Source organism: Streptomyces sp. NPDC048734 (assembly GCF_043198675.1).
In the GTDB taxonomy this organism is placed as follows: Bacteria; Actinomycetota; Actinomycetes; order Streptomycetales; family Streptomycetaceae; genus Streptomyces.
Window position 1 is genome coordinate 162077 of record NZ_JBICUZ010000012.1, and the last position, 55360, is coordinate 217436.

The window sequence follows — 55360 nt, forward strand, 5'->3', positions numbered from 1 at the left end:
AGGATCCTCGCCGGCGACGGGACGTTCATCGTCACCGTCCAGTCGCTCGACCCGCTCACCGACACGTTCAGGTTGTACCGGTCACCCCACCGCTCACCCGCCGAAAGAGTCGCGGAACAACCGGTACCACCGCCCCCACCGCCGCCACCTCCCCCGCCGCCGCCGTCGGGCGCCACCGCCCTGCCGGTCTGGGGGGAGATCATGCCGGCGCACAGGCCGCGCCCCGCCAGGTTCTGCGCGATGCGGGGGATGGCGGCGAGGGTGTTGGCGGACCAGTCGTGCATGAGGATGGTCTGGCCGTTGGTGAGCCGCGCGGCGGCCTGGACGATCGCGTCGGTGCTCGCGCCGTTCCAGTCCTGGGAGTCGACGTCCCAGATGACCTCGGTGAGCCCGTACTTGGCCTCGACCGACCTCACCGTCGCGTTGGTCTCGCCGTACGGCGGCCGGAACAGCTTTGGGGTCCCGCCGCCCGCTGCCGCGATGGCCTGTTGGGTGCGGGAGATCTCCGAGTCGATCTGCGACGGGGAGAGCTGCGGCAGGTGCGGGTGGGTGTAGCTGTGGTTGCCCACCCACATGCCGGCGTCGACCTGGGCGCGCACCTGGGCGGGGTTGGCGGCGGCGTACTGGCCCTGGTTGAACATGGTGGCCCGGAGCCCGTTCTGCTTCAGGGCGTTGAGCAGGCCCGGGGTGCTCCCGGACGGGCCGTCGTCGAAGGTGAGTCCGACGTACCCGTTGCAGGTGGCGGCCTTCGCCGGGGCGGCCTGGACGGTGAGGGTGCCGGCGGCGGCCAGCGCGAGGACGGCCAGGGCCGCGCCCGGCCGGCGCGTCGCGAGACGCGTTCTGGTGCTCATGCGGATCGGTCCTCCACTCGGGGACGGCGGGGTCAGCTCGGCGTGCAGGAGACGGTCGGCCAGGTCCAGTTGCCGTTGGGCTGCACGGTGACGCCCCAGTTGTTGCCGCTGCCGTCGGGCTTCGCGGTCAGCACCTGACTGCTGGGATAGGCGGCGCCGACGTTCCAGGTGGAGAGGATCCTCGCCGGCGACGGGACGTTCATCGTCACCGTCCAGTCGCTCGACCCGCTCACCGACACGTTCAGGTTGTACCGGTCACCCCACCGCTCACCGGCGGAGAGGGTGGCGGAACAACCGGTGCCGCCACCGCCCCCACCGCCGCCCCCGCCCGAACCGCTGTCGCCCAGCGTGATGTTGGAGCTTCCGCTGCTCTGGTAACCCTCGGTGGCGAGGATCATGTAGTTGAAGGTGCCCAGGCTCATTCCGGCGCGGGCCCAGGCGTCGAAGTGGTTGCCCGTGGTGATGGTTCCGCCGGTCCGCTTCGACTGCCGGACGCTCCAGTACTGGTTGAAGGTGCGGGTGCCCTCGATCGAGGGGGCGTTGTACCGCGTGGTCTGGTAGATGTCGTAGGTGCCGCCGTCGCTGGTGACGGTGCCCTTGAAGGTGCCGGTGGGCCGGTAGGTGCCCCAGTTGTCGACGATGTAGTACTCCACGAGCGGGTTGGTCGACCACCCGTAGAGCGTCAGGTAGGCGTTGCCGGACGGGTTGAAGGTGCCGGAGTAGGTCACGGCCCTGCGGCCGCCGGTGCTCCAGCCCTTGCCGGCGACGAAGTTGCCGGTGTTGCGCCACGAGGTGCCGTAGGTGCCGCCGGAGCCCAGGTTCATGGACACGGTCCCGGGGCTGTCGGTCCAGAACGAGTAGAAGTAGCCGTTGTCGGTGCCGGTCCGGTTGGACGTGACGACGGTGTCGGCGTGGGCGGCTCCCGGCAGCAGCATCGCCATCACGGCGGCCAGGGCGACGGCCCAGGCGCTTCGGACGAGCGTGCGGAACCGCCCGCGTCCGCGGCTCTTCGGATGGGTGAACGCGGTCATGTGCGCGCCTCTTCCTTCGGGGACGGGAATGGCGAAAGTGTTGAGCTGTCCCCGTCAACAGTCAACAGTTTCGGTAATTATTTCGAAACGTTCGAGTAGAAACTCGGGGTTTCGAGGGCGGCATTCCAGCAGACCAGGGCTCCCAGCAGGGTGATCGCCGCGCATGGGCGCGACGGGAGAAGGGCGGTGGAGATCCATTGGCGGGACGCGACGGTTCCGAAACATTCGGACTGCTTCCTGAACGGTATTCGAAGGATACTTTTCGGCCGGTCACGGTGGGGAACCCGGTCTGCCCACCCATCCCCGAGGACGAGGAGGTCCACGTGACGGACGAGCACCGCAGTCAGCAGGACCCCACCACCCAGCATCCGCGGCCCGACTTCCCCTCCCAGGACCAGCCGCATCCCGGCTGGACCGGACCGATGGATCCGCCGCCCGACCACGGCGAGGAGTCCTACCGCGGTTCCGGCCGGCTGGAGGGCCGCAGGGCGGTCATCACGGGCGGCGACTCCGGCATCGGGCGGGCGGTCGCCCTCGCCTACGCCCGCGAGGGCGCCGACGTGCTGTTCACCCACCTGGCCGAGGAGGAGGACGACGCGCGCGAGACGGCCCGGCTGGTCGAGGACGCCGGGCGCAAGGCCGTCGCCGTCCCGTGCGACATCCGCGAGGAGAGCCGGTGCAGGGCGCTGATCGACCGGGCGGTCGCGGAGTTCGGCGGGATCGACGTCCTGGTCAACAACGCGGCGTACCAGATGTCCCAGCCGGACGGCATCGAGGCGATCACCACCGAGCAGTTCGACCGCGTCCTGCGCACCAACCTCTACGGCATGTTCTGGCTCACCAAGTTCGCGCTGCCGCACATGCCGCGGGGCGCCTGCGTCATCAACTCCACGTCCGTGCAGGCGTACAAGCCCAGCCCGCACCTGCTCGACTACGCCATGACGAAGGGCGCGATCGTCACCTTCACGCAGGGGCTGGCGCAGATGGTCGCGGAACGCGGCATCCGGGTCAACGCGGTCGCGCCGGGCCCGGTGTGGACGCCCCTGATCCCGGCGACGATGCCCGACACGACCGAGTTCGGCAAGCAGAGCCCGCTGGGCCGTCCGGCGCAGCCTGCCGAGCTGGCTCCCGCCTACGTCTACCTCGCCTCGCAGGAGGCGAGTTTCATCACCGCCGAGATCCTCAACGCCACCGGGGGCACGCCGCTGCCCTGACGGCGGGCGGTCGGAGGGGCCGGCCTCAGTCGCGCAGTGCGGTGTGCAGGCGGACGGTCGTCCCCTCCTCGGGGGTGGAGCGGATCTCGACGAGGTCGCAGAGCTGGTGCGCCAGCCACAGTCCGCGGCCGCCGACCTGCGCGGCGTTCGGCCCGGTCCGCCCCACGAGGGGGTCGTCCAGGTAGCCCCGGTCGCGGAACTCGCAGATCATGCGGTCGTCCTCGACCCAGGTCCGGAGCACTCCGTGGCCGCCGCCGTGCTCGATGCTGTTGCCCGCGATCTCCGTGGCCGCGAGGGACAGTTCCCTCAGCCGCGAGCCGTCCAGACCGTGCCGACGGGCACACTCGGCGATCTTCGCGCGGACCGCGGACAGGTCCCCGCCGGCATAGCGCATCTCCACGTACGGGTCGCACGGCCGGTCCAGGGGCTCGAACGGGTAGGCCGCCTGCGCGTCGTATCCGTCGCTCGCCCGCGAGCGGCCGTCGCGGCGCACCTCGGGATGGCAGCGTGCCATCGCCTTCAGGTCGGCGTACCCGCCGTCGGCGTCGTACGGGCACAGCAGCCACCAGGCGGGGCTCTGGGCGAAGGCCTTGTTCAACAGCCACTCGTAGTACTGCAGTTCGCGCACCTCGGCGCGACTGCGGGCGGCCTCCCAGGGCGACTCGCCGATGCCCCGCACGGGTCGTCCCTCGGCGGCGTGCTCCCCTATCCACCGCTGCCAGGCGGCGATGAGGCGGCCGGGATGGTGGGCGACGGCGCCGGTGTCGACGAAGCGGACCGCCGACAGCTGGGGAAGCTCCGCGCGCAGCAGCGTCACCTTGTCGTCCGGCACGGCCACGACGACGGCCTCGTCCCCGTCGAGCGCCTCGTGGATGAAGTCCAGGGTGCCGTCGAGGAACTCCTGCCGGCCCCGGTAGGGGTACAGCTCGTGCCGGTATCCCGTAGGAGTGGCCGCGGACTCCCGCGGAGAGGACACGGTCATGGCACCATCACCACGGGTACCTCCGGTACGGCGTATCCCGAGAGCCCCCAGCTCAGGCGTACGGTTTCGTTGGCCCCCTCGATGATCACCACTCGCTCCGGCAGGAATCTGGCGGCGTCGGCCAGGGCACGCATGCCGGCCGCGTCGAAGAACTCGAGGTCGTGACATGTCAGGCGGAGGGTCGCGGCGTGCGCGACCAGGCCGCGCAGTACGGCGCCGAACGCCGCGGCACCTTCGGAATCGATCACTCCGCTCACCGTCCAGCGGCCCTCTCCGGTTGTGTACACCCGGAACTCAGGCGCTGCGGGTCGGCTGCCCACGTGGTGCGGATGCACACACCTGACTTGGTCGAGTGTCGGCGGGTCCCAGTCTGCGGGCCGATAGGTGCACAGCACCATCGCACCGCTGTCCGCGGCGAACTCCTCGAGATCGAGTTCGCTCTGCAGCATGGTGTCGCGCCGGGCGTCACGGTGGTCGGCCGTCACGTGCCGCAGGATCCGCAGGGCCCGGAAACCCTCGCGTCCGGCGCTCGCGGCCTCCCTGCGCACCGCGGCCAGCAGGGAGGAGCCGTCCAGCCGGGCCGGATCCAGGACGACGCGGGCCGACGCGTCGGCGATCTCCGGAGCGGGACGGCCGTCCGTGCCGACGATGACCAGCTTGTCACCGAAGAGCTCGCCGTCGGCCACGAAGGCACGGCTGCGCTCCACGCCGTTCTCGGCCGGTTCCAGGAACTGACAGACGTGGTCGCCGCTCTCCACGTCGTCCAGCGTCGCCAGGCTGCGCGCCGCTCTCACCGGTCTCCCCTCGTTCACCCTTTCACCCTACTGGCCCAGACCACGGCCCCGGTGGAGCCCCGCGTGCATCCGGACGTCCGGCAGACCCGGAATGTCACGCGTGCCCCTCGCGGCACCCCGCCCGGATGCCGGACCGAGCGTGCCCGGTCCGTCCGGCGCCGACACCCGTACGGCGGTCTCCGGACCGCGCCGCGGCCGGACCGGTGGTCCGATCGGTGGAGCGACGCGGTTCACAGGCCTGTCGCACCGGGTGCGGGGCATCAGGGCACCGAACACCCCATGACCTGAAGGAGCTGCGCAGATGGCGAAGGACCTGACTCCCAAGTACACCGTTCCGGGCATCGAGCGGGAGACCGCCGGCCGTCTCATCGGCGCGCTGCGCCTGCGGCTGCACGCCCTGAACGATCTGCACCTCACCCTCAAGCACGTGCACTGGAACGTGGTGGGGCCCCACTTCATCTCCGTGCACGAGATGATCGACCCCCAGGTCGACCGGGTGCGTGAGATGGCCGACGACGTGGCCGAGCGCATCGCGGCCCTGGGCGGAGTCGCGCAGGGCACGCCCGGCACGCTGGTCGACGAGCGGACGTGGCAGGACTACTCCATCGGACGGGACAGCGCGATCGCGCACCTGGGCGCCCTCGACGTGGTCTACACCGGCCTGATCGAGGGCGTACGGAGCTCGATCAAGGAGGTCGGCGACCTCGATCCCGCCACCGAGGACCTGCTGATCGAGCAGTTGCGGGACCTGGAGCAGTTCCAGTGGTTCGTCCGCGCCCACCTCGAGAGCGCGAACGGCACCCTGGCGACGGCCGACGCCGGCACCGAGCGCGAGGCCGCGGCGCGCGGCGCCGCACTGGACTGACCGCGGGGACGGCAGGGGCCCGCTCGCCCGCCGGCCGCCGTGCGGCGGGGCGGGTGAGCGGGTCGCGGGGCTACGGCCTCGGCATCGGCGTCCGCGCGAGTGGTGGGCGTCGGCGGGCGGTCGGCGTCAGGGTGCGGGTGCGACGTCCGACTGGTCGGTGTGCCGCCCGTCGTGGGGCTGGGGTTCGGTGAGGTACTCGGTGGTACCGGTGAGCTGGAGCATGCGCTCCAGGTGGACGGGCCGGTTGTCGAGATGCAGGGTGATCCCGGCCGGGTGGGTCCGCCGGCGCAGCATGAGCAGCATGGCCAACCCCGTCGAGTCGATCAGGGTGAGGTCGGCGCAGTCCAGGTGCAGGTCCCGCAGCGTCGCCCCGTGGTCCCGCTCGTGGTCCTCGATGGCGCAGGTGAGCAGGGCCGGGAAGTGCCCGGCGTCGTGGTCGAGTTCACCCACGACCGCCAGGGTGAGGGCGCTCGGGCCGGAGGCCGTGGTGGTGATCTGGAAGGGGACGTGCGTGCTCATGCGGGTGTTCCTGTGCCGGTGACGGAGAGGGTGGTGGCGAACGAGTCGAGGTCCGGCGCCGTCTCGTTCAGGAAGCGCCGGGCGCGGGGGAAGTCGTACAGGTGTCCGGCGAGTACCGTCAGGCCGAGGTGGAGCGACTCGACGGGGACGCCTCGCGCGGTGAGGACGCCGGTGGTCCGGCCGACGAACCGGGCGAAGATGTCCGGGTCGTCGAAGTAGAGGGCCGTGGCCAGGAATTCGATGATGTGCCGGATGTCCTCGGCCGTGCGGTCCTGCTGTTGCGGGGTGGAGGACCGCAGCACCGGGGACCGCTCCCACGGGTCGTGCAGCACCTGCCGTACCAGGGCGGCCCTGGTGCGGGTGATCAGTGTGTGCTCCTGGTCGGCCAGGTGCGGCAGGTCGTCGACCTGGTGCCGCGCGGCCGGCGCGTACGGCTTCTCGCCACCTGCCTCCAGCAGGTCGGCGGCGTGCCGCGCGTGCGCGGCCCAGCCGTCGGCGCGCACGGCGCGGGCCTCGCGGCCGTCGGGACCGGACGCGGCGCCGCCCACCAGGAGGGGGACGCCGGTCGACTGGCACGCCGTGAGCGCCGCGTGCGCCGTGGGCAGCCGGGTGGGGAGCGACGCCGAGAGCAGGACGGCATCGGGCGCGGTGGCGTGCAGGTGGGCGACGAGGTGAGGCGTCGGTACGTGGGCGCCCGGGAAGTCCACCCGCCGGCCGCGACGGCGCAGGGTCTCCGCCACCGGCCGGGCCGGAAGGGCGTGCCGCTCCCCGTCCACACAGGCCACGGTCACCCGCGGCCGGTGACCGGTGGGCCGGGGGAGGTCGTGGGCGAGGGCGGCCACGGCGCCGTCGGTGACGGCGGTGGCCGCGTGTTCGGCGGCCACCGTGATCCGGTTGGCGGTCCACTCCTCGCCCACCCGTCGCTGCACTGCGGCGACGACGTCGAGGAGCAGGGCCTCCTCGGGCCGGCCGTCCTGGGCGGCGCCGCGCAGGACGGCGACCGCGCCCGCCTCGTCCGCGTCCACGGCCGCCGCCCACAGCCGCTCGCGCAACGGAGCGACCTCGCGATCGGTCGTTCGCGCATCGGTCATGCGCCCTCTTCCTCCGTCCAGTCCTGCGCGGCCCGGGCCCGGGCGGTGTGCCCGTCCACGAGGTGGAGCTGTGCTCGGTCGTTCGTCGGATGGGTGATGGCCAGGGCCGCCGTGTCGTCGTGCCTGCCCCCGCCCAGCCACTGTGCCGCGAGCATCTGCACGCGTTCGACCACCGCTTCCGCCGGCATTCTCGCGCATTCGGCCAGGGCGGCGAGCAGCCGGTGCTCACCGTACATCTGGTCGCCCAGGGGACCGCCGCGGGCCTCGGTGATGCCGCCGGTGTACGGCAGGCACGTTTCGCCGGGGCCCAGGACGGCCGTCGCGGTGCGTGCGTTCACCTACGGGAGGGCCCCGATGAGCTGACCGGAGGTGTCGACCTCCGCCACCCGGCCGTCGCGGCGCACGATCAGCGCGGGCAGGTGGCCGGCACTGGTCACCCGCAGGTGGACCTGTCCGGCCCGGCTCCGCGCGGACACCGGCATCAGGGTGGCGAACCGGGTGCGGTGGGAGTCGAGCAGGGCGCCGTCGAGGAGGGTGAGCACCCGTCGGTGGTCGCCGGCGAGCGGCAGCAGCGCCTGGAGGGTGCTGCGGATCTTGCCGGTCAGCGCGGCGGCCTCCAAGCCCTTCCTACAACGGGAAAATGTTGTCTCTCGACAACCGTCTCGCAGTCGGCACGGCGCGCGCACCCTCTCGCCACCGGTCTCCACCCGCACGTGCGAGTCCGCGCAGCAGCGCGCCCCGCCCGCGGTCGGGGACGGTCCACAGGGTCTGGCCCGCCACTCCCCAGCGTTCCAGAAGGGTGTTGGCGGCGAGGAAGCCGCTCGTGGCCGCCCGTTCCATGAGGGCCACCGGCAGGTCCGTGCGGACCAGGTCGCCGGCGACGACCAGCCCGGGGTCGGTGGTGCGCACGGTCGGCCGGTCGCCGTATCCCCCGACGGGGAACAGCGGGCAGTCGGCCCGCCACTCGTGGCGTGCGTCGACGACCCCCGCCGCGCGCGTCTCCGGGTACACCCGGTGCAACTGCTCCAGCAGACGGCGCTGTTCGACGTCGCGGGAGGCCCGCTCCGGCAGGGCGTAGGCGTGCAGTTCCACGACGGAGCCCCCGGTGCGGGCGGCCCAGCGCGCCGCCTCGCCCTCCCAGCGTTCCAGCACGCTGACGTTGTCGAGGGAGCCGTAGCCGCTGGTGCCGAGGAAGCCGGGCCGGTCGGCGGCGACGGGACGGTCCAGCCACAGGCGCGAGACCAGGAAGGACGGGGCGTTGCGGAGCCCGGCCACGCGTTCGCGCCACGTGGCGTCGGCCAGCCGCGGGGAACCGGCGACGACGGAACGCAGGCCGGCCGTGTCCAGGGCGAGGACCACGGTGTCGTACCGCCGCTCCTCGCCCGCGGCGGCCACGACGAAGCCGCCGTCCCCGGTGGGTTCGACCGCCTCGACGGACGTACCGGTCCGCAGTTCGGCACCGTGGCCCTCCAGGTAGCCGGCCAGGGGGTCCCAGAGCGCGGCGGGAAAGGGCTCGTCGGGCACGTCGAAGAGCAGGCCTTCGGCGGAGCCGAGGAAGTAGATGTGGAACATCAGCACCATCTCCGCCGCCGACAGGCCACGGGGATCGGCGAAGAAGCTCCGGGAGAACACCTCGAACGCGAGGTGGTGCGCGGCCTCGGGGAAGCGGACCGACTCCAGGAAGTCGTGGGCGCTGATGTCGTCGAGGCGCGTGTAGACGTCCGGTACCCGCACGTCCAGCAGGGGCAGCGCGGCGACGGGGTTCATACGGGCGAGGTCGCGCAGGCCGAAGGTGGGGCTCAGCGCGACGAAGCCCAGCGCGCTCCACGGCGGGGTGCGCGGGACGTGCCGGAAGCTGTCGTGGGTGCCGCTGCTGTGGCGCAGCGGGTAGTCGGGCAGACCCGTGAGGCGGCGGAGCCCCGGATCGGTGCGCCGCAGCAGTCCGCGCAGGTTGTAGTACTGGCGGAAGAACGCGTGGAAGCCGCGGCTCATCGTGACGGTGCTGCCGTCGGCCAGGGCGGTCGGCCACCCGGCCAGGCGTCCGCCGAGGGCCGGTTCGCGTTCGTGGAGCGTGACGCGTACGCCCCGTTCGGCCAGGGCCGTCGCCGCCGCCAGGCCGGCGATGCCGCCGCCCACCACGGCGGTGGTCGGCCGGTGGCCGCCGGTGAGCGCGGGCGCGCCCGGCCGGGGGCGGATCGTGCGGGCCATGCGGTCCCTGCCGCGGCGGGCCGCCTCGGACCGGCGGGCCGCCGTCATCGCCCGACCGCCGTGTCGGAGCCCGGCCGGCGGCCGACGACGGTGTGGGTGATGCCGGTCTGCCAGCCGGGCAGGGGCAGCGCCCGCACCTGCTCGAAGCCGGCGGAGCGGACCCTCTCGGTGAAGGCCTGCGCCGTGTCGAACCGGATGACGCTGTGCCAGAGGTGGCGGTACAGCTCGCCGTCGCCGAGGACGGTGGCGACGGGCTGGACGAAGCCCCGGCACACCGCCGTCCACACCGCGCGGTGGGCGGCCCGGCCGCTGAGGGTGTACTCGTGGACGGCGAGCCGGCCCCGCGGCCCGAGCGCCTCGCGCACCGCGGCGAGCACCGCGTCCGGGTCGGTGGCGTTGCGGAAGAGGTAGGCGGCGAAGACCGCGTCGAAGGGCCCTTCGACCCCTGCCTGCGCCAGGCGTTCCGCCGGGGCGTGCACGAAGTCCACCTCCTGCCGCCACCGTTTGCGGGCCGCTTGTTCCAGCATGCCGGCGGAGGCGTCCACCGCGGTGATCCGCGCCTCGGGGAACACGGCGGCCAGGGCGTCGGTGGAGGCGCCGGTGCCGCAGCCCAGGTCGAGGACGCGCAGACCGGCCCCGCCGCGCGGCAGGCCGAGGCGGCGCGCGGAGCGCCGCAGATGGGCGTGGTAGCCCGGGTTGGCGGCCACCAGGGTGTCGTAGCTGCGGGCGGCATGGTCGAACGCGGCGGCCAGGTCCGCGTCGCGCAGCAGCAGGGTCATCAGGTCTCCTCGGGGGCGTGGGGCGGGCTGTCGCGCGGACGTCGCCGGTCCGGCGGTCAGGGGCGGGGGAAGGGGGTCAGGGGCGGGGGAAGGGGGTGCGGGGCAGGCGGGAGAGGTCCATGACGGAACGGAGCATGGGCAGCACGGGGGTGCGCGCGCCGACCGAGAGGTCCTCGTGGAGGCGGGTCCGGCCGTCCAGGAAGCGCAGCAGCCGCTCCGCCGGGACCCGGGAGAAGAGCCTCGAGAAGACCTCGGCGCCGCCGACGCGTCCGCTGTCCAGAGCGCGCAGCAGCACCGCGTCCATGGCGCGGGAGCGGGCCGAGTGCGGGGCCGGGGGCAGCGGGTGGCGGCCGGCGGCCAGCGCTGCCGCGACGGCCCGCGTCTGGCGCTGGACGGCGGCGAAGGTGTAACCGGTCGACGGACGGGTGGCACCGCCCGCCGCGCCGATCCGGAAGACCGAGGGCGCGGTCCGGCGCGCGAACCGCGCGTCCGTCATGGGGATCACACCGGTCTCCGTCGCGGTCACCTCGAACGCCCCGAGCCCCAGCACGCCGTGGGTGTACCGGTCCAGCGCCCTCTCGTAGGCCGGCCGGGACAGGGGCGCGCCGGAGAACTCCGTGTACTCGACGAGTGCCTCGCGGTGGCTCGTCGGCAGGACGTAGCCGAAGGCCAGCCCGTGCGGCGGCTGCGGGACCCGGAAATCCATGAGGTCGACGCAGGCGGGGTCGAACACCGGCTGTGCCGCGCGGACGAACCAGCCGTGGAAGTGCTGCAACAGGGTGGTGCGGGCCGCCGGCAGGCTCCCGAGCGGGCGGGAGTCGAAGACCCAGCGGGCGCGCACGGTCAGCGGGCGGCCGTCGGCGGTGCGGGCCCGGATCTCCGCTCCGTCGGCGGTCCCGTCCACCGTCTCGACGGTCGCCTCGACGCGGCGCACGTGGCCGCTGTGCGCCAGTTCGCGCCCGACGAACGCCTCGAAGTCGTCGGAGCGGATCATCTTGTAGCGCAGGGGCGCGATGCCGTCCTCGATGCGACGCCCTTCGGGGGTGTGGACCCGCAGGCGCTGCCACTGGGCGGTCAGGACGGCGTCGTAGGGGCCCGGCCCCGGCTCCCAGAAGCACCAGGTGCGGCTCGGCGGGCGCAGCGGGCCGGGCGGGGGTTCGAACAGGAGGACCGACGGCCTGCGGGCCGGGTCGGCGCGTGCCAGCCGGTACGCGAGGGACAGTCCGGCAGCTCCGGCGCCCACGATGGCGACGTCCGCGTCCCGCACGTGTCGCGCCCTCCCTGTCCTGTCCGTCCGGTTCGGCCCCGTGCCGGGGCCCTGTGCCCAGCATTCCCCTCCGGACGGCCGGGCGGATGCAGGCCGGGCCGAACCGTCGGCCGTGCGGCGCACCGCGGACGGGCCGCCGGGCGTGGTGCGGCCGGCGGATCGCCGACGGCCGCGCGGCGCTCACCCGGCCGTGCGGCCCCCCCTCCGGGACGGGTTTGCGAGGTCGCACCGATTGTGCACCGCCTCAGCCGACGCGGGCTTGCGGGTCCTCCTCCCGTACCCGCGTCCCGAGCCGGTGCAGGCCGCGGCGCGCGTGGCTCTTGACGGTGCCCAGGGGCCAGCCCGTCAGCTCGGCGATCTGGCTCTGGGTGAGGTCGCAGTAGAAGGCCAGGGTGAGGACGCGGCGCTGCGGGGCGGGCAGCCGCGCCAGTTCGTGGGTGAGCACGACGCGGTCGAGCACGGCGTCCGGCCGGGTGTGCCGGTCGTCGGCGGTGACGGACAGCCGCGCTCCCGCCGCCGCGACGAGATCGGCCCGCCGGGTGCGCGCCGACAGGGCGTCGGCGATCTTGCGCCGGGTGATGCCGACCAGCCACGCCGACAGCGGGCCGCGCTCGGGCCGGAACCCGGAGCGGCCGCGCCAGGCGGCCAGGAACACCGTCTGCGTCACGTCCTCCGCCTCCCGGGCGTCGCCCAGACTGCGGCGCGCCAGGGTGTGGACCAGTAGTCCCCAGCGGTGGTAGACGGCGGCCAGACAGGCTTCGTCACCCCGGATGAAGCCCGCCGCCAGTTCGTCGTCGGTGAAGAAGTCCTGGGCGGGACCCGCCGTCGCCGGAAGGGTCCGCTCGGTGACCTGCTGTGCCGTCATGGTGGCTGCTCCTCGTGCGGGCGGTCGTCCGCTTCCCGTCCGGGCCCGGACGGCGTCGGCCGTCCGCACCCGTGGAAGCCGGGGACTCGGGGTCGCTCGGAGCGACCTTGGTTCCTTCACCATGCGGAGCGACACACCGTCACAACAACTCGCAGCGTCTTTGCGTCGTTTTACTGCGCGCTTTCGCCGGCCCGCCTTCCTCCGGTCCCCCGGGCGGAGCGGAGAGAGAGCGGAATCGGAGCGGAATCGGTCCGCGAGTCGCTCATCTGGCGCATCCATGACCGTCCTTGGCGCGGAATGACTTGAAGTCAGGGCCCACTGCGATCACGACGGGAGGAACCGGCATGTGCCCCAGCCCCGCGAGACACCACTTTGCGGCGGACACCCCGTCCGGCGCTTCCCGCGCGCCCCGGCCGGGTCCGATGGGGACCCGGCCGGGGCGCGCCGATCGCGGCCCCTCCCCCGACAGCCGACCGGAAGGCGCCATGCCCGCCCGTTTCCCGCTGGACGTCAGCGACCTGTCCGCCCTAGACGACGACGTGCCCGAAGCCGTGGGACGTCTCCTCGACCATCTCCTGGCAGAGCGCGCGGAGGAGGCCGCCGCGCTGGACCCCGTGTTCGCACGGGACCTCGCCGAACGCGTCCGGCGCTTCACCCTGGACGGCGGCAAACGGATGCGGCCCCGGTTCGTGTGGTGGGCGCTGCGCGCCTGCGGCGGAGGGGCGGGCGAGGCGGAGAGCGCGCTGCGCGTCGGCGCCGCGCTCGAACTGATCCAGACGTGCGCGCTGATCCACGACGACGTGATGGACGGCTCGGCGTTCCGCCGCGGCCGGCCCGCCCTGCACGCGGACGTCACCGCCCAGTACGCCGACACCGTGCCCGCCGCCCACGGCCCCCGGTTCGGCGAGGCCGCCGCGATCCTCGCCGGGGACCTGGCCCTGGCGTGGGCGGACGACGTCGTCGCGGCGACCGAGGCCCCGGTGGCCACCACCCGCGCGGTGCGCGAGGTGTGGAGCGCGATGCGCACCGAGATGGTGGCCGGCCAGTACCTGGACGTACAGGGACAGGCCACGTCCTCGCGTTCCCTCGCGCGGGCGATCCGCGCCGCGTGCCTCAAGAGCGCCCTGTACTCGGTGGAGCGTCCGCTGGCCCTGGGCGCCGCCCTGGCGGGCGCCGACTCCGCGCGGACCGGGGCGCTGTGCTCGGCGGGCCGCTGCGTGGGCATCGCCTTCCAGTTGCGCGACGACCTCCTCGACGCGTTCGGCGGCGACCGCCGGACCGGCAAACCGGTCGGCGGTGACATCCGGGCGGGTCGGCCCACCTACCTCATGGCCGTGGCCCGGGCCCGCGCGGAGGCGAGCCGCGACCGCGGCGCCCTCGCGGTGCTGCGCCGGTCCGTGGGCCGGGCGGACCTGCCCGACAGCGGTCTCGCCGAGGTGCGCGAGGTCCTGGTCGCCGTCGGGGCGCGCGACACCGTCGAGGCGAAGATCGAGCGGCTGGTGGCCCAGGGAACGCGCCACCTCGACTCGGTCGTGCTCGACCCCGTGGCGCGGCGGCGTCTGACGGGGCTGTTCCACGCCACCGCCGGGACCTCCCGGGCCGCGTCCCCCACGTCCGCCCCGACCGGTCCGTGGGACGGTCCGACCGCCCCGGACGACGACGTGCCCCCGTCCCCCGACGGGGGCACCACCGTCCCTCTGCTGCTCACCGAAGGGGCCCCGCGATGAGGACCGTTCCCGGACGCACCGACCATGTCGTCGTGGTCGGCGCCGGACTCTCCGGCCTGTCGGCCGCGCTCCACCTGCTGGGCGCCGGCCGCCGCGTCACGATCGTCGAGCGCGACGCGCTGCCGGGCGGACGCGCGGGGCTCCTGACGCGCGGCGGCTACCGCGTCGACACCGGTCCGACCGTCCTGACCATGCCCGACCTGGCCGACGAGGCCTTCGCGGCGGTCGGCGAGAACCTGCGCGACAGCGTCGACCTGATCCCCCTGCACCCCGCCTACCGGGCCCTGTTCGCCGACGGCAGCCGCGTCGACGTGCACACCGACGCGGACGCGATGGAGGCGGAGGTCGAGCGCTTCGCGGGGCCCGCGGAGGCCGCCGGGTACCGCGGGCTGCGCCACTGGCTGGAGCAGCTCTACCGGGCGCAGATGCGGCGGTTCATCGACACCAACTTCGACTCGCCCCTCCAGCTGCTGACGCCCGACCTGGCCCGGCTCGCCGCGCTGGGCGGCTTCGGCAGGCTCGACGCGCGCATCGGCCGCCACCTGCGCGACGAACGGCTGCGCCGGGTCTTCTCCTTCCAGGCGCTGTACGCGGGCGTCCCGCCGGCCCGCGCCCTCGCCGCGTACGCGGTCATCGCCTACATGGACACCGTCGCCGGCGTGTACTTCCCGCGCGGCGGCATGCACGCGGTGCCGCGCGCCATGGCGGACGCCGCCGCGCGGGCGGGTGCCGACCTGCGGTTCGGGCAGGACGTCGTCCGGCTGGAGCGCTCCGGCAACCGTGTCACCGCCGTCGTCACCGCCGACGAGCGCATCGCCTGCGACGCCGTGGTCCTCACCCCGGAGCTGCCGGTCGCCTACCGGCTGCTCGGCCGGACGCCCCGCCGCCCCCTGCGGATCACCCACGCGCCGTCGGCCGTCGTGCTGCACGCCGGGACCGACCGGACGTGGCCCGAGCTCGCGCACCACACGCTCTCCTTCGGTGCCGCCTGGCACCGCACCTTCGACGAACTCACCCGTACGGGTGAGCTGATGAGCGACCCGTCGCTGCTGATCACCCGGCCCACCGCCACCGACCCGACGCTCGCACCGCCCGGACGGCACCTGCACTACGTCCTGGCCCCCTGCCCGAACACGGACATCGGACCGGACGCCGCCGCCTGGGGCGAGCTGGCCCCGCGCTACCGCGACAGCGTTCTGCGGGAACTGGAGAGGCGCGGGTTCGACGGGATCGCCGCGGCCGTCGAGGACGAGACCCTGGTCACGCCGGCCGACTGGCACGCCCAGGGGCACGCGGCGGGCACGCCCTTCTCGGCCGCCCACACCTTCGCCCAGACCGGCCCGTTCCGCCCGCGCAACCTCGTCCGCGGCACCGACAACGTCGTGCTCGCGGGCTGCGGGACCACTCCGGGCGTCGGCGTGCCGACCGTCCTGCTGTCGGGCAAGCTCGCCGCGGCCCGCGTCACCGGCCGCACGGCTGCGGCCCCACCCTCCCGGCGCGGGCGTTCCGCGCTCGTCACCCCGGAAGGAACCCCGTCATGACCGCCCGCGAGCTGGACGCGGCGGGCATCGCCGAGCCGTCCCTGCGCGCCGCCTACACGCGCTGCCGCCTGCTCAACGCCCGGCACGGAAAGACGTACTTCCTGGCCACCCGGCTGCTGCCGGTGGAACGGCGTCCGGCAGTGCACGCCCTGTACGGTTTCGCGCGCTGGGCCGACGACATCGTCGACTCGCTGGAGACCGACGTCCCGCCGCGCCGCCGGGCGTCCGCGCTCGCCGCCCTCCAGGAAGGGCTGGAGCGGGGTCTGCGCGGCGGCGGCAGCGGCGACCCGGTCGTCCTCGCCCTCGCCGACACGGCCCGCCGGTACGGCATCCCCCACGGGCACTTCCGGGACTTCATGGCCGCCATGCGCAGCGACCTGTCGGTCACCGACTACGCGACCTACGACGAGCTGCGCGCGTACATGCACGGCTCGGCGGCCGTGATCGGACTGCAGATGCTGCCGGTGCTGGGAACCGTCGTCCCGCGCGAGGAGGCGGCCCCGCACGCGGCCGCCCTCGGCGTCGCCTTCCAGCTGACCAACTTCCTGCGCGACGTGGGCGAGGACCTCGACCGGGGCCGCGTCTACCTGCCCGCCGACCTGCTGCGGAGCCACGGTGCCGACCGGGACCTGCTCCGGTGGTCCCGCCGCACCGGGCGACGGGACCACCGGATCACCGAGGCGCTCAGGGCCTTCGAGGACCTGACGCGGGGGGTGTACCGCGAGGCGGCGCCGGGGCTCGCCATGCTCGACCCGGTGGCCCGTCCGTGCATCCGCACGGCGTTCGTGCTGTACGGCGGGATCCTGGACTCCGTCGCCGACGACGGGTACGCGGTCGTCCACCGCCGTTCCGTGGTGCCCCGCCGACGGCGTGCCGCGGTGGCCCTCGACGGCCTGGTCCGCGTGGCGGTCGCCCGTGCCGCGGCCCGGCGGAAGGCTCCGGCCGGTCCGCCGCGGCCGCCCGCCGGGCTGCCCGGTACGCCCGGCGCACCGCACGCTCCGCACGCGCCGGAACGTGAGCACGAGGAGGTCGCATGAGTCCCGACCGTTCGGGCGGGCGCGAACGACGGTTCCCGCTGTCGCTGCGCAGGAATCCGGTGTCCTGGGAGCGGCAGCGCCCGACGTGGCGCGAGGCGCGGCCCGCCGTGATCGCGCGGGCGCTGAAGCGGGCGCAGGCACGCCCGTCCGGCAACTGGTACGTCGTGGGTGCCACCCTGGACGTCCGCGACGACCGTCCCCTCGCGCGCACGGTCGCCGGGCGGGAGGTGGTCGTCTGGCGCGACGCCGGGGGCCGGCTGGTCGCCGGGCCCGGTGTCTGTCCCCACCTGGGCGCACCCCTGCGGGACAGTCCGGTGCGCTGCGGCACCCTGGTCTGCCACTGGCACGGGCTCGCGCTGCGGGGCGGTCCGTTCGCGGGCTGGGAACCGCTGCCCGTGCACGACGACGGTGTGCTGGTGTGGGTACGGCTGGACGACGTGGGCGGCGAGTCCCCGCTGGCGGCGCCGGTGGTGCCGGTCCGGCCGGCCCTGTCGGGCGCGGTGTCCGCGGTCTACACGGGCGTCGGTACGTGCGAGCCGGAGGATGTCGTCGCCAACCGGCTGGACCCGTGGCACGGGGCCTGGTTCCACCCGTACTCGTTCGTCGACCTGGCCGTGGTCGAGGACGACGCCGGCGCGGGGGCGGACGGGGACGGTTTCACGGTGGACGTGTCCTTCAAGCTCGCCGGGCGGCTGGTCGTGCCGGTCCGGGCGGTGTTCACGGCGCCCGAACCACGCACGGTCGTCATGCACATCACACGGGGCGAGGGCCGGGGGTCGGTCGTCGAGACGCACGCGACGCCCCTGGGCCCCGACGACCGGGGCCGGCCGCGGACCGCGGTCGTCGAGGCGATCGTGGCGGCCTCGGACCGTCCGGGATTCGCCGTGGCCCGTACGGTGACGCCGCTGCTGCGGCCGCTCATGCGGGTGGCCGCCGGACGCCTGTGGCGCGACGACCTTGCCTACGCGGAACGGCGCTGGCACCTGCGTTCCACGGGCCGCTTCCCCGGCTGACGCTCTCACGGCCGTCCCGTCCCCGGCCGCACGCACGTGCGGCCGGGGACGGCCGGTCCCGGGCGGGTCGTGCCGCCAGGCCTCGTCAGGCGTCGCCCGGTCGGGGGCGCGAGGCGGGGTGGCGCCGCAGCCCCACCGGACGCGCCAACGGTCGATCCCGACCGGTCCGGGCTGTCACGCCTGCGGGCCACGTCCGGCGCTGCCCGGTCGGCGGTGCGAGGCAGCGGGGCGCGGCGGCACGGGGCCGCGCCACCGGCACCGGCGTGCCGCACACCGGCCCGGCCGGGCCGACCGCTGGACGCCGCCGCCCGCCGCCGTCTCCTGACCGCCGCTCCTCGGGCGGCGGGCGGTCCGGGCAACGCGGCGGGACGGTCCGGGCAACGCCGCGGGGCGACCCCGGGCAGGCCAGGCGGGGCGGTGCAGACCTCCCCAGGCGCACCGCCCCGCCTCACACGAACCACGTCTGCCCACGAAACGGATCCGCACACCCCGGTCCCGCCCGGACTTGTGTGCGGGTGTCCGCCGCCGGCCCCGGGAGGGTCGTGACCACGCAGGGTGCCCGCCTCCGGCGCCGGGAGGGCTGCGATCATGCCTGGGGGCTCCCGGTCCGGCCGGGAGCGCGCCCCGGCCCGTCCGCCCCTTCACCCCGCAGGAGTACGCATGCACCTCGACGTCGACGCGATCCGCGCGCTGATCCCCGCCCTGAGGTCCGGTACGGCCCGCTTCGACGCGCCAGGGGGCACCCAGACCCCGCAGCCGGTGATCGACGCCATGGCCGAGGCCCTGGCGCACCCGCTGTCCAACCGGGGGCACGTCACGCGGGGCGAGCGCAACGCCGAGGACATCGTGCTGGCGGCCCGCCGGGCGATGGGCGACCTGCTCGGCACCGCCCCGGGCACCGTCGTGTTCGGCCGCAGCGCCACCCAGCTCACCTACGACCTCGCGCGCACCCTGGCCAGGACCTGGGGTCCCGGCGACGAGGTGGTGGTCACCCGGCTCGACCACGACGCCAACATACGGCCCTGGATCCAGGCGGCGGAGGCGGTGGGCGCGACCGTGCGCCGGGCGGAATTCGACCCGGGAACGGGTGAACTGGCCCCGGAGCGCATCGGGGAGGTCCTGTCCCCGCGCACCCGGCTGGTGGCGGTCACCGCGGCGTCCAACCTCCTGGGCACCCGTCCCGACATCCCGGCCGTCGCCGAACTCGCCCACCGGGCGGGCGCGCTGCTGCACGTCGACGCCGTGCACTACGCCTCGCACGCCACGGTCGACCTCGCCGCGCTCGGCGCGGACACGCTGGTGTGCTCGCCGTACAAGTTCCTCGGTCCGCACCTCGGCGTCCTCACCGGCCGGGCGGCTCTGCTGGAGTCCCTGCGGCCGGACAAGCTGCTGCCGTCCGCCGACACCGTTCCCGAGCGCTTCGAGCTGGGCACGCTGCCGTACGAGCTGCTGGCCGGGGTCCGGGCCGCCGTGGACGTCCTCGCCGCACTGGTGCCGGGCACCGGGGGCGACGACCGCCGGGCGCGGCTGGTCGCCTCCTTCGCGGCGGTGGAGGCCCACGAGGAGGCGCTGCGCGAACGCCTGGAGGCCGGGCTCTCGCAGATCGGCGGGGTGACGGTGTACTCGCGGGCCGCGCGGCGCACCCCGACGCTGCTGTTCACGGTGGCGGGCCGGCGCCCGGCGGACGTCTCCCGGCACCTCGCCGGGCACGGGGTGGACGCGCCGGCCGGTTCGTTCTACGCGCTGGAGGCGTCCCGCCACCTCGGGCTGGGGGCCGAGGGCGGGGTACGGGTCGGGCTGGCGCCCTACAGCTCCGCCGAGGACGTGGACCGGCTGCTGGAGGCGCTCGCCGTCCTCGGATGAGACCGCGGTGGGGACGTGCCGAGCGTCCCGGATCGGCGTAGCGTCCTTGAAGGGAGAGGTGTGGCGTGTCCCGCGGGTGTGCCGCACCGCGCGTGGAGCGGGCGGCCGCCCGCGGCGGTGCGGGAGACTCCCCTGCGACGCTGGAGGTGCCTCGTGACCGACCCGGGTGGTCCGCCCGTCGACGCCGACGGCCTGGACGCCGCGTTCGCCGAGACCGTACGCCGCACCGGCGCGTCGATCGGCGCGCTCTACCTGCTCTCCACCGACGAGCAGGTGCTCTCCCTGGACGTGCTGTGCGGGGCGCCCGCCGGGCTGGCCGAACCGTGGACGCGCGTGTCGACGGTGGCGCCGGCGCCGGTGGCCGACGCGGTCCGCGAGGGGCGCATGGTGTGGGTGGGCAGCCAGAGCGAGATGGCACGGTCCTATCCGCGCACCGCGATGGCACTCCCCTATCCGCTGGCACTGGCCGCCGCGCCGGTCACCGGCGTCCGACGCTGGGGAGCCCTGCTGCTGATGTGGCCGACCACCCGTCCCCCGTACATGACCGGGCGCGAGCGGGAGAACATCATGTCGAGCTGCCGACGGCTGGCACGGCTGCTCGAGGAGGCCGTCGAGCGCGGCGGACCACGGGCCGGTACCCGCGGGCCGCGGGTCCTGCCCGCAGGGGCCGGGCACCGGTACGCCGGACCCGCGTTGGCGGTGGCCGACTTCGTGGAACGGCTGCCGGGCGGCAGCTGTGCCCTGGACCTGGAGGGGCGCTTCACCTACCTCAGCTCCGGAGCCTGCGAACTGCTCGGGCGCGACGCCGGCGAGCTGCTGGGCACGCTGCCGTGGCAGTCGCTGCGCTGGCTCGACGACCCCACCTACGAGGACCGCTACCGGGCCGCGGTGCTCAGCCGCGCGCCCGTGTCCTTCACCGCCTGCCGGCCGCCCGGCCAGTGGCTGGAGTTCCACCTCTACCCGGACGCCAGCGGCATCAGCGTCCGGATCGTCGCCAGCGGCGAGCAGGCTCCGGCCCTGTCGGCGCCCCGCCGGGCGGCGGGGGCCGCGCCGGCCCGGACGGGGCAGCTCTACCAGCTCACGCACCTGGCGGCCGCGCTCACCGAGGTGGTCGGCGTCCAGGACGTGGTCGACCTGGTCGCCGACCAGATCATGCCCGCCTTCGGTGCCCAGGGACTGGTGCTGTCCACCGCCGAGGCCGGCCGGCTGCGGATCATCGGGCACCGCGGCTACACGCCGCAGACCATCGAGCGCCTCGACGCGCTGCCGCTGGACACGGGGCTCACCCCGGCGGGGCACGCCCTGGACAGCGGGATCCCCGCGTTCTTCTCGGACCCGGAGGAGATGCTGCGCGTCTACCCCGAGGCGCCGAGGATCAGCGGCAAACAGGCCTGGGCCTTCCTGCCGCTGACCCTCTCGGGCCGCGCGGTCGGCATCTGCGTCCTGTCCTACGAGCACCCGCACGACTTCCCGGCCGCGGAACGCGCCGTGCTGACCTCGCTCGCCGGACTCATCACCCAGGCCCTGGACCGGGCCCGGCTGTACGACACCAAACAGGACGTCGCGCACGGCCTCCAGCAGGCGCTGCTCCCGCGCACGCTGCCCCCGATCGAGGGTCTGCAGGTCGCCGCCCGCTATCTGCCCGCCACCCACGGCATGGACATCGGCGGGGACTTCTACGACCTGATCCGCCTCGACGACACCACCGCGGCGGCCGTCATCGGCGACGTCCAGGGCCACAACGTCGCCGCCGCCGCGCTGATGGGGCAGGTCCGCATCGCCGTGCACGCCCACACGGCCCTCGGTACTCCCCCCGACCGGGTCCTCACCGGAGTCAACCGGCTCCTCACCGACCTCGCCCCCGACCTGTTCACCAGCTGCCTCTACGCCCGTCTCGACCTCGCCGGGCGGCGGGTCTCGCTGGCCAGCGCCGGCCATCCGCCGCCCCTGCTGCGGCTGCCGGGCCGCGCCGCCCGGCCCCTGGGCGTACCGCCGGGGCCGCCCCTGGGGATCGACCCCGACGCCGATTTCCCCGTCACGCGGATCCCGCTGGTGCCAGGGCTGATGCTCGCCTTCTACACGGACGGACTCATCGAAACCCCGGGCGCCGACTTCGAGGACTCCATGAACCAGCTCGCCGAGGAGCTGGACCGCTCCGACGGCCAGGACCTGGACGCACTGGCCGACACCCTGCTGCGGACGTCCGGCACGGCCGGGCGGCGCACCGACGACGTGGCCCTGCTGGTCCTGCGGTTCACGGGCCGCCGCTGAGCGGTCGCCGGTCCGGGACCGCGGGGGCGACCGGTCAGAACAGGCGCTCCTGCTCGTGGGTCGTGGCGTCGCGCCGACGGGGCCGGGCCGGCGGCCGCCGGGCGGGCGCCTCGTCGCCGAAGAGGGGCACCGTCCCGCACTCGTCCGGCTCGGCCGGGACGGCGGCGCCGCCGGTGCGGACGTTCAGCCGCAGCGGCGCCTCCCGGTCGAAGTCCCCCGGTGTCATGGCCGTCCACGCGCGGCCCGGCTCCTCGCTCACGCACCCCTCCTTCCCCGGCTCCGCCGACCGGACGCCCCCGGTGCACATCCTGCCCGACCGGCCCGGCCCTCGGTCGGGCGGCGGGGGGCCCGGTCCTACCGGGCGACGTCGGCGAGGTGCGGCACGACCCGGGTGAGCCGCGGCACGCCCCACAGGACCAGCGAGGCCCCCGCGGCCTCGGGGAGGAGCCACCGCACCCACGACACCGGTGACGCCGACCGCCCGGACGGGCCGCCGGGCCAGGGCGCGCGGCAGTCGCAGGCCGCCGCCGTGCGGCACCGCGGCGGCGGCCTTGCGCCGGCAACGCCGTGCCCACGGCGTTGCCGGCGGCACCGAGGACGGCGAACAGGCGAACAGGAGGGCGAGCACGGTCGTGCGATCACCATGCCGCGACCGGCGGGCTCGGCGCGGGAGGCGGATATTGAAGGGAGGGGTGTCCCCGCCGCCGGTCCCGGGCGGGACGCCGAAGGCCGGGCACGGAGCGGAGAGGGAGCGGAGAGACGGTGAGCGCGTCGAGAGAACCGGGCGGGGCGTCGGCGGCCGGCGGGGAGAGCCGCGGCGCGCCGCCGCTGCGGTGGTCGGTCGTGCTGTTCTGGCTCGTCGCGGTCACGGTGCTGCTGGCGGTCGTCGGGGTCTTCCTGGACCGCGAGACCAGGCTCGCGCCCTTCCTCGTGGTGCTGCCCGCCCTGATCGCCGGGCGGGGCAGCGTGCGCCAGACGGCCGTCGCCTCCACCTGGGTCACGGTGATGATCGCCGCGGCCCTGTTCGACACCGCGGACGACACGATCGGCGCGGCGAGCGCGACCGTCGTCTTCGCCCTCGTCTTCAACGGGCTGAGCGTCGCGCGGGCCGCCCAACGGGTCCGCAGCGACCGGGAGATCGCCCGGCTGCGGTCCGCCGCGGCCGCGCTCCAGCGGCAGCTGCTGCGTCCGTTCCCGCTGATGACGGACCAGATCATCGTGCACGGCGTCTACCAGCCGGTGGAGGAGGACAGCCGGGTGGGCGGCGACGTGTACGAGGTGGTGTCCTCGCCGTACGGCAGCCGGGTCTTCATCGCCGACGTCCAGGGCAAGGGACTGCCCGCCATCAGCGCGGCCTTCTCGGTGCTCAGCGCCTTCCGGGAGGCGGCCGTCGCCGAGCCCACGCTGACCGCCGTCGTCGACGCCCTGGAGGACGCGGTGCTGCGGCACAACTCCTTCGCGGCGCAGGCCGGCGAGAGCGAGCGGTTCGTGACGGCGCTGGTCCTCGGCGTCGGTGCGGACACGGAGGTCCAGGCGATCAACTGCGGCCACGTCGCGCCGCTGATGCTGCACGGCGACCGGGACGGTCCGGTGCTGAAGGGCGAGCCGTGCGTCCCGCTGGGGCTCGAGGCCCTGTCCCCGCTGCCCCGCACGGTCGAGTGGTTCGCCTTCCCGCAGGGCAGCACGCTGTTGCTGTGCACGGACGGCGTCACCGAGGCGCGCGGTCCGTCGGGGGACTTCTACCCGCTGGAGGAGCGGGCCGCGGCCTGGGACGACGTCCGCCCCGGTGACCTGCCGGCGACCGTCTACCGCGACCTGCGCCGGCACGCGAGGGGCACGCCGGGGGACGACACCGCTCTGATGGTGCTGCGGAGGCGGTCGGGCACCGGGTCGACCGGCACGCCCTGACGGGCTCCGCCCGCGCGGCGCCCGCTCCGGAGCGGACACCCGCCCGGAACGCGCGGACGCCCGCCCGGAATACGCAGGCGTCTGCCCGGAATGCGCAGATGTCTGCCCGGAATGCGTAGAGTGGTACGCCCGTGGTCGCACGTCACCCCTTCGGAGCCCGTATGCCCGCCCCGTCGGTCGGCCCGGACGGCGACCCCGGCGCGCTGTTCGGACTCGACGCCCTCGAACCGCCCCCGTCCTCCACCCGCTCCCCGTCCCGAACCCGCGCCCGCTCGTCGTTTCGCGACTCCGACACGGCGCGCCGGCTGCTGCCCGTTCGGGAGATCCACGCCGAACCGGCCGCCGCGGCCTCCGCGCGCGGCCGCGAGATCATCGCCCGCTTCCCCGGCGCCCGTCTGGTCGAGGTCGACTCCCACTGGCGCGTTCCCGGGCTGCACGGCAACGAGGGGAACGTCGAGCGGTGGGTGCGCGTCAAGGGCGAGACACTCGTGCTGGGCGAGCGGAAGACGTTCACCACACGCCCCAACGGGCGCTCGGCCGACTGGATCGCCCCCGGTCCGTCCAACGGCTGCGCCCTGGCGTGCGCGTACTGCTACGTGCCGCGCCGCAAGGGTTACGCCAATCCCATCACCGTGTTCACCAACATCGACCGGATCATCGCCCACCTCGGCCGGCACATCGCGCGGCAGGGCCCCAAGCGGGAACCCAACCAGTGCGACCCCGCGGCGTGGGTGTACGACATCGGGGAGAACGGGGACTGCTCGGTGGACGCCCTCGTCTGCGACAACACCGCCGACCTGGTGCACGCCTTCCGCCACTGGCCCACCGCCAAGGCGTCCTTCGCCACGAAGTTCGTGAACCCCGACCTGCTCGCCCTGGAGCCGCGGGGCCGGACCCGGATCCGGTTCTCCCTGATGCCCGAGGCCGACGCCCGTCTCCTGGACGTGCGCACCTCACCGGTCGCCGCCCGGATCGCCGCCGCCGCCGACTTCCTGGACGCCGGTTACGAGGTGCACTTCAACCTCTCCCCCGTGGTCCTGCGGCCGGGCTGGCGGAAGGCCTGGGCCGAGCTGCTCCGGCAACTGGACGACGTGCTGCCCGAGCGGGTCAAGCGGCAGGCGGCCGCCGAGGTGATCATGCTCACGCACAACCGTGAGCTGCACGAGGTGAACCTGGGCTGGCATCCCCGTGCCGAACAGGTGCTGTGGCAGCCGGACCTCCAGCAGGCGAAGCGCTCCGAGAACGGCGCGCTGAACGTGCGCTACCGCGACCGGACCAAGGCCGAGGCGCTGAGCGACCTGCGCGACCTGATCGGCGCCCGCGCGCCGTGGCTGCGCGTCCGCTACGCCTTCTGAGCCGGTCCGGGGCGGTGACACGGTCACGGGGGGGGCGGCCGGGCGGGGCCAGGGCAGGGGGTCGAGATCAGGGCAGGGGTCGGGGCCAGGGCAGGGGGTCGAGATCAGGGCAGGGGTCGGGGCCAGGGCAGGGGTCGGGATCAGGGCAGAGGCCGGGGCCAGGGCAGAGGCCGGGCGTCCCGGTCGGCCCGCCCGCCGGCCCCCAGCAGCCCCGTGGGGCGGAAGGGCTCCGATCAGGGCAGAGGCCGGGGTCAGGGCAAAGGCCGGGCGTCCCGGTCGGCCCGCCCGCCGGCCCCCAGCAGCCCCGTGGGGCGGAAGGGTTCCTCGGCCTCGAGCCGGGGCAGTTCACGCCGGGCGACGCGCAGCACCAGCGGCGGCAGCGCGGCCCGTGCGATCTGCGCGAGGCGCAGCCAGGCGGGCACGTAGACCGCGGTGCTGCGGCGTTCGACGGCGCGGGCGAGGACCTCGGCGACGGTCTCGGCGGGGTACACGCGCCGGGCGGGCGGCGGCATGTGGGCGCGCAGTTCCCGCAGCACGGCGTGCTGGTCGGCGTCCCGGATCATGTCGGTGTCGGTCCAGTTCAGGTAGCCGATGCCGACCGCCACTCCGTGGTGCGCCTCCTCGGCCCCCAGCGCGTGCGCGAAGGCCTCCACGCCGGCCTTGGAGGCGCAGTAGGCGCTCATCAGGGGGGCGGCGCCGAGGGAGGCCAGGGAGGCGATCTGGAGGTAGTAGCCCGCCGTCTCGCGCAGGTCGGGCAGGAACGTGTGGGCCGTGAGGGCGCTGCCGGTGAGGTTCACGTCGACGACGCGGCGCCAGGAGGCCATGCCGGTCCCGCCGAAGGGGCCGCCCTCGGCGATGCCCGCGTTCGCGACGACGGCCGACGGCGGGCCCAGGCGGGTGCGGACGGTCTCGGCGGCGTCCAGCAGGGCCGCCTCGTCGGTGACGTCGGCCTCCACGGCGAGGGCCGGCGTGGGCAGCGAGGCGGCGAGCGCCTCCAGGGCCGGCAGCTCGTGGCCGAGCAGGGCCAGGCGTGCGCCGCGCCGGGCGAGGGCACGGGCCTGGGCGGCGCCCACTCCCCGCGCGGCGCCCGTGACGACGACGGTGCGGTTCTCCAGAGGGCTGTGCGCCACGGCGCGGTGCGCCCCGCTCCCGCGGGCCACGGTCTTCAGGGGGGTGTGCGCCACGGCGCGCTCCGATCGTCGGCTGCCGGTCGTCCTCAGTCGGGTCGTACGTGCCCCGCGCGGTCCCGGTGGGTGAGGGCGCGCTGGAGCCCGGACAGGCCCGGCGACCGGCGCCGCCGCAGCGCCGCGCGGGCCGCGTTGGCCCCCGGCGCGCCGTGCACGCCGCCGCCCGGATGGGCGCCCGCGGAGGCGAGGAACAGGCCGCGCACGGGTGTCTCCGGCCGTCCGGTGCCGGGCAGGGGACGGAAGACGAGCTGCTGGTGCATGCCCGCGGTGCCGCCGTTGATGGCGCCCGCGCGGAGATTGCCGTCGAGGGCCTGGAGGGTGGGCGGGGCGAGGACGCGGCGGGCCCGGATCAGCGCGCGGAAGCCCGGCGCGAACCGTTCGACCTGGCGTTCCACCCGGTCGGCCATCAGCTCCTGCTCCCCGGGGTCCCAGGCGCCGGTGAGCCCCTCGTCCCCGGCGTCGGCGGCCACCTCGTGCGGCACGTGGGTGTAGGCCCAGGCCGACTCGGTGCCGCCGGGCGAACGCGACGCGTCGGCCGTCGTCATCTGGCCGAACAGGGAGAACGGGCGGTCGGGGATCTGCCGCATCGCGATCTGGGCGGCGAAGCGGGTGAGTTCGTCGACTCCGTCGGCCAGGTGGACGGTGCCGGCCCGCGCGGCCTGCTCGGCGCGCCAGGGCACGGGGCCGTCGAGGGCCCAGTCGACCTTGAAGGTGGCGAAGTCCCACTGGAACCGCTTCAGGTCGGCCAGCAACTGGCCCGGAAGGTGCTCGGGCTCGACCAGCTCGCCGTAGAGGGCGGGGACGGAGACGTCCGCGAGGACGGCGCGGCGGGCGGTGACGGCGGTGCCGTCGGCGGTGCGTACGCCGACCGCCCGTCCGTCGCGGACGACGATCCGGTCCACCCGGAGCCCGCAGCGCAGGGTGCCGCCGTGTGCGCGCAGCCGGCGCACCAGCGCGTCGGTGAGGGCTCCGGCGCCACCGGCCGGGACGGGGAAGCCGTACGTCTGGCCCAGCATGGACATCAGCCAGCCGAAGCCGCCGCTGCCGGCGGCCTCCGGGGCGAGGTCGGCGTGCAGCGCGTTCCCGGCGAGGAGGAGCCGGCCGCCCTCGCCGCCGAACTCCTCGGCGCCCATGCGCCGCACCGGCAGCACCAGCGTGCGGGCCAGCCGCAGGCCGCCCGCCGTGCGCAGCCGCAGGGCGAGCCGCCCGGTGGCCTTCAGCGGCGGGAACGGGGTGAACAGGGCGTCGAGGATGTCGGGGCGCAACCGTTCCCAGATCCCGTGCAGCCGGCGCCAGGCGGCGCCGTCCCCGTCGTGGAAGACATCGAGGGAGGCGGCGGTGGCGTCGACCCGCCGGTCGAGGACCGCGCACCTGCCGTCGCCCAGCGGATGCGCCAGGACGTGGGGGGCGTGGCTCCACCGCAGGCCGTGCTCCTCCAGGCGCAGGCCCGACACCACCGGGGAGGCGGCGGCCAGCGGGTAGAAGGAGCTGAAGAGGTCGTTGACGAAGTCCGGGTCCACTCCCCTGTCGTGACGCACCGCTCCGCCGGGCTCGGGCTGCTCCTCCAGGACCGTCACGCTCCAGCCGGCGTCGGCCAGCAGGTTGGCGGCCACCAGACCGTTGGGTCCGGCCCCGATCACCACGGCGTCAGGCATCGGCGCCGCCGTGCGCCCGTACCTGCACCGGCCCCGGTCCGGCGTCCGGCACCTCGTTCTCGCAGACCTCGGCGAGCCGGGCGAGCATCGCGCGGTGCCGGAGCTGGATCAGCGCCTCCACGCCCGCGTTGTGCAGGGCCCCGCCCACCCCTTGCAGGGGGTGTTCGTCCACGATCACCAGGCAGTGCTCGCCCCAGGGCCGCAGCTCGACGGCGACCCGCGCCGTGCCGAGCGCGCCCGCCCGGGCCTCCAGCTCCAGGGCGGTGCCCTCCTCGCAGCGCCGTACGACGGTCCGGTTGCTCAGGCGGACGGGGCCGATCCGGACCTCGTAGCCGATCTCCGCGCCCACCTGGGGCCACTGGCCCCGCACCGGGGTGGACTCCGCGGTGCCCACCACCCAGTCCGCGTACCGGTCACCGTCCGCGAGGACGGCCCACACCCGCCGCGGGGATGTCTTGATCAGCCGATGCCGGACCGCCACGACGACCTCCTGTACTCGTCCTTCGCTCACCGCCAAGTGCCCACGCCGGGGACGGCGAACCGGGATGACGACGAAGAATTTCCATACGGCCGTACGCCGCGGGTACGGCCGTGCAGCAGCGGTACGGCCGTGCAGCGCCGGCGTCGGGAGGTGAGCCGTCGGTGCCGGTCCCGGTGCTCCGGGTGTCAGCCCTGGCCGGTCTGCTCCCACGGGCGGGGCCCCGCGCCGGAGTGCCACGCGAGCAGTCCCTCGGCGTCCACGCACACGATGCCGCACTGCCGCGCGTACTCGACGGCGGGTGCCGTGAAGTCGTTGGTGGTGACGACGATGGCGACATCGGCCTCGTGGACGGTGAAGCAGGTGCCGCCGAAGCGCTGCAGATCCTGTGAACCGACCTTGTTGCCGTCCCCGTAGCGCTTGCACTGGAGGACGAGTCGGCGTCCGTCCGGTGCCACCGCCAGTACGTCGGCCCCCAGGTCACCGGCGCCGCCGACGACTTCGACGTCCGTGCAGTGGTCGCGGGCGCACAGGCCGGCTATCGCCTGTTCGAACTCGTCGGGATCCAGGGCGTAGTAGTCGGTGACGCACGTGGTGTCCGCGGCGGGGGCCGTCTCGATGACGAGGGTCTGCGCCGTGCCGTCGGCGCCGAAGGGCGGGGCCGGGGCGGCGGCCCCCGGCGGTTCGGCCACGCCCGCCGGGACGGCCACGGCCGGCGGCTCGGCGAGCGCGTCGACGGCTGTCTCGGCCGCTTCCTCGAGGGCCTCGGTGGCGTGCCGCACGAGTCTGCGCGCCGACCAGCGGCGTCGGCCTCGGTAGCAGGCGACGGTCGCGGCGATGCCGAGGACGAGGAGGGTCACGGCCCACGCGGGGCGGCGTTCGGCCGCGGCGGCGGCGGTGCGGGCGACCACGCCCGCGAGCGTCAGGAGGATCGCGAGGAGGACGAAGAACAGGGCCGTCGTGCGCAGGTCGAAGCGCCGGCGGCGACGCACGGGGCGTATCGGGCGGGTGGGTGCGGTCACGGTGATGGTTCCTCCCAAGCGGCCTTCGGTGAAGATCACTCGGGCTTGTGCCCCGGCCGGCACGGTTCACCGTGATCGGTCCCCGGCCCTGTGCGCGGTACGGGCGGCTGGTTCCCCGGCCTTCGGGCGGTACGGCGCGGCAGATCCCCCGCTCCGCGGGTGGTACTGCACGGCCGATCCCCCGCCGTGCCACGCACGGCGGGGCCCGTGCCCGCCGCGCGCACGGTACGACGCGACCCCACGAACCCCTGCCCCACGGGGCACGACGCGACCGGTCGCCGGGGTTCGCGGGGCCGGCCGGTGGCGTCCTCCCCGCCTCCGCGCGGTGGGCCCGGACGTGCCGGGGTGTGACCCACCGCGCGTGCGGGGCGTCAGATGCGGCCGCCGGTGAGCCGGGTGATCGGGCCGAGGGGCCGGCGGCCGGAGCGGCGGCCCGCCGCGTACGACGCGGCCGTCAGCGCGGTCACACCGGCGCCCACGCCGGCCGCGATCAGCTTGCGGTGGGCGATCACCGTCCAGGCCGTCTTGGCGGTGGCCGCGACCTGCCCGGTGGCCGTCTTGGCGGTGGCCGCGACCTGCCCGGTGGCGGACTTGGCCGTGGCCGCGACCTGACCGGTCTTCACGGCGAGCGCCTGACGGCCCGCCTCGACGCCACGGGCCGCGCCCTGCGCCACGCCCGCCGTCTTCTCGGCGGCGCGCCCGGCCTTGGAGCCGGTGGCCGACGCGGCGTCAGACGCCTTGTCCGCGGCGCCCTTTGCGGCGCGTGCGGCGGGAGCGGTCGCCTTGTCCGTGGCGCTCCGGGCCTTGGATGCGGTCGCGCGCTTGGTGGCGCGCTCTTCGTTCGTGTCCGTGTTCGGTTCAGTCATGGACTTCGCGTTGCCGCTCCCCCGGGCCGCAAACCCGCCGCGATACCCGCGTGCCGCCCGCGGTACGCCCGGGCCGGGTCGGACGGGGCCGGACCGGACGGGACCGGGCCGGACGGGACCGAGTCGGACGGGGTCGGGCCGGACGGGGTCGGGCGGATCGCCGCATGGGTAGGGTCCCGGTCATGCGCCTCGCCCTCCTCGACCTGGACGGCACGCCGGTGGACCGTACGTCCGCCCTCGCCGACGCCGTGGCCGACCTCTGCCACGACCACGCGTACGGGCCCGGGATCGAGCGGTGGCCGCTGACCCAACTCGCCGACCACGCCGAGCGGTCGGACTTCGCGCGGCTGCGCGCCGCGTTCGGACCGGGTGAGTCGGCGGACCACCTGTGGCGGGTGTACGTCGACCGCATGGCCGCAGCCGTCACCTGCCGTCCCGCGGTGCTGAACGGCCCGGCCCGGCCGCGCGAGCGCGGCTGGAGCGTCGGGGTCGCCACGAACGGGTCCTCCGACATCCAGCGCGCCGAGGTCGGGGCCACGGGGCTCGCCGATCTCGTCGACGGGATCGGCGCCTGGGGGGACATCGCCGTCCGCAAGCCCGACCCGCGCCTGTTCGAACTGGCGGCGGCGCGCTGCGGCACCCGGATCGGTGCGGGCGACCGGATGACCGGCGACGCCCCGGAGAACGACGTCCGGGGCGGCCACCGGGCGGGCCTGCGGACGATCCGGGTGACGGGTCGGCCCTGGCCGGAGGGCCTCACCGCCCCCACCACCGCGCCCTCGACGTACCCCGGGCCGTCGACCACCTGCTCGCCCACTCCTCGGCGTGGCCGCGTCCGGCGGCCCCGGCCGGCCGCGCACGGCGGTTGTTCCCCGCGCCGGCACCCGCCCTTCACCCCCGCGCCGCCCCGCCGTTCGCCCGCACCACCAAGGTCATCACGTTCGGTCCCGCCCCCCATCGAAGGAAGGTCGACGTGGCCAGATCGCTTCCGAGGGCTTTCGCCGTGTCCGTCCTCACCGCGTCACTCGCTCTGACCGCCGCACTTCCCGCCTCCGCCGGGGACGACGACGCCCTGCCGGCCGTCCTCCCGCGCGTCGAGACACCGGCCCTGTACGACGACGAGGCGGGCGGCAACTCCGACGCGGACGACCCGGCGATCTGGCGCAACGCCGCCGACCCGGACGCCAGTCTGGTCGTGGCCACCGCGAAGGAGGGCGGCCTCAGGGTGTACGACCTCGGCGCCCGGCTCGTGCAGTCGCTCGCCGCGCCCGCCGGACCGCGTCCCGAGGACGCGCCCGGCCGCTACAACAACGTGGACGTGGTGCAGGGCCTGAAGCTGTCCACCGGGCGCGCCGACCTCGCGGTCACCACCGACCGGGGCAACGACCGGCTGCGGATCTACCGCGTCGACCCCGCCTCGCCCGGCCGTCCCCTCTCGGACGTCACCGACCCGGCGGCCCCGCCGGTCTTCTCCGCCGACCAGGCGGAGATCAACGAGCAGCGCACCGCGTACGGCCTCGCCACCTGGACCGACCGGGCGAGCGGCCGCACCTACGCGCTCGTCAGCCGGCGCGAACGCACCACCATCGCCCTGCTCGAACTGACGGCGACGGCCGGTGGCAGGGTCGGCTACCGCAAGGTCCGCACCCTGGACCTGCCGTCCTCCTTCCGCCTGCCGAACGGCACGTCCTGGTCGCCGTGCGCGGAGCCCGGTGAACTGCCGCAGGTCGAGGGCATGGTCGTCGACCCGGCGAACGGCACGCTGTACGCCGGCCAGGAGGACGTCGGCATCTGGCGGATGCCCGCCGCCCTCGACGGAACGCCCCGGCTCGTCGACACCGTGCGGGAGTACGGCGTGCCCGGCACCTACGACGAGGCCACCGAGGAGTGCGTGAGCGGCACCGACCCGGGGTACGGCGGTACGCGGGTCGCGGCGGACGTGGAGGGCCTGACCCTGGTCGCCGAGGCGGACGGCGACGGCTATCTGCTGGCCTCCAGCCAGGGTGACGACACCTTCGCCGCCTACGACCGCGAGCGGAGCGACGACAACGAGTACGAGGGCGGCTTCCGAGTCGCCGCCACCGCGACGGGGCCCGACGGCTCGGAGGAGTGCGACGGCGCCGCGGCGCTCAACGCCCCGCTGGGCCGCAGGTTCCCGGGCGGTCTGCTCGTCGTGCAGGACGGTCACGACGACGCCGGACGGGCCGAGGACCGTACGGCGACGAACTTCAAGTTCGTCGACCTGCGCGAGGTCCTGACGGCGCTCGACGACTGAGCCGACGCCCGGGTGCGGCGGGCCGGAGCCGCCTTCCGCCGCACCCGGGCGGCTCACGGCGTGCCGGGCTCCGCGGGCCGCCCGGCCCGGCGCAGGTCGGCGACGAGCCGGGCGCCGGTCACGGTCCCGTCGTCCTTGTGCGCCTCCCAGCGTGCGAAGGTCTCCGCGGCGGCCTCGGCGAAGCCGGCCGGCAGGCCGACCTGTGCGCAGGCGCGCGCGATCTCGGCCATCTCCGGCTCCCAGCGCCAGGCCTTGCGGCCGGCGCCGGCCAGCCGCTCGGGTCCGGCCAGCGGTGTGCCGGGCAACGACCCCGCCGCCAGTTCGATCAGCTCGTCGAGGACGCCGTGGCCGTCGGCCAGCGCGCAGGCCTGCGCGGCGAGGGCGTAGGCGATCTTGTTGTAGGAGGCGAAGGACAGCTTGAGCGCCGAGGCGCGGCCGATCGGGCCCGCCAGCGGGTGGGGCGCGAGGGCGGTGCCGGCGAAGAGGCCGGCGACCCGGGCGACGGCCGGGGCGTCACCGGAGAGGTACAGGCGGCTGGTGCCGTTCTCGCGGGGCGGCGGTCCCGTGATCCCGCCGTCCACCACCGTGGCGCCGCCGCCCGCGAGGACCTCGGCGATCCTCGCCATCCGCTCCGGGCTGACCGCGTTGGCATCGACGTAGACACCGCGGAAACCGGCTCCCGCCACCTCCTCGGCCACGTCGAGGGCGGCGGCCGGCGGGCAGACGCTCAGGACGATCTCGCAGCTCTCGACCAGCTCCCCCAGATCGGCCGCGGCACGCAGACCGATGCCGGCCGCCCGCCGTCGCGTCGCCGCCGACCGTCCCGCGGGCAGCCACCGCACCTCGGCACCCCCCGCCATCGCCTGCGCCGCCACGCCGGCGCCCATGTCGCCGGGGTGCAGGATTCCCACGTCTCGATGAACCATGAGCGGACCCTACTGACCCGGCGGCACCGCCGTGGCCGCATCCCGGCGGGACGTGGCCGGAGCCGGCGGCGCGGCGCCCGCGGTGCGGCCGTCCGCGCACACCGGCGCGCGGCCGACGTGCGCGGGACGGTGCCTCATCCGCCGGGCGGCCCCGCTCCGTCGCCTTTGAGGCGTTCGAGGTCGGAGGGGCGGACCTGGATCACGACGAGGGCGATCAGGGCGGCGACCAGCGTGAAGACGGCCGCCGTCACGAAGGCCGCGGAGACGCCCGCCGTGAGGACCTCGTCGCCCCAGGGCGGCGGGAGTTCGCCGGTGCGCTGGAAGCGCAGGCGTTCCACCGGGGTCGCCTGGGACAGGAACGCGGGGACCTGTTCGTCCGCCTCGTTGCCGCTGGCCGTGCCGAACATCGTGACCAGGATGGACAGGCCGAGCGAACCGCCCACCTGCTGGGTGGCGTTGAGCAGCCCGGAGGCCGCGCCGGTCTCCCGGGTGGGCACGTCGGACAGTGCCATAAGGGTCAGGGAGACGAACTCCATGCCCATGCCCAGGCTGAAGACGAGCATCGGGCCGAGCACGCTGCCCGCGTAGGTGGAGTGGACGTCGGTCAGGGTCAGCCAGCCCAGTCCGGCGGCGGCCAGGATCGCGCCGGCCACCATGAAGGGTTTCGGGCCGTACGTCGGCAGGAACCGGGAGGCCAGTCCCGCGCCGAGCGCGATGACCGCGCTCACCGGGAGGAAGGCGAAGCCCGCCTGGAGGGGGCTGAAGTCCAGCACGTTCTGCACGAACAGGGTGAGGAAGAAGAACATGCCGAAGATGGCGGCGGCCAGGCAGAGCATGATGCCGTAGGTGCCCGCGCGGTTGCGGTCGGCGAACATGCGCAGGGGGGTGATCGGCTGCCGGGAGCGCTTCTCCACCGCGATGAACACGGCGAGGAGGACGACGGCCCCGGCGAAGGAGGCCAGGGTGAGCGGGTCGCGCCAGCCGTCCTGGGCGGCCCGGATGAAGCCGTACACCAGCAGGACCATGCCCGCGGTGGAGGTCGCCGCGCCGGCGATGTCGAAGTGGCCGGGGTGGCGGGCGGATTCCTTGATCCAGCGGGGTGCCGCGAGGGCGATGAGCAGGCCGATGGGAACGTTGACGAAGAAGACCCAGCGCCAGTCCAGCCACTCGACGAGGATGCCGCCGGCGAGCAGTCCGATCGCGCCGCCGCCCGCCGAGACCGCGGCGAACACGCCGAACGCCCGGTTGCGTTCGGGTCCTTCGCGGAAGGTGGTGCTGATCAGGGCGAGGGCGGTCGGGGAGGCGATGGCCCCGCCGACGCCCTGGAGGGCGCGGGCGGCCAGGAGTTGGCCGGCGCCCTGGGCGAGTCCGCCGAGGAGCGAGGCGAGGACGAACAGCAGCACGCCGAAGACGAAGACCCGCCGCCGTCCGAGGATGTCCCCGACCCGGCCGCCGAGCAGCAGCAGACCGCCGAAGGTGAGCGTGTAGGCGTTGACCACCCACGACAGGTTGGCGGTGGAGAAGTCCAGGGAGCGCTGGATGTCGGGGAGCGCGATGTTCACGATGGTGATGTCGAGGACCACCATCAGCTGGCACGAGGCGATGACGAACAGTGCCATCGCGTTTCCGTCGCCGCCCGCGGGACGCGCGGAGGTCCGGGACGCGGAAGTGGGTTGCGGAGGTGTGCTCATGGCGTGTCGCCCGCACGGGGGGCGGGCCCCTGGAAGTTCAGTGAACGATCGCGTCCACTGTCGTGTTCACCGTTCGACCGTACGCCGCCGTCCGGACCGTCACCACTCGACCACCGGGACCGCCGTCCGGACCGTCACCACTCGACCACCGGGACCGCCGTCCGACCGCCGCCCGCCGCACCGGTCGGGGGCCCGCCCGCCGGGCACAGGCGTGCCAGGACTCCCCCGTGGTCCTGGCACGCCGCCCCGGCTCCGGCGGCGATCCGCCGCCGTGGGGTCACCAGGATGCGTCGGAGCCGGGGTCCGTGTCGTTGGCGAGGCGTCCACGGTCGCTTGGCGGAGCGTCTCCGGGCGGGCCGGGCCGCGAGTGTTCGCGGGCGCGCAGTTCGCCGGGCGGGAGGCCGTAGGCGGTGCGGAAGGCGCGGGTGAACTCGGCGGCCCGCGGGAAGCCCCAGCGTGCGGCGACGGCGTGGATCGGCGTCGTGCCCCGGGCGGGGTCGAGGAGGTCGCGGCGGGCGTGCTCCAGCCGCTGGTCCCTGATGTACGAGGCCACGGTGAGGCCTTCGGCCCGGAAGAGGCGGTACAGGTGGCTGCGGGAGATGTGGTGGGCGGCGGCGATCGTGGCGGGGGTCAGCTCCGGGTCGGCGAGGTGACGGCGGACGAACGCCTTGACGCGCAGGGTGAGGGTCCGGTGGTGACTCTCGGGCGGCAGGCTCGGATCGGCGTCGAGGGCGTGCGCGAGGGCCGCCGCGACCAGGTCGGTGACGACGGTGGCGAGGCGGGGTCCGTCGGCGGGCCGGTAGCAGGAGGTGTCCGCGGCGAGCCGGAGGAGGAACTGCGCCAGCAGCGCGCCGATGCCTTCCGTGGCCGAGATGCGGCGTCCCCTCACCTGGTCGGCGTACCGGTCGGGCAGCGGCACCTGGGCGCGGGGGATCTCCACCCCGACGATGGTGACGGGGTCGGCTCCGGTGTGGATCTCGAAGGGACGCGAGGAGGTGCTGACGTGGAAGTCGTTCATCGTGTAGACCGCCTGCCTGCTGTTGCCCCAGCTGGCCGCTCCCTCGCCCTTGAGGAGCAGGGAGAGGTGGTAGGCCTCGGGGTCGGAGGCGCGGATGAGCCGGGGGGTCCGGCGGAAGACCAGCGGGTCGAAGGTGGCGGGCCACACGGTGACGTCGCCGAGGAGGATCGCCCGCTGGGAGCCGTCGTAGTCCGCGGCGCGTTCACTGCTCAGCTGCATCGGCGCGTGGGTACGGCCCATGCGCTGGACCCAGGCCTCGAACCGGTCGGCCGCCGGGAGGTCCTGGGTCCGGAAGACCGACTCGTGCACCACGCACGCAGTCAATCACACCGGTGAGCCGGGAAGTTGGGGGCGGTCGGCGCACGTCACCGGCACGGTGGGGTGCGGTCCTGATCACCGTCCGCCATATTACTGAACCGTAACCCGCTTACCGCTACCCCGGGTAACCCAGTCGCCGTTACCGTCCTGACAGCTCGTCCGAGAGCGCTTCACGTACGGCATGCGGCGGCGGTGGGACGACCGGCGCCGCATGCCGGGCGGTCCGTCCCCACCGGACCGCGTGTCACCCGAGCCGCAGAGAAGGCTCGGTCTCCCCACTCCCTCCGGAGGTCTGCCATGCCCGCCCCCGCCCGGCTGCTCGCCGCAGCCGTCACGGCCGCCGCCTGCCTCGGCACGACAGCCGTTCCGGCCTCCGCGACACCGACCGAACCCGTGGTCTCCCGCGGTGTCACCATTCCCGCCTTCTACAACCCGCCCGCCTCGCTGCCGGCCGCCGACGGCGCGCTGATCCGCACCGAGCGGCTCCCTCTCGCCCTGAGCCTGCCCGGCATCGACGGCCCGCTGCCCGGCCGGGCGACCCGACTGATGTACCGGTCCACCGACTCGGCGGGCCGGCCGACGGCCGTCACCGGCGCCTACATCGAACCGACGGCCGCCTGGAAGGGCACGGGAGCACGGCCGCTGGTCGTCGTGGCGCCCGGCACCATGGGACAGGGCGACCAGTGCGCCGCGTCCCTCGGCCTGGAACGCCCGCTGGTGCTCAACGGGCAGACGGTGTCGGTCGGTTACGAGAACCTGGCCATCTACCGGCTGCTCGCCCGCGGGGTCGCCGTCGTGGTCACCGACTACACCGGCCTCGGCACCACGGACCGGCTGCACACCTACGTCAACCGGGTCGACGAGGCCCACGCCGTGCTGGACGCCGCCCGCGCCGCCCGCTCCCTCGACGGGACGTCCCTCACCGACGGCTCACGGGTGGCGCTGTTCGGCTACAGCCAGGGCGGCGGGGCCACCGCGGCCGCCGCCGAACTCCAGCCCGCGTACGCCCCCGACGTCCCGCTCGCCGGCACCTACTCCGGGGCTCCGCCCGCCGACCTGGTGGCCGTCACCGCGGCCATCGACGGCAGCGACCTCGCCGGGGCGCTCGGCTGGTCGGTCAACGGCTTCCTGGAGTCCGACCCGGAGCTGAAGCCGATCGCGGAGGCGCACCTGAGCGCGGCCGGCGAGGCGGCCCTGAGGGACCTGTCCACCATGTGCGTGGGCGACGCCCTCCTCGCCTACAACTCGGCGCGCAGCACCGCCTGGACCACCGACGGGCGTCCGCTGGGCGCCATCATCGAGGAGGAGCCCGCGCTCAAGGAGTTCCTGGCCGACCAGCGCATCGGCAGGATCAGGCCCGCGTCCCCGGTGCGGGTGGCGACCGGCACCGCCGACAACCTCGTACCGCACGGACAGGCCCGCCGGCTGGCCGTGGCGTGGTGCGCGAAGGGGGCGGACGTCACCTACAAGCCCGTCGTCCTGCTGCCGCTGGGCAACGCCCTGCTCAACCACTTCGCACCGCTGCTCACCGACCAGGGCGACGCGATCTCCTGGCTGACCGACCGCCTCGACGGCCGGCCCGCCGGCTCCAACTGCGCCACGCTGCCGTACAAGCCCTGAGCCCGGGGAACGACGCCCGCGTCAGACCGGGTCCCGTTGTCGCGTTCCCACCCCGCTCCCGGGCGGAGAGGGGAACGCGACGGCGGGACCCGGTGCCGTGGCGGGCGACGTTCGCCCGTGACATCGCCCCCACCGCCGGTCTCCGGCACACCCGCCGTGACGTCCTGCTGCGCGGCGTCGACATCGACGCCCTCGTCGGCAGGACCGTCGTCCTGGACTCCGGGGGGGGGGCGGTGCCGTGACCCTCGCCGTCAACCGTCCGGCCAGGCCGTGCGCTTGGCTGGACGTCACGGTCGGACCGGGTGCGCAACGCGCCCTGCGCGGCGGGGGCGGGGTGCGCTGCACTCCCCTGTCGGACGGGGTGCTCACCCTCGGCGGAGCGACGTTCCGCGTCCTCGGGGAGGAGGACGCGACGGGCTCCGCCTGACCTCCGCCCGGCCTCCGCCTACAGGCCGTCGAGCAGCCCGAGCCGGGCGACGATCCGCTTGCCGACCGGCTCCCGCACGACGTCGACGCCCTCGGCCACGGCCATCACGATCTCCAGGCCGTGCTGACCCACCCGCGTCGGATCCGCCCCGCGCGGCACCGGCAGCGCCGGATCACTGTCCCAGACCGCGATCTCCACGGCGGCCCCCACGATGCACAGATGCAGCAGGACCGGGCCGGGCGCGTACCGCAGGGCGTTGGTGACCAGTTCGCTCACCACGAGCTGCGAGACATCCATGGTGCGGGCCGAGACCGGCACCCCCTGCTCGCGCTGCGCACGCGCGAGGAAATCACCCGTCAACCGCCGCGCACCGGCGATGCAGCCGTTCTGCCCGTCGAGGGCCACCGTTGTCTCGACCCGGCTCCGCTCAGGACCCGGGAAACCCTCGCCGCGAGGGACAGGTTCCATGCGGACCGCCTTCATTACCCCGTTCATGACCGCGCGCCTACCCCCGAATCCGACTCCTACGCCCCAGCCGCACCACTCTTTCGCGGAACGCCGGAACGGACCGGGGCCCGGCATCCGGCGCCGTACGCCCCGTCCGCGGCCGACGCCACCGCGACGTGGCGGTGACGCCGGCCGGCCTCGTCGCGCGCGGGCCGGGACGGGTGCGCCGCTGTCAGTCGAGGTGGTAGCTGTCCCCGTACACCTTCCAGTCCAGGGGCGGTTGGAGGTCCAGGTTGCCCTCGCGCAGGAAGACGCGCTGGGCGGTGTCGACGCGACTGGTGTCGCTGTGCGCCTCCTCCTGCTTCATGGCCCACACGCGTGCGTCGAGGAAGGCGTGGAGGTACGCCGTCTCGTCGCCGCCCTGGGCCGGGGTCTTCGCCTTGACCAGGGCGCGCCGGCGGATGCTGCCGAAGCCGGCGTCGCCGCCGTCGCCGTGCATGACCATGGCGTCGTAGTAGGCGAACTGGCCCAGGACGCGCAGGCCGTCGGCCTTGGCGCGGCGGACGGCCGGATCGAAGTAGACGCGGTCGCGTTCGTCGTTCTGCGCCTGCTGGAACGCCGTGTCCCGGGCCGCCGTGCGCCAGTCCCGCGGGTAGTGCGGGTCGAGGCCGTCGTGGGAGTCGGTGCCGTCGACCGCCCGCAGGGCGGGCAGGTACCCGGCGAGCACGTTGCCGGGTTCGCGGTCGGTGTACAGCTCGACGAGGTCGAGCATGTCACCGGTGCCGGAGCAGAAGCCGATGATGCCGGCGGTGTAGCCGCGGCCGTCGCCGATGTCCTCGATGTACTGGTACTGGGCCTTCCAGTCGAGAGAGGAGTTCTCCGCGCTCGACACCAGCTTCATGGCGATCTCCTTCTTCGCCGGGTCGTCGAGCCCCACCGGCGCGCGGAGTTCGGGGGCGGCGGACGCCGATGGTGAGGCGAGGAGAGGGGCCGCCGTCACGGCGGCGAGGAGGGCGAGGACCGTGCGGCGGGAGGCGGCGGACGTGGGGGTGTCCGTGGCGGCGGTCGGACTCTGCGCGCCGGGGGATGTGTGCACCACAGTGACTCCAGTCGGGGAGTGGGGGGAGGGAGGTGGATCCGCGCTGCAACCGACAGGAAGGTTTCCTATCAAGTCGAGCCACAGGAGGTAACCCTCGCGCAGGAAGGTTCGTACGATCGGACAAGCCCCCGGCTCGCCGCTCCCGTCACCCCGTAATCCCGTCGTCCCGTGCCCCGTGATCCCGTCGCCCCTTGAGCGTCAGGGAGCACCGGGCGCGTCCCCCCGCCAGTCGAAGCGGCGGGCACCTCCGGGCCGTTCCTTGTACAGGGACCAGCCGCCGGGGCCGTAGCGGCCTATCTCGGTCGTCAGGGCCACCTCGTGCAGGTCGCCGCCCGGGCGGTCCGTGACGTCCAGGAGCAGCCCGTCCAGCGGACCGCCCACCAGCTCCGCGTACTCGCGGTCCGGGCGGGGTGCCGCATCCTCGTGGTCGGCGCCGTAGACCCGGCCCCGCATGAAGTCAGCCTCGTCCATGACCAGCAGCTTCGCACCCGCCACTGACAACGGCCCGTCGAGCACCCGCGGGACGGGCCGCCCTTCGGCCGAGGCGGTGGCCGAAAAGCGCCGAGCGCGGGCATTTCGTCATACCGCGGGTACGCATCCGGTCCTGGCACATCGCGGGGTACGGGGTGGAGAGTACCGGCCCCGGGGACACGCAGGGGGCAGCGGGCGTCGGCGGACGGGTCCCGGCGTGCCCGGCGGCGCCGGACGGTGCGGGAACTGCGCGCCTCGGGACGCTACGGGCCGCGGCTGCGCGAGGTGCTGCCCGGCCCCGCCGTCCCGGCCTCCGTCGTGTGCGGGACGGCCGCCGGGCCGACGCTGGCCGGCCGGGCCGTGGGCCCGTGGGCTGCGGCCCTGGTGCTGACGGTGCTCGGCGTGGTGACCGCCGTCGTGCTGCGGCGGTCCCGGCGCCCGGCGCGTTGGCGTCGCGGCCACTGCACCGCCGAGGAGTTGGCGGATCTGGATCAGCCGGGGCTGATGGTCGCGGTGACGCGGATGCTGCGACGGGACGGCCGGCGGGTGCTGCCGCCGTCCGCGCACGACGTCGTCCATCTCGCCGCCCGCGACCGGCGGGGACGGCTGCTCGACGTGTCGTTCCGGCCGGTGGCCGAGCCGCTGCCGGACGAGGAGGGCGCCTGCTCGTGCCGGTCACGGTGGCGGTCCGGCCGTCGGGTACGGCTCGTGGTGCACCGCGGCACGTTCTCGCACCGCGACGAGGTGTGGGCCGCGCGCCAGGGGCACACCCATCTCGTCAGCAGCGCCCGCCTGCTGCTGTGGGCGGTCGGCACGCCGCTGACCGAGATCACGGGCCGCGGCGCCGCGGCGCCGCACCCGAGCCGGACGACCGTCCGCACCGCCAAGCCCGAGCCCGAGCCCGAGCCCGAGCCCTACGACCGTCCGCGCCGTCCGCGCCGTCCGCGCCGTCCGCGAGTGCGCGGCGCGGCGAGGCGATGCCGGCGACCGGCGCGGCGGTGGCGGCGCCCGCGCCCTGCCGCTGGGCCGTTCGAGTGGTCCTGGTCGGCTCGTCGTCGTAGCGTCGGTGGAGAACCTCCACGGGGCCCGGGGAACGGCCCGGGCACCGAGACGGGCGGGAGCGGTCATGCGCGGACACAGGACGACGAGGACGGCGGCGCTGCTCTGCGCGGCACTGGGACTCACCGCGGCGGTCGGGACGGCCTCGGCCGCACCCGCCGCGTCACCACCCGCCGACCGGCCCGTCGCGCGCCAGAGCGCGCCCCCCGTCCTGGTCGACTGCCTCTGGCACCCGCAGGTGCGGCCCGACGACTTCATCCTGGCCTGCGGCGACGGCAACAGCCGCCTCGTCTCGCTGAAGTGGGCCCGCTGGGACGACACGTCCGCGAAGGCCACGGGCGTCAACGTCGTCAACGACTGCAAGCCCTACTGCGCGGCCGGCACCTTCCGCTCGTACCCGGTGGTCGTACGGCTGGACAAGGCGCAGCCCTGGAAGAAGGACCCCGGGACGGAGCGCTACGGCCGCATCACCCTGGAGTACCCGGACCAGCGGCCCGAACAGTTCGCGAAGGTGATGACCTACCCGCTGTGGGACTGAGCGGGGTACCGCGCGGGACAGTGGTCCTCGGGCAGACGGTCAGATCGCGCCGGACAGGTGGCGCGCGGCCGTGAGCCCGGCCATCGCCCGCGGCCTGGCGCAGCAGGAGGCGCAGTAGTCGTCCCCGACCAGGGGCAGGACCCTGTCGAGGTCCGCGACGCACGCCCGGAGGACAGCGACGCCTTCGTCGTCCAGTCCGCCGCGGAGTTCCCGTGGCACGAGGCCCGCGACGTCCGCGTCGAGCAGGACGAGGTCCACTCCCGCCACGTCCACACCGCGGAAGCCCGCGGGGAAGAGCGCGCGCCTGCGCTCCTCCCACAATCGGAGCAGCCCGCCGTCGCGATGGTCTGCGCTCATGTCCGTGATCGTCTCCTTCGGGGCCGAGCGGGGCGGGGCCGGCCGGCGCGGCCCGTGCAGCCGGTGCGGAAGAGGCCGGGGCCCAGGGAGACCGGGACCCAGGGGGGGCCGGGGCCGGGGAGACCGGGCCCCAGGGAGGCCGGGGCCGGGGAGACCGGGACCGGGGCGGGGCCCGGGAGACCGGGACCGGGGCGAATCCCGGGAGACCGGGACCGGGGCGAATCCCGGACCGGGGCGGATCCCGGGACCAGGGCGGGTCCCGGGGAGAGCGTCACCCGACGAGGCCTGCGGCGGTGGTCGCGCCGAGTTCCCAGCAGGCCTCCAGGTCCGCCTTGCCCGGTTCCCCGGTGGCGGTCACGGGTTCGGCGGCGCGCCGCCAGCCGAGGCCGGTCGTGATGGCCTCGATGCCGCGCACGGCGCCGGTGACGTCGTTGCCGCCGTGCACGTAGTAGCCGAAGGGGCGGCCGCGGGTGGCGTCGAGGCAGGGGTAGTACACCTGGTCGAAGAAGTGCTTGAGGGCGCCGGACATGTAGCCGAGATTGGCCGGCGTGCCCAGCAGGTAGCCGTCGGCGGCCAGGACGTCGGAGGCGGTGGCGGCGAGGGCGGCCCGGCGGACGACGCGGACCCCCTCGATCTCCGGCGTCGTCGCGCCCCGGACGACCGCTTCGAACATCGCCTGGCAGTTCGGCGAGGGCGTGTGATGGACGATCAGCAAAGTGGCCACGGCATCGAACCCTGCCCGCTCGGACGGCCCGCCGCAAGCGGCGTCCGCGCCGGGCGGCCCACAGCTGCGACGGCCGCGGCGCCGGCGGGATCCGCACGGGACCGCGCGCCCCGGTGCGGCCGTCCCGCCGCTTCCTCGGCTCTTCTTCCTCAGGGAGCGCTTGCCGCACGAGACGGTCAGATTTCGCATCCCGTGCGATCAAAGTGCGGCAGGTGTCCACACGTTCCGGTTCTCTCTGCGCCAGTCCCGGAAGGCGTCATCCTTCCGGGCGACCCCCTCCGTACGGTCGAAGCACGAACGGGGCCAAAGGAGCCCGGTCCCGTGCAACCCGTAGGAGGACCGCCATGGCGAATGTGGAAATCTCCCTCAAGGAGACGATGACCTCGATCGAGGGGGCGCTGGGCGCCGCCGTCGTGGACTACACCAGCGGCATGGCCCTGGGCACCATGGGCGGCGGCAAGGACCTCGACCTGGCCGTCGCCGCCGCGGGCAACACCGATGTGATCCGGGCCAAGGTCCGCACGATGGAGCACCTCGGCCTGAAGGGCGAGATCGAGGACATCCTGATCACCCTCGGGAGCCAGTACCACCTCATCCGGCTGCTGAAGGGGCGGCAGGGCAGCGGACTGTTCATCTACCTCGTCCTGGACCGCGACCGCTCCAACCTCGCGATGGCCCGTCACCAGCTCAAGCGGATCGAGACGGACCTCGAGGTGTAGCCCACCACGTGACCTACGGCTTCGCACGCCCACGAATTGAAAATTTCTTCATCTCGACACATCCACATCAGTGCATCACCGGGGCGTGCGGGGCCCGAAGTCGCCAGGATCGTGACGGACGCAGGACCCCGAGAGCGGCAGGGAGCGAGCGATTGACCATGCAGGTCCCCCTCTACCAGGCCAAGGCCGAGTTCTTCCGCATGCTGGGGCACCCGGTGCGGATCAGGGTCCTCGAACTGCTTCAGGGCGGGCCCGTCGCCGTGCGGGACCTGCTCAGCGAGATCGAGATCGAACCGTCCAGTCTCTCCCAGCAGTTGGCCGTGCTGCGGCGGTCCGGGATCGTGGTGTCGATCCGGGAGGGCTCGACGGTCAGCTACGCGCTGGCCGGCGGCGACGTCGCCGAGCTGCTCCGCGCGGCCCGCCGGATCCTGACCGAACTGCTGGCCGGACAGAACGAGTTGCTCGCCGAGCTACGGCAGTCGGACCCGTCGGCGTCATCGGTGCCATCGGTTTCGTCGACACCGTCGGTGTCATCGGCCTCATCGGTTCCGTCGGCGCGGTCGATGCCCGTTCCGCAGGGCGGCTCGCGGCTGCCCTGAGGCCGGGCGAGGCCGAGCGGAGCACCGGGCGCGCACACGCCCCGGGCCCGGCCGCCGCGACTTCGGTCGTACGGCGTCCGGGCCCGTGGCACCGCGCGGTTCGGCCGGCCGCACCAGGGGGTCGGCGGTCGCGCCGGGCCCGCGACCCTCACCGGTACCGGCCTCGGGCAGCCGTCCGACGATCCCCGTCCCGATGGGCCTGCCCGGCTTCGACCGGACGCGCCGGGCCCGCGAGCACCACCGCTGGCCCTCCGGCTCCGCACGCCACGTCCCGGCCGACCCGCCGACCCCCGACCACCTACCGCGCCAGGCATCAGCCCGACCGCGCCACAGTGCCGCCCGTCCGGCCGGACAGCCGCCCGCCGGTGCCGGGTCCCCTGCCGAGCACGACCGGATCCGGCGGCCGCGCCGGGGCCTCACCCCCCCCAGGCCTCACCCCCGCTTCGGCCCCCTCCCCCGTCCGCCCGGACCGTCGACCGAACAGTCACACGAGCGTCGAACGAACCAGACCCAAACGCCACTGCCCGCCACCCCTTCCGCCACGGAGGAACATCCACCAGCATGCATGTGCCGAGTCGGCGTGCGGCCGACGGCAGGGCCCCGGCGCCGGTGGCGTCCTCGCGCGCGCCGGTTCCGGGCGGACTCGGACGGAGCCGGACGATGAGCTATCTGACGTGGACGCGCGGCGTGGAGTGGCTGGCCGCCGCCTCGACGGACCCGCGGCGCTGCAAGCGGGAGTGGGACCGGGGCCATGGCGTCACTCTGTTGGAGGCGGGCCGCTACTGGGACGTGGTGAGCGTGCCCGACGGCCTGGGCCTGCTCACCCTGGACCTGCTGTGGCAGCCGTCGCTGCCCGTACCGGGGCCGACCCTCGTGGACACCGCGGCCCACCGGGTCGGCTTCTTCCTGCCGCCGGATCCGGCGAGCCGCTGGATCGGCGAGGGGCTGCGGCAGGCCGGCCGGGGCTCCTGGGTCGCGGTGCCCCCGCCGTACCGTCCGGCCCGGTTCCTGGAGTGGCTGATCCCGCCGGACGGATCGGGCGCGCTGCACTCCCCCGGCCCCCTGGAACTCGCACTGCGGCAGGCCAACGGCACCATGGCCGTACTCACTCCGCCGCGCGGCGCATAGCGCGTCACGGGCCCGGGACCGTGCTCCCGTCGAGCCGGGACCGTCACGGGAATCCGGCGAAGGGCGCCCACTGCCGTCGGGACGGGCGGGCACGCTCCGGCCGCGGGCGTGCCGCTGACGGACGCCGGGCTCACGCCGTACCACGCGGTCAAGCGGGCGCTGCCGCGGCTGGTGCCGGGGGCGACCACGGTGGCCATCGGCGCCGGCGGACTCGGGCACGTCGCCGTCCGGTTGCCGCGCGCGCTGACGCCCGCGCGGGTCGTCGCGCTGGACGTGGGCGAGGACAAGCTGCGTCCGGCACGCGAAGTGGGCGCGCACGGTGCGGTGCTGTCGGACGCCGGGGCCGTCTCGGCCCCCGCGTGACACCGACCTGCAGGCCGCCGAGCCGTCCGACGCGACTCCACTCCCCACACCCGATAGCCTATTTAGACTGATAGAGTTCGACTATGCCACGTCGCGCTCTCGACAACCCGATCGTCCTGGCAGTGCTGGGTCTCCTGCTCGAACAGCCCTCACACCCGCACCAGATGCTTGCCGAACTGCGAAAACGCAGCGACAACCACGCGGCCGCGATCACGCGAGGCACGCTCTACAACACCGTTGCCGCCCTGACCGAAGCGGGATGGCTTGGCTCACAAGGCCGGCAGCGCTTGGGAAACCGTCCGGAGAGGACCGTCTACGCCCTCACGGAAGAGGGCCACCACGAACTCGTACGACGCCTGGACTCCCAGATCCGCAACCCACAGCGCGAGTTCTCGCAGTTCCTGGGCGCAGTCACCTATCTCGGCGCCCTCGGGCCGAGCGGCGCGGTGGAGGCCCTGGCCGAGCGTGCCCAACGCCTCCGGCAACGCACGGCCGCCGATGAAGAACGCCTCGCGGAGGCCCTGGCGGCCGGCGTACCCCGCATGCACGTCATCGAAGCCGAATACGCGTTGTGCCTCGCTCGCGCCGAAACGGCATGGATCGACTCGGTCATCGACGACCTCCGCACCGGCTCACTGACGTGGCCGACCGGTGCGGCGACAACCTCCGCACCCCCTGCAACGCCGAACCGAAAGGAATCGAACGCGTGACACTGACAGCGCATGACGGCATGCTCTTCGGGATCTACCCGGGCGGAGTCACCGGTGATGACACCGGGAGCCTGGCCGGCGGCCTGCCCGATGACCCGGCCCTCGTGTCGAGTGCACTCGACCGCCTCCAGGGCCGACCGGGCCGCCCGTTCCTGGTACGCGCCTATACAGGCTTCGACGACGCCACCCGCCTCGGCGAGCCACACGCGACCGCGGCGCCGGCCGCCGCAGCCCAGTACGCCATCCGGGGGCGCCGCTTGGACCTGGTGGCGCAGTACCAGTCCACAGCCGGAGACGTCGACGGCTACTGCGACTTCCTGCGCGAACTGGTCGAGCAGTACGGCGCGGTCACGAGCACGTTACAAGTGACGGAAGAGCCCAACGTCACGTCGAACCCGACACTGGACGGCTACTACCCGGCGGTGCACGAGGCGATCGTCCGCGGGGTTTCCGTCGTCAAAGCGCGAGCACGTGAACTCGGGTACACAGACCTACGGGTCGGATTCAACACCACCCCTCTCTTCGGGCCGGCAACATCCTTCGTCACTGATCTGACCAACCTCGGTGGAGGAGACTTCATCACCGATCTGGACTACGTGGGCCTGGACTTCTTTCCCGACGTCTTCCAACCCGTTGACACATCCGACCTCACGCACGCCGTCGAGGGACTGCTGCGCCATCACCGCGACTCGGTGCTGGCACCCTCCGGCTTGGGACACCTACCGCTGCACATCACCGAGCACGGTTGGCCCACCGGACCCGAACGCCACCCGCACCGGCAGGCCGAGGTCGTCGAGACCGTGGTAAATGTGATCGCCGCCCGATCGAAGCAACTCCACCTGAGCGGATACACGCATTTTGCGCTGCGAGATGCGGACAGCGCCCGAACGGGACTGTTCCATCAATTCGGGCTCACCACAGACGACTACTCTCCCAAGCCCGCCTTCGACACCATGAAGATGCTCGTCGAACGCTTCAGTGTCTGAAGGGAACGATGAGTGGGGCAGGCTCCCCGGGATCGCGGCCTGCCCCACTCCCACAGACGACGCTTTCCCGGAGCAAGACCGAGAAGGCCGGCGGAAGTGGCCCGGATCGCGGATCCACTGTCACCACTCGTTCTCGCCCAAGAGTGGAACCAGGCATGTTCCGGGAAACGTTCGTGACGATATCCGGGGGCATGATGGCCCCTCAAACCGCACTCGCGCCTGACGCGGACGACGTCGAGTGCCGCCCTTGCCCGCGCTGCAACGCCCAGTCGGGTTCACCCTGTCGCTCGCTCTCAGGCGCGGGTGCCGGGACGTACCACACCGGCCGCTTCACGAAGGTTCCCCGGCTCGCGAAACTCCCGCGCGTGCCGACACCCGCCGACCGCGGCCCCGGCCAGCCGTGGCGGTCCGGCATCCCGGCGCCCGCACCCGTCGCCCCGGACACTCCGAGCGCGGACATCCGCATCGGATACGCCCGCTGTTCGACCCTCACCCAGGAACTCCAGACACAGCTCGATGCGCTCGCCGCCAAGGGCGGCATCCGGCCACTCCGGGGCGGGGTCAACTCGCTTACTCCACAAGACAATTGCGGCAGTCGACGCAGAAGCGAACAGACGGCGGGCACTTTCGGCGCGGAGTCTTGCTCAACCGTGCGAGATCGAACGATGACGGTGTGTACTGTGCTGCGGGTGCCCGGTCCGCGTCTCCCGGGTTCACCCCTGCCACGCCCTTCCCCGGAACGCCGACCCTCCCTGGAACCGAATCGATGATCGAACTACCGGACCTGGTGGCCGGCGGCCTCGCCGCCGGCACACTGTCCGCGCTCGCCCTCGGTGGCGGGCTGCTGCGGTTACGACGGCAACAGACCCGGCAGCGGGCGGAGATCGCCGCCCTGCGCACCCAACTCGACGGATCCCTGAGGGCGTTCACCGCCGAGGTCGAGCACCTCGCGGCCCGCCGGGTGCCCGCCGCCGCCCAGCAGGTGGCGCATCCGCACCTGGCGGTGCCCGGCCCGCTCCAGCCGCTGACGGCCGGCACCCCGCTCGGCATGGCCCTGGAGAACGTGCTCCTGGCGCTCCGGTCCGAGGTGGCCTCCCAGCGCACCCGGGTCGACGCGGCCGCGCAGGCCGGGATGCGCGGCGCCACCCGGGAGATCCAGGCCGCCCTGTACCGGCTCCAGGACGCCCTGCGGCAACTTCAACAGCGCTACGACGAACCCGAGTTGGCACAGACCCTGTTCCAGCTCGACCACGAGAACGAGCAGTCGCTGCGGCGCGCCCAGGTCGCCGCGGTGGTGTGCGGGGCCTGGGTGGGGCTCGCCCGCGAGGAGTCGCACCTGGTGGACGCGGTCACCGGTGGCCAGGCGCGGCTCGCGGGCTACCAGCGGGTCGAGGTCCACAACCACCTGGAGCCCGGCACGGCCCTGGTCTCGCACGCCGTGGAGCCGGTCGCCATCATCGTCGCCGAACTCCTCGACAACGCGCTGCGGCACTCCGCGCCCGACACCGAAGTGGTGGTGAGCCTGGAGCACGTCCACCACGGGGTGTGCGTCACCGTCGACGACGCGGGCCTCGGCATGACCCGTGACGAACGCGACCGTGCCCAGCGGCTGGTGGCCGGCGACACCCCCATCCTCCTGACCGACCTGGGCGATCCGCCGCGCATGGGCCTGGCCGCGATCGGCCGTCTCACCCGCCAGTTCGACCTGGCCGTCGACGTCTCGTCGGCCTCCCCCTACGGCGGGGTGCGCGCGGTCCTGCGGGTCGGCAGCCACCTGCTGAGCCGCCTCGACCCGGCCGACCGGCCCCCGGCCCCGAGCGCGCCGCGCACCACCCGCAGGTCCGTCCCCGCCGCCCCGGCCCCGGGGCATGCCTACGGTGCGGAGGACGCCGTACCGGACGCGCCCGGGCACCGCACACCCACGGACGAGGACGGGCTGCCGCAGCGGCGCCGGCGCCCCCGTCCCGCCGCCACGGCAGCCGCTGCCGGACCGCCGGCGGACGCAGAGCCGACGCGGCCGGCCCGGCGGCCGGAGGAGGCCGCGGCGGCGCTCGGCGCACTCCAGACGGGCACCGCGTCGGCGCGCGCCGACACCGGCGCCGCCCCCGTGGGCGCCGCCCGGCCGGCGGCCCACGACACCGGCCACACCCATCACACCCATCACACCGACCACGAAGGGGGCGCGGCATGACCAGCCGCAACACGGGCGACACGGCATGGGTACTGGAGCCGATCCTCCAGGTGCCGCACGTGGTGGCCGCCGTCATGCTGACCCGCGACGGGCTCGTGACGGGGTACACCGACGCGCTGTCGCAGCCGTCGGCGGAGCGGGTGGCCGCGATCACCAGCACCGTGCAGGGGGCGTGCCGGACCGCGGCGGCGGCGTTCGCCGACCGGGAGAAGGCCGAGGTGCGCCAGGTCGTCATCGAGTCCGACCACGGCTACGTGCTGATCGTGCCGACGGACCACGGCACCTGCGTCGCCGCGTACGGCGACGGCGAGGTGCGTCTGGACCTGCTGGCGCACCGGGTGCACTCCCAGGTGGCGCGACTGGGCGGGAAGGCCATGACGGCCGCGCCCCGAGGAGCCGACGACCGCGCTCCGGCGTGACCGCTCGCCCGGCCGGCCGTCCCCTGGTTCCCGCGTACCTGTCGACCGGCGGGGTGACCAGGCCCAGCCGCCCGCATCTGGAGCGGCTCTCGGTGCTCGCCCGCACCGGCGAGCGCCCGCCGCCCGGACTGCCCGCCGCCCAACTCGCCCTGCTGGAAGCCCTGGAGGAAGGATCGCTGGCGGTGGTGGAGGCGGCGGCGCTGCTCGGGCTGCCGGTCTCCGCGGTGCGGGTGCTGGCGGCCGGGCTCGCCGACCGGGACCTGATCCACACCCGCGCGCCGATCCCGCCCGCCGACCGCTTCGACCCCGACCTGCTGAAGAGAGTGGCCGATGGCCTCCGCGCCCTCAAGCACGCCTAGCGCCCCCGGCGCGGTCCACCAGCCCGACACCGCCCGTGACCTGGTGAAGATCCTGGTCGCCGGACCGTTCGGGGTGGGCAAGACGACCCTGATCGACTCGGTGTCCGAGATCCGCCCGCTGCACACCGAGGAACCCCTCAGCGAGGCGTCCGCGCAGGTGGACGACCTGGCCGGGACACGGGACAAGGCCACGACGACCGTCGCCATCGACTTCGGCCGGATCAGCCTGCCCGGCGGGGTGGTCCTCTACCTGTTCGGCACCCCGGGACAGGAGCGGTTCCGGTCGCTGTGGGACGACATCGCCCACGGGGCGCTCGGGGCGCTCGTCCTGGTCGACGGCCGTCGGCTCGAGGCGTCGTTCGACGTGCTGGGTCTGGTGGAGGAGAGCGGACTGCCGTACGCCGTCGCCTTCAACGCCTTCCCGGACGCGCCCCGGCACCACGGCGAGGAGCGGCTGCGGCGCGCCCTGGACCTGGAGGCGTCCACCCCTTTGGTGACCTGCGACGCGCGGGACACGGACTCCTCCGTCGACGCGCTGCTCGCGCTGGTCGACCATCTGATCGACCGCGACCCGGCGGAGGCCCGGTGACCACCTATCCCCCGGACCGGCACGCCTTCTCGCGTTCGGCTCCCGTGCGGCTGTGGGAGGACGGCTTCGCGTCGGACCCGCAGCGCTACTACGCCGCCCTGAGCGCCCAGGGCCCCATCGGGTGGGCGGAGTTGGCGCCCGGTGTGCCGGCGTACCTGGTCACGGACCGGCGGGCGGCGCTGGACGTGCTGCACGACGAGGAGACGTTCTCGCACGATCCGCGCGCCTGGGAGAAAACCGTCCCGGCGGACTCCCCGGTGCTCGGCATGATGCGGTGGCGGCCCAACGCCCTGTTCGCCGACGGCGCCGCGCACGTCCGCTACCGGACCACCCTCATCGACGTGTTCGACCTGGTGGAGCCGCACGACCTGCGGGCGCGGGTGCACCGTGCGGTGCGCCTGCTGGTGGACCGGATCGGGCCGCACGGCGAAGCCGATCTCGTCGCGGACTTCTCGCGGCCGCTGATGGCGCTGGTGTTCAACGACCTGTTCGGGCTGCCGGACAGCGCCGGCGACCGGCTCGAGGCGGGTCTGGGCAAGATGATGGAGGGCGGCGCGCAGGCCGCCGAGGGCGAGGCGGAGTACGCCCGGTACGTCCTGGAACTGATCGCGGCCAAGGCCGAGCGGCCCGGCGACGACCTGCCCAGCCGGCTCCTCGGCCATCCCGCCGGGCTCACCGGCGAGGAGGTCACCTGGCAGGTGTTCCTCACCCTCGGCGCCGGCTACGAGCCGACCGCGAACCTGCTGTCCAACACCCTGTCGCGGATCCTGGGCAACCCGCTCTACTACTCCACCCTCACCAGCGGCGCCCGTCCCGTCATGGACGCGGTGGTCGAGGTGCTGCACCACGAGACGCCCCTGGCCAACTACGGCATCTACTACGCGCGCCGGCCCGTCTCCTTCCACGGGGTGTGGCTGCGCGACGCCGTGCCGGTGGTGGTGTCGTACGGGGCACTCGGCCTGTTCGCCGAGCGGGAGGCGGGCGCGGACCGCCACCCCCACGACGCCTCGCACCTGTCGTGGGGCGCCGGACCGCACGCCTGTCCGGTGAAACAGCACACGCTGCTGATCGTCACCGAGGCGATCGAGCGGCTCACCCAGTGGCTGCCCGACCTCGACCCGGTGCTGCCCCGCGAGCGGCTCTCCTGGCGGCCTGGACCCTTCCACCGCTCCCTGACCGCGCTGCCCGTCCGCTTCAGCCCTCGTGCCACCGACCATCCGGGAGTTCCTTCGTGACCGTGACCGACCGCATCGTCCTCGACCCGTTCGGCTCCGACCTGCACGCGGAGAGCGCCCGGCTGCGCGCGCTCGGCCCGGTCGTGCCGATCGAACTGCCCGGCGGCATCCCCGCCTGGGCGCCCACGGGGTACGACACCCTCAAGGAGCTGATCCTCGACCCGCGGGTCAGCAAGGACCCGCGCCGGCACTGGCGGTTGTGGCCGGAACTGGGCGAACACCCCTCCTGGGGCTGGATCCTCGGCTGGGTCGGTGTGATCAACATGCTCTCCACCTACGGCGCCGACCACGCCCGGCTGCGGCGCCTGGTCGCGCCGAGCTTCACGCACCGGCGCACCGAGTCGCTGCGGCGGCGGGTGGAGGCGGTCACGGCGGAGCTGCTGGACGCCCTCGACCGGGGCGGGGAGACGGTCGACCTGAAGGCCACGTTCGCCCATCCCCTGCCGATGCGGATCATCTGCGAACTGTTCGGCGTGCCCGACGGCATGCGCGAGGACCACGTCCGGCTGGTCGCCTCGATCATGGACACCACCGACCCCACCCCGGAGCACGCCGCGCGCGTCCAGGAACGGATCGGCTCGGTCCTCGGCGGGCTGATCGCGTACAAGAGCGCGCACCCCGGCGACGACATGACCACCGAGCTGATCCGGGTGCGCGACGAGGAGGGCGACCGGCTCAGCGACGAGGAGCTGCTGTACACGCTGCTGCTGGTGATCGGCGCCGGGTTCGAGACGACCGTGAACCTCATCGGGAACGCCGTGGTGGCGCTGCTGCGCGCGCCCGAGCAGCTGGCGGCCGTGCGGCGCGGGGACGTCGGCTGGGACGCGGTGGTCGACGAGACCCTGCGGCTGCACCCGTCGATCGCCACGCTGCCGCTGCGGTTCGCCGTCAGCGACCTGGAGGTGGGCGACGTGACGATCCCGGCCGGGGACGCCATCGTCACGACGTACGCGGCGGCGGGCGTGGACCCGGCGCGCTACGGCGCGGACGCGGAGGTCTTCGACGCGGCGCGCCGGGCGGACGACCACCTGTCCTTCGGGATCGGCGTGCACCGGTGCATCGGCGCCCCGCTGGCCCGGATGGAGGCGCTCACCGCGCTGCCCGCCCTGTTCGACCGGTTCCCCCGGCTGCGGCTGGACGCGGACGCCGGGAAGCTGGAGCAGGTGCCGTCGTTCATCGCGAGCGGCTGGCAGGAGATCCCGGTCCGGCTGCGCGGCTGACCGCGCTCCCGCGAGCCCCCGGCATCGCGGGGGTGCGACCGGTCCCCCGTTCCGGTCGAACCCCCGCGGCACGTCGAACCTACGTGCCGGGCGTGCCGCCTGTGAATCGTGCCGGTGCCCGCTCTCGGGGCCGGAGGGCTCACCTGTGCACAGGTGCGTCCGGATGGCCCGATTACGCCTGGTGGCTGTCGAGGTGCGGAGAGGGGTGCAGGTCGGGGTGCGGGGAGGAATGCCGGTCGGCGTGCAGGCCGGGCGGGCTGAGGGCCCCGGTCACGAGGTGGGCCAGAACGACCTCGTAGAGGTCGCTGCCCGCGGCGAGGAGCCGGCGTTCGAGGACGGGTTCGGCGCCGCGTACGTGTTCGCGGACCGTCTGGGCGTGCACGCCGAGGAGCTGGGCGGCCCGTTCGGCGTTGCCGCCGGCGGCGATCCAGGCGCGCAGGGTTTTGCGCAGGTCGCGGCCGTCGGCGTCGAGGCGGGCGAGCAGGGCGTGCGCCCAGGTGCGCAGCGCGGGCCCGGTGAGCAGGTCGACGAGGCGGGCGGGCGCGGCGGCGGGGTGGCGGTCCTCGGTCAGGCAGGCCTCGGTGTTCAGGGCGAGGTGCACGGCGGCCCGGACGGCCAGGTCGGAGAAGTCCGCGCCGAGGAGGTTCTCCACGCGTTCCATGCGCGCGCGGACGGTGTTGCGGCTGACGCCGAGCACCTTCGCCGCGCTGACGGCGGTGAACTCCAGGCCGAGCCGGGTGGTGGCGAGGAGTTCGGCGCGGGTGTGGTGGGCGAGGGTGTCGAGGGGGCGCAGCAGGCGGGTGGTCCAGGCGCCCAGTGCGGCGGGGTCCATCAGCCGCTCGGGGTGGGTGCGTTCGGCGTAGACGGCCGTCTTGTCGGGGCGGAAGCGGGCGACGGCGAGCGCGCTGACGGCCTGCCCGTAGGCGGCGGCGGTGTGGGCGAGGCTCTGGCGGGCGCTGCCGCCGAGGAAGGTGTCGCGCCGCCGGTGGCACAGGGCGCGCAGGTCGGCGCCCGCGGCGTCGCGCGGGGTCACCACGATGACGTGGGCGTCCACGGCCGGGCAGCGCACCACCAGGCTCTGTTCGCGGGTGGCCTCGATACAGGCCTCGGCCAGCCGGTCCCGGTCCGCGGGACTGCTCTCGACGACGTAGACGCACGCGGTGTCGGTGTCGAGGAGACCGGGCCACAGACCCGCGGCGACCCTGCGGGCCGCGCTCGTGTCCTCGACCATGAGCAGCTGGAGGATGGCCAGGCGCAGGTCGGAGGTGGCGCGCGCGAGGCGGTGTCCGGTGGCGGCGGTGCGCTGGGCGCGCAGCAGGAGTTCGAGGGCGGCGGCCGTGTGGGTCACGATGTCGGCGGCACGCCGGTCGAAGGGTGCGGTCCGGGCGACGGCGAGCACGCGGGCCGCGGCGGGCGGCGGCAGTTCGACGCGGATCATCCGCAGGTGGCGGCCGTCCCCCTCCCAGGAGGCGGAGGCGAGACG

General features: G+C 74.5%; 52 protein-coding genes and 2 pseudogenes (1 of these 54 only partly in view). 28 read left to right on the forward strand and 26 right to left on the reverse strand.

From position 1 onward, the window contains the following. Both ACGFQC_RS27940 and ACGFQC_RS27945 read right to left on the reverse strand, forming a co-directional pair. A partial coding sequence (locus ACGFQC_RS27940; RefSeq protein ID WP_393288832.1) for a polysaccharide deacetylase family protein occupies positions 1-851 on the reverse strand: 851 nt, incomplete at its 3' end. A 32-nt stretch (positions 852-883) separates the two neighbouring features. Continuing rightward, a complete protein-coding gene (locus ACGFQC_RS27945; RefSeq protein ID WP_363089634.1) occupies positions 884-1882 on the reverse strand; it encodes a glycoside hydrolase family 11 protein in 999 nt (332 codons plus the stop codon). A 323-nt stretch (positions 1883-2205) separates the two neighbouring features. Here ACGFQC_RS27945 and ACGFQC_RS27950 point away from each other — a divergent pair, with 323 nt between their 5' ends. After that, the gene (locus tag ACGFQC_RS27950; protein WP_363089635.1) at positions 2206-3096 is read left to right on the forward strand and encodes an SDR family oxidoreductase; all 891 of its coding nucleotides are present in this window, start codon (positions 2206-2208) and stop codon (positions 3094-3096) included. A 25-nt stretch (positions 3097-3121) separates the two neighbouring features. On the opposite strand, the gene ACGFQC_RS27955 is transcribed toward ACGFQC_RS27950, so the two are convergent. Together ACGFQC_RS27955 and ACGFQC_RS27960 are read right to left on the reverse strand one after the other, a co-directional pair. Continuing rightward, positions 3122-4078: a sensor histidine kinase gene (locus tag ACGFQC_RS27955; protein ID WP_363089636.1), complete on the reverse strand. Its 957-nt coding sequence runs from the start codon at positions 4076-4078 to the stop codon at positions 3122-3124. Beyond that, a complete protein-coding gene (locus tag ACGFQC_RS27960; protein WP_363089637.1) occupies positions 4075-4890 on the reverse strand; it encodes an MEDS domain-containing protein in 816 nt (271 codons plus the stop codon). The genes ACGFQC_RS27955 and ACGFQC_RS27960 overlap by 4 nt, the downstream gene beginning before the upstream one ends. A 283-nt stretch (positions 4891-5173) precedes the next feature. Here ACGFQC_RS27960 and ACGFQC_RS27965 point away from each other — a divergent pair, with 283 nt between their 5' ends. Continuing rightward, on the forward strand, positions 5174-5737 hold the full coding sequence (locus tag ACGFQC_RS27965) for a DNA starvation/stationary phase protection protein (RefSeq protein WP_363089638.1): 564 nt from the start codon (positions 5174-5176) through the stop codon (positions 5735-5737). Positions 5738-5863: 126 nt separating this feature from the next. On the opposite strand, the gene ACGFQC_RS27970 is transcribed toward ACGFQC_RS27965, so the two are convergent. From ACGFQC_RS27970 to ACGFQC_RS28000, 7 genes and pseudogenes are all read right to left on the reverse strand, one after another. Then, a complete protein-coding gene (locus tag ACGFQC_RS27970) occupies positions 5864-6256 on the reverse strand; it encodes an STAS domain-containing protein (RefSeq protein WP_363089639.1) in 393 nt (130 codons plus the stop codon). Further along, positions 6253-7347, reverse strand: a complete 1095-nt coding sequence (locus tag ACGFQC_RS27975) for a cobalamin B12-binding domain-containing protein (RefSeq protein WP_363089640.1) — start codon at positions 7345-7347, stop codon at positions 6253-6255. Before ACGFQC_RS27975 ends, ACGFQC_RS27970 begins: the two co-directional genes overlap by 4 nt. After that, positions 7344-7979: pseudogene (locus ACGFQC_RS27980) on the reverse strand (PP2C family protein-serine/threonine phosphatase); the annotation flags it as partial. The pseudogene ACGFQC_RS27980 and the gene ACGFQC_RS27975, both read right to left, overlap by 4 nt. Next, positions 7975-9555 carry an FAD-dependent oxidoreductase gene (locus ACGFQC_RS27985; protein WP_393288835.1) on the reverse strand — a complete coding sequence of 527 codons (1581 nt, stop codon included), beginning with the start codon at positions 9553-9555 and terminating at the stop codon, positions 7975-7977. The gene ACGFQC_RS27985 and the pseudogene ACGFQC_RS27980, both read right to left, overlap by 5 nt. Before the next feature lie 44 nt (positions 9556-9599). Beyond that, positions 9600-10334, reverse strand: coding sequence for a methyltransferase domain-containing protein (locus tag ACGFQC_RS27990; RefSeq protein WP_363089642.1), 735 nt, complete (start codon positions 10332-10334; stop codon positions 9600-9602). A 76-nt stretch (positions 10335-10410) separates the two neighbouring features. Continuing rightward, on the reverse strand, positions 10411-11601 hold the full coding sequence (locus ACGFQC_RS27995; protein ID WP_363089643.1) for a lycopene cyclase family protein: 1191 nt from the start codon (positions 11599-11601) through the stop codon (positions 10411-10413). 244 nt (positions 11602-11845) lie between these two features. Further along, on the reverse strand, positions 11846-12466 hold the full coding sequence (locus tag ACGFQC_RS28000) for a sigma-70 family RNA polymerase sigma factor (protein WP_363089644.1): 621 nt from the start codon (positions 12464-12466) through the stop codon (positions 11846-11848). Positions 12467-12951: 485 nt separating this feature from the next. Between ACGFQC_RS28000 and ACGFQC_RS28005 the strand changes: the two genes are divergently transcribed. From ACGFQC_RS28005 to ACGFQC_RS28030, 6 genes are all read left to right on the forward strand, one after another. Further along, positions 12952-14193, forward strand: a complete 1242-nt coding sequence (locus tag ACGFQC_RS28005) for a polyprenyl synthetase family protein (protein WP_363089645.1) — start codon at positions 12952-12954, stop codon at positions 14191-14193. Beyond that, positions 14190-15734: a phytoene desaturase gene (locus ACGFQC_RS28010; RefSeq protein ID WP_363089646.1), complete on the forward strand. Its 1545-nt coding sequence runs from the start codon at positions 14190-14192 to the stop codon at positions 15732-15734. The genes ACGFQC_RS28005 and ACGFQC_RS28010 overlap by 4 nt, the downstream gene beginning before the upstream one ends. Continuing rightward, positions 15731-16771 carry a phytoene/squalene synthase family protein gene (locus ACGFQC_RS28015; protein WP_363089647.1) on the forward strand — a complete coding sequence of 347 codons (1041 nt, stop codon included), beginning with the start codon at positions 15731-15733 and terminating at the stop codon, positions 16769-16771. Before ACGFQC_RS28010 ends, ACGFQC_RS28015 begins: the two co-directional genes overlap by 4 nt. Continuing rightward, a complete protein-coding gene (locus ACGFQC_RS28020) occupies positions 16768-17784 on the forward strand; it encodes a DUF5914 domain-containing protein (protein ID WP_363089648.1) in 1017 nt (338 codons plus the stop codon). Before ACGFQC_RS28015 ends, ACGFQC_RS28020 begins: the two co-directional genes overlap by 4 nt. 660 nt (positions 17785-18444) lie before the next feature. Beyond that, positions 18445-19647 carry a cysteine desulfurase-like protein gene (locus ACGFQC_RS28025; protein WP_363089649.1) on the forward strand — a complete coding sequence of 401 codons (1203 nt, stop codon included), beginning with the start codon at positions 18445-18447 and terminating at the stop codon, positions 19645-19647. A gap of 153 nt (positions 19648-19800) precedes the next feature. Next, positions 19801-21918: a SpoIIE family protein phosphatase gene (locus tag ACGFQC_RS28030; RefSeq protein ID WP_363089650.1), complete on the forward strand. Its 2118-nt coding sequence runs from the start codon at positions 19801-19803 to the stop codon at positions 21916-21918. Between the two features lie 34 nt (positions 21919-21952). Here the strand turns inward: ACGFQC_RS28030 and ACGFQC_RS28035 are convergent, their stop codons facing one another. Next, complete coding sequence (locus tag ACGFQC_RS28035; protein WP_393288838.1) at positions 21953-22177, reverse strand: hypothetical protein; 225 nt, start codon at positions 22175-22177, stop codon at positions 21953-21955. Between the two features lie 503 nt (positions 22178-22680). Between ACGFQC_RS28035 and ACGFQC_RS28040 the strand changes: the two genes are divergently transcribed. Together ACGFQC_RS28040 and ACGFQC_RS28045 are read left to right on the forward strand one after the other, a co-directional pair. Then, on the forward strand, positions 22681-23826 hold the full coding sequence (locus tag ACGFQC_RS28040; protein ID WP_363089651.1) for a PP2C family protein-serine/threonine phosphatase: 1146 nt from the start codon (positions 22681-22683) through the stop codon (positions 23824-23826). A 161-nt stretch (positions 23827-23987) separates the two neighbouring features. Then, complete coding sequence (locus ACGFQC_RS28045; protein WP_363089652.1) at positions 23988-25181, forward strand: spore photoproduct lyase family protein; 1194 nt, start codon at positions 23988-23990, stop codon at positions 25179-25181. A 251-nt stretch (positions 25182-25432) separates the two neighbouring features. Here ACGFQC_RS28045 and ACGFQC_RS28050 read toward each other — a convergent pair whose 3' ends face one another. The 5 genes from ACGFQC_RS28050 to ACGFQC_RS28070 form a co-directional block, all read right to left on the reverse strand. After that, positions 25433-26311 carry an SDR family oxidoreductase gene (locus ACGFQC_RS28050; protein ID WP_363089712.1) on the reverse strand — a complete coding sequence of 293 codons (879 nt, stop codon included), beginning with the start codon at positions 26309-26311 and terminating at the stop codon, positions 25433-25435. An 86-nt stretch (positions 26312-26397) separates the two neighbouring features. Then, a complete protein-coding gene (locus ACGFQC_RS28055; protein WP_363089653.1) occupies positions 26398-28023 on the reverse strand; it encodes an NAD(P)/FAD-dependent oxidoreductase in 1626 nt (541 codons plus the stop codon). Continuing rightward, positions 28016-28504, reverse strand: a complete 489-nt coding sequence (locus ACGFQC_RS28060; protein ID WP_363089654.1) for an SRPBCC family protein — start codon at positions 28502-28504, stop codon at positions 28016-28018. Before ACGFQC_RS28060 ends, ACGFQC_RS28055 begins: the two co-directional genes overlap by 8 nt. Positions 28505-28689: 185 nt before the next feature. Further along, on the reverse strand, positions 28690-29523 hold the full coding sequence (locus tag ACGFQC_RS28065; RefSeq protein ID WP_363089655.1) for a restriction endonuclease: 834 nt from the start codon (positions 29521-29523) through the stop codon (positions 28690-28692). 371 nt (positions 29524-29894) lie between these two features. Then, positions 29895-30389 carry a hypothetical protein gene (locus tag ACGFQC_RS28070; RefSeq protein WP_363089656.1) on the reverse strand — a complete coding sequence of 165 codons (495 nt, stop codon included), beginning with the start codon at positions 30387-30389 and terminating at the stop codon, positions 29895-29897. Positions 30390-30571: 182 nt separating this feature from the next. Between ACGFQC_RS28070 and ACGFQC_RS28075 the strand changes: the two genes are divergently transcribed. Together ACGFQC_RS28075 and ACGFQC_RS28080 are read left to right on the forward strand one after the other, a co-directional pair. Then, positions 30572-31423: an HAD family hydrolase gene (locus ACGFQC_RS28075; RefSeq protein ID WP_363089657.1), complete on the forward strand. Its 852-nt coding sequence runs from the start codon at positions 30572-30574 to the stop codon at positions 31421-31423. Continuing rightward, the gene (locus ACGFQC_RS28080) at positions 31363-32664 is read left to right on the forward strand and encodes a phytase (protein WP_363089658.1); all 1302 of its coding nucleotides are present in this window, start codon (positions 31363-31365) and stop codon (positions 32662-32664) included. Before ACGFQC_RS28075 ends, ACGFQC_RS28080 begins: the two co-directional genes overlap by 61 nt. A 53-nt stretch (positions 32665-32717) precedes the next feature. On the opposite strand, the gene ACGFQC_RS28085 is transcribed toward ACGFQC_RS28080, so the two are convergent. From ACGFQC_RS28085 to ACGFQC_RS28095, 3 genes are all read right to left on the reverse strand, one after another. After that, the gene (locus ACGFQC_RS28085; RefSeq protein WP_363089659.1) at positions 32718-33590 is read right to left on the reverse strand and encodes a DUF1932 domain-containing protein; all 873 of its coding nucleotides are present in this window, start codon (positions 33588-33590) and stop codon (positions 32718-32720) included. Between the two features lie 134 nt (positions 33591-33724). Continuing rightward, on the reverse strand, positions 33725-35209 hold the full coding sequence (locus ACGFQC_RS28090; RefSeq protein WP_363089660.1) for an MFS transporter: 1485 nt from the start codon (positions 35207-35209) through the stop codon (positions 33725-33727). Between the two features lie 349 nt (positions 35210-35558). Next, positions 35559-36611, reverse strand: a complete 1053-nt coding sequence (locus tag ACGFQC_RS28095; protein WP_363089661.1) for a helix-turn-helix domain-containing protein — start codon at positions 36609-36611, stop codon at positions 35559-35561. A 303-nt stretch (positions 36612-36914) separates the two neighbouring features. Here ACGFQC_RS28095 and ACGFQC_RS28100 point away from each other — a divergent pair, with 303 nt between their 5' ends. The 3 genes from ACGFQC_RS28100 (at position 36915) to ACGFQC_RS28110 (ending at position 38664) form a co-directional block, all read left to right on the forward strand. Beyond that, entirely contained in the window at positions 36915-38237 is a 1323-nt protein-coding gene (locus ACGFQC_RS28100; RefSeq protein ID WP_363089662.1) for a lipase family protein, read from the forward strand. A gap of 92 nt (positions 38238-38329) precedes the next feature. Beyond that, positions 38330-38479 carry a hypothetical protein gene (locus tag ACGFQC_RS28105; RefSeq protein ID WP_363089663.1) on the forward strand — a complete coding sequence of 50 codons (150 nt, stop codon included), beginning with the start codon at positions 38330-38332 and terminating at the stop codon, positions 38477-38479. Next, a complete protein-coding gene (locus ACGFQC_RS28110) occupies positions 38476-38664 on the forward strand; it encodes a hypothetical protein (RefSeq protein WP_363089664.1) in 189 nt (62 codons plus the stop codon). Before ACGFQC_RS28105 ends, ACGFQC_RS28110 begins: the two co-directional genes overlap by 4 nt. Positions 38665-38682: 18 nt before the next feature. Here the strand turns inward: ACGFQC_RS28110 and ACGFQC_RS28115 are convergent, their stop codons facing one another. From ACGFQC_RS28115 to ACGFQC_RS28125, 3 genes are all read right to left on the reverse strand, one after another. After that, positions 38683-39132 carry an ATP-binding protein gene (locus ACGFQC_RS28115; protein ID WP_363089665.1) on the reverse strand — a complete coding sequence of 150 codons (450 nt, stop codon included), beginning with the start codon at positions 39130-39132 and terminating at the stop codon, positions 38683-38685. 211 nt (positions 39133-39343) lie between these two features. Then, positions 39344-40111 carry a chitosanase gene (locus ACGFQC_RS28120; RefSeq protein WP_363089713.1) on the reverse strand — a complete coding sequence of 256 codons (768 nt, stop codon included), beginning with the start codon at positions 40109-40111 and terminating at the stop codon, positions 39344-39346. Between the two features lie 297 nt (positions 40112-40408). Further along, positions 40409-40681, reverse strand: coding sequence for a hypothetical protein (locus ACGFQC_RS28125; RefSeq protein WP_363089666.1), 273 nt, complete (start codon positions 40679-40681; stop codon positions 40409-40411). A gap of 1126 nt (positions 40682-41807) precedes the next feature. Here ACGFQC_RS28125 and ACGFQC_RS28130 point away from each other — a divergent pair. Beyond that, a complete protein-coding gene (locus ACGFQC_RS28130; RefSeq protein ID WP_363089667.1) occupies positions 41808-42278 on the forward strand; it encodes a hypothetical protein in 471 nt (156 codons plus the stop codon). 39 nt (positions 42279-42317) lie between these two features. Here ACGFQC_RS28130 and ACGFQC_RS28135 read toward each other — a convergent pair whose 3' ends face one another. Beyond that, on the reverse strand, positions 42318-42635 hold the full coding sequence (locus ACGFQC_RS28135; protein ID WP_363089668.1) for a hypothetical protein: 318 nt from the start codon (positions 42633-42635) through the stop codon (positions 42318-42320). Between the two features lie 271 nt (positions 42636-42906). Beyond that, a complete protein-coding gene (locus tag ACGFQC_RS28140) occupies positions 42907-43359 on the reverse strand; it encodes an NAD(P)H-dependent oxidoreductase (RefSeq protein ID WP_363089669.1) in 453 nt (150 codons plus the stop codon). A 344-nt stretch (positions 43360-43703) separates the two neighbouring features. On the opposite strand from ACGFQC_RS28140, the gene ACGFQC_RS28145 reads away from it, so the two are divergent. From ACGFQC_RS28145 to ACGFQC_RS28200, 12 genes and pseudogenes are all read left to right on the forward strand, one after another. Then, positions 43704-44078 carry a hypothetical protein gene (locus ACGFQC_RS28145; RefSeq protein WP_363089670.1) on the forward strand — a complete coding sequence of 125 codons (375 nt, stop codon included), beginning with the start codon at positions 43704-43706 and terminating at the stop codon, positions 44076-44078. Between the two features lie 158 nt (positions 44079-44236). Further along, positions 44237-44677 carry a metalloregulator ArsR/SmtB family transcription factor gene (locus ACGFQC_RS28150; protein WP_363089714.1) on the forward strand — a complete coding sequence of 147 codons (441 nt, stop codon included), beginning with the start codon at positions 44237-44239 and terminating at the stop codon, positions 44675-44677. A 660-nt stretch (positions 44678-45337) separates the two neighbouring features. Further along, positions 45338-45805, forward strand: coding sequence for a hypothetical protein (locus ACGFQC_RS28155; RefSeq protein WP_363089671.1), 468 nt, complete (start codon positions 45338-45340; stop codon positions 45803-45805). Between the two features lie 87 nt (positions 45806-45892). Then, positions 45893-46156: pseudogene (locus ACGFQC_RS28160) on the forward strand (NAD(P)-dependent alcohol dehydrogenase); the annotation flags it as partial. Between the two features lie 95 nt (positions 46157-46251). Beyond that, a complete protein-coding gene (locus ACGFQC_RS28165; protein WP_363089672.1) occupies positions 46252-46878 on the forward strand; it encodes a PadR family transcriptional regulator in 627 nt (208 codons plus the stop codon). A 20-nt stretch (positions 46879-46898) separates the two neighbouring features. Next, entirely contained in the window at positions 46899-47864 is a 966-nt protein-coding gene (locus ACGFQC_RS28170; protein ID WP_363089715.1) for a hypothetical protein, read from the forward strand. A gap of 766 nt (positions 47865-48630) precedes the next feature. Next, positions 48631-50055, forward strand: coding sequence for an ATP-binding protein (locus tag ACGFQC_RS28175; RefSeq protein WP_363089673.1), 1425 nt, complete (start codon positions 48631-48633; stop codon positions 50053-50055). Continuing rightward, positions 50052-50474, forward strand: a complete 423-nt coding sequence (locus tag ACGFQC_RS28180; RefSeq protein WP_363089674.1) for a roadblock/LC7 domain-containing protein — start codon at positions 50052-50054, stop codon at positions 50472-50474. The genes ACGFQC_RS28175 and ACGFQC_RS28180 overlap by 4 nt, the downstream gene beginning before the upstream one ends. Beyond that, positions 50471-50833 carry a DUF742 domain-containing protein gene (locus ACGFQC_RS28185; RefSeq protein ID WP_363089675.1) on the forward strand — a complete coding sequence of 121 codons (363 nt, stop codon included), beginning with the start codon at positions 50471-50473 and terminating at the stop codon, positions 50831-50833. Before ACGFQC_RS28180 ends, ACGFQC_RS28185 begins: the two co-directional genes overlap by 4 nt. Next, a complete protein-coding gene (locus tag ACGFQC_RS28190; RefSeq protein ID WP_363089676.1) occupies positions 50805-51422 on the forward strand; it encodes an ATP/GTP-binding protein in 618 nt (205 codons plus the stop codon). Before ACGFQC_RS28185 ends, ACGFQC_RS28190 begins: the two co-directional genes overlap by 29 nt. Next, the gene (locus ACGFQC_RS28195; RefSeq protein ID WP_363089677.1) at positions 51419-52657 is read left to right on the forward strand and encodes a cytochrome P450; all 1239 of its coding nucleotides are present in this window, start codon (positions 51419-51421) and stop codon (positions 52655-52657) included. Before ACGFQC_RS28190 ends, ACGFQC_RS28195 begins: the two co-directional genes overlap by 4 nt. After that, positions 52654-53877: a cytochrome P450 gene (locus ACGFQC_RS28200; RefSeq protein ID WP_363089678.1), complete on the forward strand. Its 1224-nt coding sequence runs from the start codon at positions 52654-52656 to the stop codon at positions 53875-53877. Before ACGFQC_RS28195 ends, ACGFQC_RS28200 begins: the two co-directional genes overlap by 4 nt. Positions 53878-54049: 172 nt before the next feature. Here the strand turns inward: ACGFQC_RS28200 and ACGFQC_RS28205 are convergent, their stop codons facing one another. Further along, positions 54050-55360, reverse strand: partial view of a helix-turn-helix domain-containing protein gene (locus ACGFQC_RS28205; RefSeq protein ID WP_363089679.1) — the 3' portion only. 243 nt of this gene lie beyond the right edge of the window; the window shows 1311 of its 1554 coding nt (coding positions 244-1554); its start codon lies beyond the right edge, outside the window — the gene reads right to left on this strand; its stop codon occupies positions 54050-54052.

What these genes read in the sequence shown, in the direction of transcription:
- ACGFQC_RS28005 (WP_363089645.1), top strand. Translation starts at nt 12,952, where the DNA reads ATGCCCGCCCGTTTCCCGCTGGACGTCAGCGACCTGTCCGCCCTAGAC.
- ACGFQC_RS27985 (WP_393288835.1), bottom strand. Translation starts at nt 9,555, where the DNA reads ATGGCCCGCACGATCCGCCCCCGGCCGGGCGCGCCCGCGCTCACCGGC.
- ACGFQC_RS27975 (WP_363089640.1), bottom strand. Translation starts at nt 7,347, where the DNA reads ATGACCGATGCGCGAACGACCGATCGCGAGGTCGCTCCGTTGCGCGAG.
- ACGFQC_RS28055 (WP_363089653.1), bottom strand. Translation starts at nt 28,023, where the DNA reads ATGCCTGACGCCGTGGTGATCGGGGCCGGACCCAACGGTCTGGTGGCC.
- ACGFQC_RS28190 (WP_363089676.1), top strand. Translation starts at nt 50,805, where the DNA reads ATGGCCTCCGCGCCCTCAAGCACGCCTAGCGCCCCCGGCGCGGTCCAC.
- ACGFQC_RS28020 (WP_363089648.1), top strand. Translation starts at nt 16,768, where the DNA reads ATGAGTCCCGACCGTTCGGGCGGGCGCGAACGACGGTTCCCGCTGTCG.
- ACGFQC_RS27955 (WP_363089636.1), bottom strand. Translation starts at nt 4,078, where the DNA reads ATGACCGTGTCCTCTCCGCGGGAGTCCGCGGCCACTCCTACGGGATAC.
- ACGFQC_RS28100 (WP_363089662.1), top strand. Translation starts at nt 36,915, where the DNA reads ATGCCCGCCCCCGCCCGGCTGCTCGCCGCAGCCGTCACGGCCGCCGCC.
- ACGFQC_RS28085 (WP_363089659.1), bottom strand. Translation starts at nt 33,590, where the DNA reads ATGGTTCATCGAGACGTGGGAATCCTGCACCCCGGCGACATGGGCGCC.
- ACGFQC_RS28130 (WP_363089667.1), top strand. Translation starts at nt 41,808, where the DNA reads ATGCGCGGACACAGGACGACGAGGACGGCGGCGCTGCTCTGCGCGGCA.
- ACGFQC_RS27990 (WP_363089642.1), bottom strand. Translation starts at nt 10,334, where the DNA reads ATGACCCTGCTGCTGCGCGACGCGGACCTGGCCGCCGCGTTCGACCAT.
- ACGFQC_RS28090 (WP_363089660.1), bottom strand. Translation starts at nt 35,209, where the DNA reads ATGGCACTGTTCGTCATCGCCTCGTGCCAGCTGATGGTGGTCCTCGAC.
- ACGFQC_RS28000 (WP_363089644.1), bottom strand. Translation starts at nt 12,466, where the DNA reads ATGACGGCACAGCAGGTCACCGAGCGGACCCTTCCGGCGACGGCGGGT.
- ACGFQC_RS28070 (WP_363089656.1), bottom strand. Translation starts at nt 30,389, where the DNA reads ATGACTGAACCGAACACGGACACGAACGAAGAGCGCGCCACCAAGCGC.
- ACGFQC_RS28170 (WP_363089715.1), top strand. Translation starts at nt 46,899, where the DNA reads ATGCTCTTCGGGATCTACCCGGGCGGAGTCACCGGTGATGACACCGGG.
- ACGFQC_RS28015 (WP_363089647.1), top strand. Translation starts at nt 15,731, where the DNA reads ATGACCGCCCGCGAGCTGGACGCGGCGGGCATCGCCGAGCCGTCCCTG.
- ACGFQC_RS28165 (WP_363089672.1), top strand. Translation starts at nt 46,252, where the DNA reads ATGCCACGTCGCGCTCTCGACAACCCGATCGTCCTGGCAGTGCTGGGT.
- ACGFQC_RS28150 (WP_363089714.1), top strand. Translation starts at nt 44,237, where the DNA reads ATGCAGGTCCCCCTCTACCAGGCCAAGGCCGAGTTCTTCCGCATGCTG.
- ACGFQC_RS28180 (WP_363089674.1), top strand. Translation starts at nt 50,052, where the DNA reads ATGACCAGCCGCAACACGGGCGACACGGCATGGGTACTGGAGCCGATC.
- ACGFQC_RS28115 (WP_363089665.1), bottom strand. Translation starts at nt 39,132, where the DNA reads ATGGAACCTGTCCCTCGCGGCGAGGGTTTCCCGGGTCCTGAGCGGAGC.
- ACGFQC_RS28155 (WP_363089671.1), top strand. Translation starts at nt 45,338, where the DNA reads ATGAGCTATCTGACGTGGACGCGCGGCGTGGAGTGGCTGGCCGCCGCC.
- ACGFQC_RS28075 (WP_363089657.1), top strand. Translation starts at nt 30,572, where the DNA reads ATGCGCCTCGCCCTCCTCGACCTGGACGGCACGCCGGTGGACCGTACG.
- ACGFQC_RS28025 (WP_363089649.1), top strand. Translation starts at nt 18,445, where the DNA reads ATGCACCTCGACGTCGACGCGATCCGCGCGCTGATCCCCGCCCTGAGG.
- ACGFQC_RS28045 (WP_363089652.1), top strand. Translation starts at nt 23,988, where the DNA reads ATGCCCGCCCCGTCGGTCGGCCCGGACGGCGACCCCGGCGCGCTGTTC.
- ACGFQC_RS28175 (WP_363089673.1), top strand. Translation starts at nt 48,631, where the DNA reads ATGATCGAACTACCGGACCTGGTGGCCGGCGGCCTCGCCGCCGGCACA.
- ACGFQC_RS28145 (WP_363089670.1), top strand. Translation starts at nt 43,704, where the DNA reads ATGGCGAATGTGGAAATCTCCCTCAAGGAGACGATGACCTCGATCGAG.
- ACGFQC_RS28010 (WP_363089646.1), top strand. Translation starts at nt 14,190, where the DNA reads ATGAGGACCGTTCCCGGACGCACCGACCATGTCGTCGTGGTCGGCGCC.
- ACGFQC_RS27965 (WP_363089638.1), top strand. Translation starts at nt 5,174, where the DNA reads ATGGCGAAGGACCTGACTCCCAAGTACACCGTTCCGGGCATCGAGCGG.
- ACGFQC_RS27970 (WP_363089639.1), bottom strand. Translation starts at nt 6,256, where the DNA reads ATGAGCACGCACGTCCCCTTCCAGATCACCACCACGGCCTCCGGCCCG.
- ACGFQC_RS28125 (WP_363089666.1), bottom strand. Translation starts at nt 40,681, where the DNA reads ATGGACGAGGCTGACTTCATGCGGGGCCGGGTCTACGGCGCCGACCAC.
- ACGFQC_RS28135 (WP_363089668.1), bottom strand. Translation starts at nt 42,635, where the DNA reads ATGAGCGCAGACCATCGCGACGGCGGGCTGCTCCGATTGTGGGAGGAG.
- ACGFQC_RS27945 (WP_363089634.1), bottom strand. Translation starts at nt 1,882, where the DNA reads ATGACCGCGTTCACCCATCCGAAGAGCCGCGGACGCGGGCGGTTCCGC.